This is a genomic window from Clostridioides sp. ZZV14-6345 (assembly GCF_020657775.1).
Classification (GTDB): Bacteria; Bacillota; Clostridia; order Peptostreptococcales; family Peptostreptococcaceae; genus Clostridioides; species Clostridioides difficile_D.
This window is the reverse complement of record NZ_JAGWCX010000026.1, coordinates 1-49782: the sequence shown is the minus strand read 5'-3', so window position 1 is coordinate 49782 and position 49782 is coordinate 1. Positions and strand designations below refer to the sequence as shown.

Here is a 49782-nt window from a genome sequence, read left to right as displayed (position 1 = left end):
TTTAGAAGAATACACACTTTATTTTAAAGACCCTATAAAATTTTCAACACATATTAATTTGTTATAATTTTTAAATCAATTTTATTGTATTTTAATTGAAGTAATCTGCTTTTAAAATTAATAAGCAATTATTATAAAATTTTATCATTTCAACAATAAAAAAGAAGCTTATCTCTATTTTGAGATAGCCTCTTTTATGATAGATGATTCTTTAATTATCATTAACTAAAATTTTTTACATATATTAATGTTAATAATTAATATATTTATTGTTAGCATAAAGCTCCACCTGTAAGGTGTAAAGGAGCATCAAGTATATCTTCTTTTCTTTCTAAAACTTCATCTGATAAAAGCATTTCTATAAACTCATTAACACCAATTCTGTCAATAGTTATTCCAAAACGTTCACCTGTATTGCCTTGTTCTCTAAATAAAAGAATTGCTTTTTCAATTAAAGTCATAAGCTCATCTTTTGAAAATAATCTATCAATCTGTGTTCCAGGACGAACAGATTTTCCCCATTTTCCTCCTATATACACTTTATAACCAGATTCTTTTTCTTCAATACTATCAAAATTACAACTATCTATACATTTACCACAATTGTTACATATATTACTGTCTATTTCAAGTTTCCCTTTATCTGTTAATTTAGCTGCTTTAACAGGACAGACTTCTACAACAGCACATTTTTTACAACCAACACAAAGTTCAGAATCGTAATCAGGTACACGTTGACCAACAATTCCAAGATCGTTTAAGTCAGGTTTAATACAATTGTTAGGACATCCTCCAACACCAATTTTAAATTTATGAGGTAGTTTTACATCATACCAGTTTTTATAAAATTCTTGGTGTATTTCAGAAGCAAGTGCTTGTGTGTCAGCTAGACCATGAACACAAACAGTACCTTTACAAGCTACAACAGGACGAACTCTTGAGCCAGTTCCACCTGTTATTAGATTTTCACTAGCGATAAACTCACTTAAAGCTTCAATATCTTCAAACTTTACGCCAGGTAATTCTACTGTTAATCTAGTAGTAAATGCTAACTGACCATTTCCAAATTTTTCAGCAGCTTCTGCAATTTTTTTTGCTTGTGATGCATTTATTACACCATTTACAGTTATTATACGTGCTGCAAAATGTTCTCCATCTCTGCTTGGTAGAAAACCTCTACCTTTCACTTCCTTTTTTTGTTCTGCTGTAATATTACTCATATTTACTCCTCCATTACCTTAAGATTTGGATAAAATAGTATTCCACCTTCAAGAACTTTCGTATTTGTATAGCCAAAGCGTCTTAAGCGATTTTGGGCCATATAGCTATTTTTACCTTTTGCACATATAAGAAGAATTTTTTCATCTTTAGCAAGGCCTTCAATTTCTCCATTAATTTCACCAACAGGAAGATAACGTAAACTAGGAATAGAAGGAGCTTTTGAAACATCAAGTTTAGTCCAACTGTCAAAGTCTTCGATTTCATCAAGTAAAACACTATCAAGCTCTCCATTAAGTTTATTCTGTAAAACATTTACTGCTACTACAAAAGGATGAATAGCAGTTGAAAAAGGTGGTGCATATGCAAGGTCCATACTTTCTAATGAATAAAGGTCAGCTCCTAAAGTTATTGCAGTAGCAGCTATATCTACTATTTTATCGACCGCTCCAGGTCCCATAACTTGAACACCTAATAATTTTCTAGTATTTTTTTCAGCAACCATTCTTATAATAAAATTAGAAGCACCTGGATAATAGTGAGCTTTATCATCAGTAGCTATGGTTACAGAACAAACATTATAACCTTCTTTTTCAGCTATTTCTTTGCTTAGACCTGTTTTTCCTACATTGAGTTCAGGTAATTTTACTACTGTTGTTCCAAGGACACCATTGTAAGTTTTAGATTTTCCAGATATATTTTGTGCACAAATTCTACCTTCATGATTTGCAGATGACCCCATAGGTGACCATGTAGGTTTATTTGTTAAAGAATTTTTTACAAAAGCACAATCTCCAACTACATATATATCTTTATCGTTTGTAAGCAGATATTCATCTGCAATAAGTGTGTTATTAGGAGCAAATTCCAAACCTGTGTCTTTTAGAAAACCTGTGTTAGGACGAATTCCAACTGACATAACTACTAAATCTGTTTTAATAACTCTATTTTTAGTACGAAGTTTTTCAACTTTATTTTCACCTTCAATACCTACAACTTGGTCCCCTGTAAAAATCATTATACCTTTATCAGCCATATGATTTTCAACATATTCAGCAAAATCAGTATCAAATCCAGGCATAACATGTTCAGCCATATCAATAACACTTACACGTATACCCATTGCAGAAAGGTTTTCAGCAATTTCAAGACCAATGAAACCTCCACCAATAACAACAGCTCTCTTAATGCCATCTTCAATAGAATCTCTTAGTTTTATAGCATCACTTGGAGTACGCATGAAGAATACTCCAGATAAGTCAATACCAGGTATTGGTGGTTTTATTGGGTCTGCTCCTGTGGCAATTACAAGTTTATCATAGCTTAAATCTTCTTCTTCTCCTGTTGAAAGCGTTTTCAAAATTACTTGTTTTGCATTTCTATCAACAGATGTAACTTCAACTCCACAGCGAACTTCTGCTCCTGTTAGTTTCGAAAAATTTTCAGGGGTATTCACGATTAAAGATGATTTATCTTCAATGACCTTACCAACGTAATATGGAAGACCACAACCTGCATAAGAAATATCATCACCTTTATTTAGTATTGTAACAGAACAATTGTTACCCATTTCACGTTTTATTTTTGCAGCAGTTTTTGTTCCAGCAGCAACTCCACCTATAATTAATACTTTCACAATATATCACACTCCCATCTACTTTATAACTCTATGATAAAATTATACTTCTTGACAATGTATTTGTAAAATACTAAAATATTAATAAAATCATAAGTATTTACTAATGTTTGCTAAGGTTGTGATAATATGACAATTCGTAGTCTTGAGATATTTGTTAAGGTTGCTGAATGTGGTAAAATGAGTGAAGTAGCAAGAAATATGTACATTACTCAATCATCAGTTAGCCAAGCTATTTCAGAAATAGAAAAGGAGTATGGTGTTAAGTTATTTGATAGAATTTCAAAAAAACTATATTTAACTGAGGCAGGAAAAAAACTTCTTGGATATGGGAGGCATCTTTTAGCTATAAATGAAGAAATGGATGACTGTATGAAGCATTGTGCAAAAAACATTCGCATAAGAGTCGGAGCAACAGTAACTGTTGGTACATGTGTAATAAGCCCAATAATATTAGAATTATATAAGGTAAATCCTCTGATAGAGCCTGAAGTATTTGTAGAAGATACAAGATTGATTGCAAAAAAACTACTTAATAGTGAATTAGACATTGCAATTGTAGAAGGGAAGATTAAGCATCCAGATATTGTTACAAAAAGCATTATTAATGACCATCTTGTACTTATATGTTCAACTAAGCATAAATTCTACAAAAGAGACTCTATAAAAGTTTCAGAACTTTCAAACCAGCCATTGATTATGCGTGAATTAGGAAGTGGTACGAGAGCACAATTAGAAAATCAATTAAAAGAATTGAAAATACCAATGAATATTAGATGGTCATGTTATAATTCTGAGGCTATATTGAGAGCAGTTGTAGATAATTTTGGTATTGCAGTTATATCTGAATTACTTATTGAGGACTATTTAAAAAAGCATCTTTTATGGGCTTGTGATATTGAAGGTATTAACTTACATAGAACATTTGATGTTGCATATCATAAAAGCAAATTTTTTACAGAAAATATTTCATCATTTTTTGATATTTCAGTAGAATATGGAAAAAAACAAGCGAGAAAAAAGAGTAGAAGAGTAAATAATTTATAAGATATCTAAGTAAAAAGGCTTGTCTCAAAATAGAGATAAGTCTCTTTTTTATTGTTGAAATGATTAAGATATATTTGATTTCATATAAAAAAGAGTGCCTCATGAACTAAAAAGTTTATTTTGAGACACCCCTTTACATTAACCTATATTAACACCAAAATTTCCACATAATCCTGCAAGGCCATCTTCAAAGCCAGATCCTAAAGCATTGAATTTCCATTCCCCATTATGTCTATATAGTTCTGCAACTACTATTGCTGTTTCTATGCTAAAATCTTCACCCAATTCATATTTAATAAGTTCTTCATTAGTTTCTTCATTATATATTCTTATATATGAATTTTCAACTTGTCCAAAATTTTGTCTTCTTGTAATGGCTTCATTTATAGTAACACTAAATGATATTTTAGCAATGTTTTGTGGTATTTTAGTCAAGTCTACATTTATTTGTTCATCATCACCATCACCAACACCTGTTCTATTATCACCCATATATTCAACTGCTCCAGAAGCATGTTTTAAATTATTATAAAATATAAAATCTCCATCATTTGTTACTTTACCATCAGCTCCAGTTAAAAATGCAGAAGCATCTAAATCGAAATCAAAACCACCATCATATTTATTAATATCCCATCCTAGTCCTACTATTACTTTTTTTAGACCAGGATTAGTTTTTGTTAAACTTACTTTTTGTCCTTTTGCTAAAGTTATACCCACTTAAACCAACTCCTTGTTATAAATTTTTTTATAGTAATTATTATTTATATGTATTAATTAATTCACGAAGTTCTTCATTTTGACCAAGTCCCAAAGCATTAAATTTCCATTCTTCATTTCTACGATAAATTTCCCCTGCCAAAACTGTCACTTTACCAGAGAAGTCTTCTTGAAGATTATACTTAAATAATTCTTGGTCAGAATTTGAATCAACTAGTCTTATAAAAGAATTATTCATTTGACTAAAATCTTGGTCTCTTTTTTTAGCTTTATATATAGAAACTCCAAAAATTATCTTATGTACATATTCAGGCATATCATTTAAATTAACTATTATTTGCTCATCATCACCTTCGCCCCTTCCAGTTAAGTTGTCTCCAGTATGTATAATAGCTTTAGAAGGGTGTTTAAGATTACCAAAATAAACTAAGTCGCCTCTAGAGTTCATTTTATCTTGGTTAGTCAATGCTATTGCAAATGCATCTAGGTCATAATTTTTTTTACCTAGTTTATTAATATCCCATCCTAATCCCACAACTAAATTTTTTACAGGATTATTGTCTTTTACTAAGCTAACTCTTTGTCCTTTTTGTAAACTAACACTCATTTTAAGTTCTCCTTTTTATATTTTTAGTTTTATTGGTAGTGCTAAGCATAAGAATCATGTTAGCTATATTATATATGTATTTAGACCGATTTGGCTATATTTATAAATTATTTATTATATAATTACATGAATATTTTATAATTTAAACATGTTACCATTATATGGTTTAAATTATTTTGTGGTGTTATAATATTTAAATTTGTATTTGATTCTTATAAAGTGAAGTGGATAATATAAAGAGACAGTAATTTTAAAATTTTTAAAGTTACTATTTAAATGAGAGTAAAGCTAGAAAGACTTATATAAAATAATAATTAATACAGTTAATTGTTTGTATCAAAAAAGCAAGTATGATGTAACATATAAAAAGTTAGATTTATATATGTTAATTATACTTGCTTTTTGTTTTGTAGTTACTCTATTTTTTTAAATCCATTACCTAAAGCTTCATGTATATCTGTAATTATAATGAATGCATTAGGGTCGACATTTTTTACTAATTTTTTTAATTCGACAACTTCTTTCTTTTCAACTACTACTAAAAGCACATTCTTATTTTCTCCAGTATATGCACCTTCACCTTTTAGAATAGTTGCACCTCTGTCTAAATCTTCCATTATTTTTTTACTTATATCTTTTGAAAGGTCGGATATAATAGTGAATGATTTTGAATAATTAAATCCTTCAATAAGCAAGTCACTAACTTTTACTAAAATGTATAAAGCAACAGTTGAATAAAGTGCAATCTCAACCTGTCTATTTACTATACCTGATAGAACTACTACAACGCAGTCAACAATACCCATTAAAACAGGTATACTAAATGTAGGAAAATATTTATTTAGTAGGAGTGCCATTAAATCAGTTCCACCTGTAGAGCCATTTATTCTAAAAATAAGACCTTGACCAACTCCCATTAAAATAGAACCAGATATAATTGCAAGATACATATCATTTGTTATATCTAATGTAGCCATATTTGCAGTAAGCTTAAGTGCTATGGTAAGAAAAATTATTCCTAAAACTGTTTTAAAACAATCTTTCTTTGAAAGTATTTTGTAAGCAAATATGAATAATGGAATATTTAAAAGTAAATTGACAATCCAAAGTTCTACACCAAATAATGAATTTAAAACAACTCCAAGCCCTGTTATACCACCAGCAGCAATTGCATGTGGATTAAAAAATAAGTTAAGAGAAATTGCCATTAATATACAGCCTATAATTAATATTAAAATTTCTGAAAAAGTTATTCTATCTTTTTTCAATAACATCACTCCTTATATATAGATTATAATATATATTATATAGTTTTTCCAATTTTAATAAAAGAAATAAAAATATATTATAAAAATAATTTGATTGGAATTTTCAGAAAATTAATGTTATAATTAAAAATAAATTTAAAGGGAGGTTATAAAATGGCTAAGTTAACTCTAGAGCATATAAAAGGAAATACATATTATATTCCACTTCCTACAATAGTAGGGGTATATGTATATGCTAATAATGCAATTTTAATTGACAGTGGAAACAATAAGGATACAGCTAGACAAGTTCTAAGACTATTAGAAGAACACAATTTAAATCTTAAATTAATAATAAACACTCATTCAAATGCAGACCATATAGGAGGAAATGCTTATCTTAAGAATCAAACAAAATGCAAGATTGCCACGACTAAAATGGAAGGATATTTTACAGAAAACCCAATATTAGAATCAGCATTTTTATATGGTGGTTATCCAAGTAAAGCACTGAAGAATAAATTTCTATTAGCAAAGGAAAGTAAAGTTGATTATATTATACCTTCAAATGGCAAAATTGTAGATACAGAGCTTGAAGCGATTTCTCTTCCAGGTCATTATTTTGAAATGATTGGTATTAGAACTCCAGATAATGTTTTGTTTGTTGCAGATAGTCTTACACCAGAGAATATAATTACTAAATATCATTTTTTCTTCTTATTAGATATAGATTCACAATTTAAGACACTAGAAAAATTGAGAATGTTAGAGGCGGATTTCTTTGTTCCAAGTCACTCTGTAAAAACTACAGATATAAAAAATTTGATTGATATTAATAAGAAGAAGATGGAAGAAATAATAGATAATATTAAAAAGGTTTGTTGTGAGCCAATTATGATTGATGAAGTTATCGAAAAAATGTGTGATTTGTACGATGTCACGCTTGATGCTAATCAATATGTATTAGTTGGAAGTACAATACGTTCTTATATAACTTATTTATATGAGAATAATATGGTTGAATATATATTTGATGGTGGTAAGATGATGATAAAAACTGTATAATAGTCAAAATTTTCAAATTATATAATGAAACTATTTTAGTTATGATTATTATTAAAAAAATAATATAAAAATAAACTTTATATAAATAAGGCAAAACAATTGATATAAAGTTACTGATAATTTGTTTTAGGAAATGGTCATCCAATTATCGAAGTCAAAAATAATGGCATAAAATACAGTTCATGTTTGCATATATTATAATTTTCAAAAATTGTCTAGGGGTTACTCTATTTCCTCTAATTCGAGAATAAGTCTTATATAATTTTTCTAAATTTATCTCCTCAATAATTTGACTTAATAACCTTACAGAATCATCTTTTGGAATCATGTAATCAATATTTAGTGGTAATTTAAATTGATAATTATCACCATAAGTAGTATAATCAATTTGTGTAGTATTTTGTTTTTGCATACAATTATTATACAAGAATCCCAGGCTCTTTTGAACTTGGGATTTATTTTTTTTATACAAAAAAGGGCGTAGCACTATTTTTTAGTGCGACAGCCCCTTATTTATTTTAAGAATTTACTACTTCAACAATTGTACCTTCTGGAAATAGTGTTCTAAAAATAAATCTGACTAATGGTCCTGCAATTAATAGTTGTAATGGCAACGCAACAATAAAATTGTTGGCTATATTTAAAATCCATATAGCTATAAGTGTATTAGAACTTCCAATTGATTTAATAGCTCCAAATAAAGACATACATATGACCATTCCACAGACCATACAACTTGATATAACAATAGCCTTTATAATTTGTTTTGTATCTGAATTTATAATACGAAATGCTACTTTCTTTGCAACATTAGAAACAATAAACCAATCAAAAATCATAGCTATGATATATGTAGTTGGAAAATCCAACCATGCATTTTTAAAGGTATTTAATGAGAATTTATCATGTATAGAAATATTATAAACGCTCATAAAAAATACCATAAAAGCACACATAAGTACCGTAAATATTAAACTTTCTTTTCTATTTTGTGGCATATTCATTTACCTCCAAGTAAAATTTATTTCTATTAGGATTATACATGAAGAAAGATTTTGTCGTAAGTAAATTTTTTTTAATTTGAAATTTATTTTTGAAATAGGCATAAATGAATATAAAAAATTTTTATTTTTTATATTTGACAATGGAAATTGTCTTTTTTTAACTTTATAATTAATAGTATAAAGTAATAAAATTGTAGCACTGTCAAAGAAATTTAAAATGTAGGGGGTGTAGTTTTATATTGAATTATGGAAAAGAAATTTATTTGTATGTTGGATAGGGTTGTTCTTTAGTTCTATAGGTATGAGCCAAATAGCACCTATACTTCCATTATATATTAAACAGTTGGGTGTAACCGATGTTGGCTTAATACAACAGTATTCAGGTATAATTTTTGGATGTACTTTTGTAGTAGCAGCATTCTTTTCACCAATTTAAGGGAAAGCTGCTGATAAATATGGAAGAAAATCAATGCTTTTACGTGCAAGTGTTGGTATGGGAAAGTGATATTTACCATAGCATTTGTACAAAATGTTTATCAGCTATTAGGCCTAAGGATTCTTCAAGGTGTTTTTACAGGTTATGCAACTGAATGTACTATATTGATTATATTTAAAAAACTAATCAAATTTATAGATAAAAGAATTCATTTTTATGAGTTCTTTATTTTTATTAACCCTAGAATTGTGTTTTTATAACTTTCTTGTACCACTTGTTTGACTGTTGTATAATAGTAGAAATTGTAAAAATTTAGACTTCAACAGATTTGAAGGAAGTGTTTTGTTATGTTTCTAAAATACAATATGGAGGAATTTAATAATACAAGCCAACAAAAGAAAAGCTTAAATTTTTAGTTTTTAATAGTGAAGATATTATTTATATATTTAATTTTACAATGTAGAATAAATATTTCTTATGCGCTTTGTTATAGAATTATATCAAGAACTAATCTTTTGGTAAAAATTGGAAAATATTATTATCGACAAAATCTTTGACTTAAAAACTATATTGCGATAGTATTAATTTAATAAAAGTTTGAGAGGGGCGTAAGGTTATGACAATTTCAAAAATACCACAAGCAGAATTAAAAGTTATGAAGTTTATTTGGGAAAAAAATGATACAGTGACATCAAAAGAAACTATTGAAGCTATGGAACAAAAATATGGATGGAAACAAACAACTACATTAACACTTTTATCAAGACTTGTTAAAAAGCATTTTTTAGATGCGGAAAAAATAGATAGATATACTCATTATACAATAGTGGTTGGACATAAAGAGTATTTAAGTGTTGAAACAAAAGATTTTTTAAGTAATATACACGACAATTCTTTACAGAGTTTGATTTCAGCATTACATGATGATGAAGTCATAGATAAGGATACGTTAGATTTATTTGAGAGCCATTTTAAAAACTTAGAAGAAGAGTAATTATAGAAGCCAAAACTCTAAGTATTTAATTAATAGATGGCTGTAAAATCTATAAATGGTATTGTTTAATCAGTTACTCTACTATTCATAAAGTAATATTAAATAGGTTATAATTAGTAAAGTACCTAAAATAATTGGAATAGGGAGTATCAAGTTAAATGATACCACTTACCTTAGTAAAGATTTTTAAAGTTTAAAATAATTTTATAACCTATCAAAATATACTTAATTATTTCTAAGTGTTTACAACATAAATTTGTTTTTGCTATTACAGGCTAACTAAAAGTAAGAATGATTTTTAAATTTTATTGTTAATAACTTATTCATCAATTTCCAACAGTTTATTTTAGGGAATTATTGAAAATATATTAAGTAATCACATCAAATCTAAGCGTATTTTTATGATATAATTAGTATGTATTTTTTATGATATATTTTATAAAAAGTATAATTTAATCATTTTTGAGGATATTATTATGTTAGATATGTTTATAACAATTATCTCTTCTATTATAGAAATATGGGCATGTAAAAAAGTCTTTGATTATACAAGTCAGACAAAGACTAATTTAAAAAAACTAAATATATATTTCTTTTTTTCTATTTTTCTTATTATTTCTTCTTTCTATATAAATATTGGAGCTAATAGTAGAATCTTAATATGCATACTTATAACTTTTATTTTCTATAAGTCTAATTACAAAGTTAATGTATATAAATCTTTGGTAATCTCGTTTTTTTATTGGTTAGTATTAATAGGTATAAATGGATTAAGTATGTTATTAGTAGTATCAGTAAATAATTTGGATAATATGAATGTTTTACTTAGTGGAAGCTTATATAGGTATGAAGCAATATTCTTAGGTAAGTTAGTGTTAGGTATTTTACTTTATATTTATAAGATTTCTTTTAAAAATTTTAAAATAAGCAAAAAAGAGATATACATATCTATTCCTATGATAGCAAATTTATTTTCATTTTTTATACTTTATGATTATATTATCAATCTTGTAAAAATTTCTCCTGAAAGAAGAATTGCTTTTTTAGTAATAGTTTTACTATTGATATTATCTAACATTTCAATCTTTGTATTAATACATATAATACTTAAGATTAAAGTCAGAAAAGTAAGATAAATCCTAATACAATTAATTGAAATTAAAAGTTAATAATTACTTTTTTATGTATAATTTTACATGATTTTCTATCAAAGTTGTTTTATTAAAGACGCATATAATTATATATAGAAATATGATAAAAAAAAGTCTTTTTAACTTTAAAAATTAATGTTAAAAAGTGAACTTATACACTAATATTGGAAGTATTTATTTAAATATCTTAAATAAATCAGTCTTACATATATTTCCGATAGATTATATTGATAAAAAACACTAAAATTAAATTAATAAAAGTACTTGGAGGGATAGCAATGAAAGAGGAAAATTTTATTAATATTGAATACGAAGATAAACGTTTTTCAATTAATATCGAAGAAATTATGTACATAGAAAAGCAGGAATATGAATCAAAGATTTATACTGCAAATGGGAATTACGAAGTTGGAGAAAATGATTCTTGTATAAGAAAATTAATGAAAAAAGAAAATTTTTTCAAATGTAGTAATAGTTATATTGTAAATCTAGATAAGTGTGAATTTTATCTAAGCAATAATTGTATTTTTGTCGATAATAATTTTATAAGAATTTTAGGTTCAGAAAGAAAAAAGAAGTTAAAAAAGAAATTAGAAAAATTATATGATTATGAAGATTAATCTTGAGAGGCTGTATTTTATACAGCCTCTTTATTTATTGTATTATTAATAAATTTCAAATTATGATAAAATATAAAACAAGTAACTTATTTCAAGATAAAATACTTTTTAAAAGAAAGGGACGAGATATGAGAGATTATAATAAAACACTTGAATTAAAAAATAACTCAGGTAATAGTGAAAGAAAGTTAAAATATCCTTGTATCTATAAACATTTTAAAGGAAAATATTATGCAACAATGGGGCTTAGCAAAGCTAGTGATAATGTAGAGAGCATATGTGAACTATACAGTAAAAAAGAGTTAACGCAAAATAAAAATAAATATAAGTTAGTCATTAGACATACTGAAAGAGAAAAAGATATCTATGTATATAGAGATTTAGATGGAAATTTTTATCATAAAGAAGAAGATGACACTAATGATTTGGTTTTATACAAGACTTTATATGATGATACAGGAATATTTGCAAGGCCTTTGGATATGTTTTTAGAAAAAGTAGATACAGATAAGTATGTTAATTCAATTCAAGAGTACAGATTTGAAGAATTTTATAAATAATATAATAAAGTTGAGTTTATAAATTTAGAAAAATCCTTTAATGGTACAATAATTTGTAGAAATATAAATGAGCTTTATTGTAAATAATATGTTAGATTAAGTTATAAAATAGAAACAAAGTAAAGTATTATATGATATAATTAAGTTTTGAGAAGTAATAATTTATATTTAATAAAAATAGGCATATATTAGGAGGACATATGGGAAATACTTTTTATATAGTAAGACATGGACAAACCGATTGGAATCTATTAGGAAAAACACAAGGTCATGGTAATTCTGACCTTACACCTCAAGGGATAGAGCAGGCAAAAGAACTTTCTGAAGATATTGGCAAGTATTCAATTGATTATATTTTTAGTAGTGACTTAGGAAGAGCAGTGCAAACAGCTCAAATTTTAGGCGATAAGCTTAATATTGAAGTTCAAAAAACTGAAGCACTTAGGGAAATGGGATTTGGAGTTTGGGAAGGTCTTTTAATAAAAGAAATCCAAAAAGATTACTCAGATATATATTTAACATGGAGAAATGAACCACACTTAGTAAATATACCAGAAGGCGAAACTCTTAAAATTATAAAAGAAAGAGTAGATACTTTTATAAAGGAATTAAATGAAAAATATGATAATAAAAATATAATTCTTGTTACACATTCAATTACATTAAGAGTTATGTTATTGTCATTTTTAGAATCAGGTATGGAGAACATATATAGAATTAAGCAGGATAATACTGCTTTAAATATAGTAGAATTTAAAGATTATGGTCCTGTTATAATAAAAATGAATGATACAAGCCATATAAAAAATCATGTAAAGATAAATAATTCTGCATTAGAGTAAGAAGCAATTATAAGGAGAAATTTATGAGTAAAGTTATAGTAGTTGGTGGAGGAGCCTCCGGAATGATGGCAGCTTTGTCAGCTTCAAAAAATAATAATGAAGTAATATTAATTGAGAGAAATGGAGAATTGGGAAGGAAACTAAGGGCAACTGGTGGAGGTAGATGTAATTTTACCAACAACAGAGATATAGAAGATTTTTTTGATAAAGTCGTTAATAATAAAAAATTTCTCTACAGTAGTTTCTATACGTTTACAAATAAGAATCTTATTTCATATTTTGAAAGTAGAAATTTAGAATATAAGATTGAAGAAGAAAATGACCACAAAGTATATACAAAAAATGATAAATCTATAGAAGTAATAGAAGTATTAAATAAAGATTTACTCAGTCACAATGTAAAGATAATGTATAATAAAAAAGTTACAGACATTATGACTGAAGAAATAGCTCCAAAAGATGACTATAATAAGGACAAGTCAAAGTATTTAATAAGAGGAGTCATTTTAGATAATGGAGATAAGATACTCGGAGACAAGATTATTATATCAACTGGAGGAGTAAGTTATTCAAAAACGGGTTCAGATGGTTCAATGTATACGATTCTTAAAAACCATGGACATACATTAAATAAACTATATCCTGCTTTAGTTCCACTTACAATAGAGGAAAAATGGATTAAAGATTTACAAGGAATATCTATGAAGAATGTGGAAATATCTTGTAAGATTAAGAAAAGGAAAATATCAAAATCAGGGGATATGTTATTTGCACATTTTGGAATAACAGGACCTTGTGTGCTTATAATGTCTTCTTATATTAATAAGATTATTGAAAAAGAAAAGGTAGAATTAAGTATAGATTTCTTACCAAATCTAAAAGCTGATGAAATCTCTAGAATAATCAGAGAATTTCCCAATAAAAATGTTTTAAATAATCTTAAGCAAATATTACCTCAAAATTTCTTAAAAGAAGTTCTTTCTCTACTATCTTTGAGTGATAAAAAGGCAAGTGATTTGTCTAAGGCAGATGAAATTAAAATTATTGAGTATATAAAAAATATGAAGCTAACTTGCAATGGAACCACAGGTATAAACACTGGTATGGTTACTTCTGGTGGCATCTCAGTTAAAGAAATTAATTCTTCTACTATGGAATCTAAATTAATTAAAAACTTGTTTTTTACAGGTGAGGTAATTGATATAGATGCAGAAACTGGTGGATACAATTTACAAATAGCATTTTCAACTGGATATCTTGCAGGTATTAGTGTATAAATATAGTTCTTTTAATAATTAAATATGAATAGATAGAGGTGTATATATGGGTAATTTAGTTATAGCTGTAGATGGTCCAGCAGGAGCTGGAAAAAGTACAATAGCCAAGATAGTAGCAAAAAAGCTAAATATAAATTATATAGATACAGGTGCTATGTATAGAGCAGTTACTTATAAGTGTTTAAAAAGTGGTATTGATGTCAATAATGAGAAGGAAGTTATTCAAATAGCTGAAAATTCGGATATAGATTTCAAGGACAATAGCATATACTTGGATAAAGAAGTTATAAATGAAGAAATAAGAACAATAGAAGTAAGTAACAATGTTTCTAATATAGCCAAAATAAAAAAAGTAAGACAGTTGATGGTTGAAGTTCAACGAAAAATAGGTACAAAAAGTTCAGTAATATTAGATGGTAGAGATATAGGTTCATATGTTTTCCCAAATGCAGATTACAAATTCTTTTTAGTAGCTACTCCAGAAGAACGAGGAAGTAGACGTTACAAAGAGCTTTGTAATAAAGGATATAATACTACTTTAAAAGAAGTAATTGAAGATATAATAAAGCGAGATGCAATTGACTCAAATAGAGAATTTGCACCATTAGTAAAAGCTGATGATGCACTAGAAATAGATACTACAGGAAAAAATATAGAAGATGTTGTAGATGAAGTTATATCTAAAATAAATCTTTAGTCTAAGTATCATAATGAAAATATAATGTAGTGTTGAAGGGAGATAAAAGTGAATTTTTATAGATTTGCAATAAATATTTTTAAAGGTTTTTCTAAAATATTTTTTAAATATGAAGTTATAGGTGCAGAGAATATTCCAGATAGAGGTAATATAGTAATAGCATCAAATCATAAATCGAATCTTGACCCTATATTCTTGGCTGCTGCCATAGAAAATAGAGAAATAGCTGCGATTGCAAAAAAAGAATTATTTAGAGTCAAGCCATTAGGATTTATATTAAAAAAATTGCATGTTATGCCTATAAATAGAGAAAAGCCAGATGTATCTACAATAAAAACTATTTTAAGGTCAGTTAGAGATGGTTATGTATTAGGCATATTTCCAGAGGGAACTAGAATAAAAGGAGATTCTTTTGGTAGGGCTAAGGCAGGTCTTTCTGTATTTACAATAAAGAGTAAATCTAAAGTTGTTCCAGTATCAATAATATCTAAATACAAACTTTTTAGTAAAGTAATTGTATATATTGGAGAACCAATATCGTTTGAAGAACATTTTAAGGAAAAATTGAGTAATGATGACCATGAAAGAATATCACAAGAGATTTTAGAAGTGATAAAACAAAATTACTTTAAATATTCAAAATAAGGGGGTAAACTTGTGAACGTAAAAATAGCAAAAAATGCTGGCTTTTGTTTTGGAGTAAAGAGAGCGATGAAAATGGCATGGGATGAAGTTGAAAAAAATGACTCTGGCATATATGCTTTAGGTCCTCTTATTCATAACAAACAAGCAGTGGCAAAATATGAAGAAAAAGGTCTTAAGACTGTGAATGAAATTGATACAATACCAAATCATGAAAGTATGATAATAAGGTCTCATGGAGTTCCTGAGAATATATATAAGGAAGCTAAGGACAAAAAAATAAAAATTGTGGATACTACATGTCCATTTGTAAAGAAAATACATACAGTAGTAAGTGAGTATCATAATAAAGGCTATGAAATAATAGTTATTGGAGATATGAAACATCCAGAAGTTATAGGTATAAATGGATGGTGTGAAAATTCAGCTATAATAATAAAGACTTTAGAACAAATGGAAAATATGGAATTTGATAACTCAAAAAAATATTGCCTTGTTGCACAGACTACAATAAATCCAGAGTTGTATATAAGTATAGTTGATAAACTATCAGATAAACTAGAAGAAATAGTATTTAATGATACAATTTGTTCAGCTACAAAAACAAGACAAGAATCAGCTAAAGCATTAGCTAGAGAAGTTGATTGTATGATAGTTATAGGAGGCAAACATAGTTCAAATACTCAAAAGTTAGTAAAGGTTTGTGAAGATTTAGTGCCAACTTTTGCAATAGAGACTAAGGATGAATTGGATGTAAATATGATTAAAGAATATAAAAATTTAGGTATTACAGCAGGAGCATCTACACCTAATTGGATAATAGAAGAAGTTGTAACATTCCTTGAAAATTTATAAATTTGATAGATAATAAAAACAGGTGGATGTTGTTATAATGTAGAACTTATCATAATATCCACTTTTAATTTCATATTATATGTGGTAAATAGATAACCTAGTATCAAAAAGTGTGTATCTTAATACAAAAATTAATAATATAAGATGCGCACTTTTTAATATTAGAAATTTAAAAGAAATATTGATATTGATTATCAATAGAAAATAAAATATAATATAATTATTGCAAAGTTAGTATAGGAGGTAAATTAATGGAAATGTTAATATCTGCTTCTGAAGAAGCATTTTTACATGTGGGTTCTATGATTGGATTTTTTATTTTGTTATTTGGATATATTAATTATAAAACTAGTGGAAATTTTACTAATATCATATCAAAAAACAGAAAACTTCAACCTTTAATGGGTGCTTTAATTGGAGCTATACCAGGTTGTGGGGGAAGTTTGGCAATAATGCCATTATATATAAAGGGGAAATTAAGTTTTGGAGCAATAATTGCAAGTTTAATAGCTAGTATGGGAGATGCCTCATTTGTACTTATTTCATCAAATATTAAAATGTATTTTTTTGTTACTATAGTTAGTACTATTACAGGAATAATAACTGGGCAACTAGTGGATTATTTTAAACTAGAAGAAAAATTAGGGCTAAAAAACCGTAGAGAATCGGATAAATACAATATAAGTAAAAACAACTCTAAAGAAAATAAAGAAAAACATAATCATGATGAAATAATTTTGGACAATCTAGCTAAATCTCATGGAAATACAAATAGACTTGCATTTATAATAACACATGGAAAGGGATATAAAATTTATATAGGAATTATATTAATAGGATTTATATTTATGTCACTTGCTCATTCTGGTATTAATCTTCCTATAATTGAGAAATTACATTCATTAGAAGAAGCGATAGCAGTGATTGGAATATTATTTTCAATAATTTATATGTGGTGTTTTAAAAAGGTATTTAAAAATTCTAATCAAAAAGAGGAAGAAAATAAAAAGATTTCTCTACGAGAAATGCTGATACATTCTGTTGGTGAAATATCATTTGTAATTACATGGATTTTTATTGCATATCTTATTTACGATTTGATAATATTAATTTTAGGTGGAGATGAATACTTGGTTAAACTAGTGTTATCAACAGGTGTAATAAGTGTATTTATAGGTGCAGGTCTTGGGCTTATTCCAGGGTGTGGTATACAAATTGTGCTTATGTCATTTTATTTAAAGGGAACTATACCACTTGGGGCAGTAATAGCCAACTCTATATCTCAAGATGGGGATGCACTTTTCCCTCTTCTGGCAATGGATAAAAAATCTTCTTTATGGGCCATGATTATTACTACTATACCAGCAATACTTGTAGGTATGATAGTTTATGTACTTTTAGGATAAATACAATTATAAATAAAAATAGTATTGAAAAAACAATAAAATACATAAATTTATATTGTAATAATAATGCTAATTAAATGTAGAAATAGAAAAAACTCAATATAACTTAAATATTAATGAGAACATGGGAAATTATATTATTCCTCATGTTCTCTCTATTTAATTAAATGAATAATGGAACAAATTTCAAGTGATACTTTTTATCAAAACTCATATATAATATATATTAATAAATCAAACTATAATATGTAATATAACTAGTATGTTGATATAAAAAACTTAAGAGGAGTTGTAAAAATGGGTAGTTTAAAGAGACAGTGTGATATGGCAAGTGGAAGAGAGAAAGCTGACATTGTACTTAAAGATGGGACAATCACAAATGTATTTACAGAAGAGCTAATAGTAGGAGATGTAGCAATAGTTGGAGATACTATTGTTGGTATTGGCGATTACAAGGGTAATATAGAAATTGATTGTAGTGGCAAATATATATCACCTGGTTTTATTGATGCACATATGCATATTGAGTCTACAATGGTAATGCCAATTGAATTATCAAAAAAATTATTAAAATCAGGTACGACAACTATCATAGCTGACCCACATGAGTTGGTTAATGTAAAGGGAACAAGTGCAATAGATTTTTTATTAGAATCAACAAAGGATATACCACTTAATGTATATATTATGATGCCTTCATCTGTACCTGCAACGAGCTTTGAAACTAACGGAATTGGTAAATTTAGTGCAAAAGACATGAAAAGCTACATAAATAATCCTAGAATTTTAGGTTTAGGAGAGGTAATGTGTTTCAATGATGTTATAAATTCTGAAAATGAAATCTTGGATAAACTAGAGCTTTTCAAAAATAAGGTTGTGGATGGACATGCACCTAATATAAGTGGAAAATCACTTCAGACATATGTATGTGCAGGAATAGAAAATGACCATGAATGTATAACTTTTGATGAAGTATATGAAAAATTGAGAGCAGGGTTAAAAATTTTAATAAGAGAAGGAAGTGCAGCAAAAAACTTAAAATCTATAGTAAGTGGTATGTTAAAGTATAACTTGCCAATTGAAGAATTTATGTTTTGCACAGACGATAAGCATCTAGATGATATAGAAAAACAAGGTCACATAAGATGGAATATAAAATGTGCGATTGATTTGGGTATGGACCCTATCAAGGCTATAAAAATTGCAACTTATAATTCTGCAAGAGTATATGGGTTAAAGAAAATTGGAGCAATAGGTGCTGGATATAAGGCGGACATTGTTGTATTGAGTGATTTAGATAAAATGGAAGTGGATAGTGTCTATAAAGATGGTAAATTAGTAAAGGAAGAAATCTTCTCTACTTACAATTATGAGATTAAAGATAAAAAATTGCTTAATACGGTCAAGTTTAAATATATTAATAAAGAAAAAATACAGTTAAAAGCAAGTGAAAAAAATTATGTAATGGAAATTGTACCTTATCAAATTTTGACAAATAAAGTATATGAATCTCTACCAAGTGTAGATGGATATTTTGTTCCAAATGAAGAGTACTCAAAACTTTGTGTTATCGAGAGACATAGAATGACTGGAAATATATCAATTGCTCCACTAAAAGGATTTGGTATAAAAAACGGAGCAATAGCTACTACTGTGGCTCATGATTCTCATAATATTCTAGTTGCAGGAGATAACGATGATGATATTCTAGTTGCCATAAATTATTTAAAAGAAATACAAGGTGGTTATGTGATTGTATCAAATGGAAAAGTTATTGCACACCTAAGTCTTCAAGTAGCTGGATTAATTAGTACTCTTACAGCTGAAGAAGTACAAGAAACTACTGATAATATGTTGGAGATAGCAAGAAAAATGGGAGTTCCAAAGTATGTAGACCCTTTTATTACGCTTTCTTTTATGGCACTTCCTGTTGTTCCACAAATAAGACTTACTGATTTAGGTCTGTTTGATGTTGAAGGGTTTAAATTTATATAGACATTATAAAAGTAATATAAAATTATCAATAAAAACAAAAGGAGAGATATTTATGTTGAGTATAGGAACAAAAGCACCCGAATTTACATTAGAAGATAAAGATGGAAATAAAGTAAGTATGTCAGATTTTAAAGGAAAAAAAGTAGTAGTATATTTTTATCCTAAAGATAATACACCAGGATGTACACGTCAAGCTTGTGCTTTTAGAAATGCGTATGATGGATTTAAAAAGGAAGATGTACAAGTTATTGGTATAAGTAAAGACAGTATAAAATCACATCAAAAATTTGCAGAAAAGCATGAACTTCCTTTTATTTTACTTTCTGACCCTGATTTAGTTGCTATAAAAGCCTTTGATGTATGGAAAGAGAAAAAAATGTATGGAAAAACTGCATTAGGAGTTGTACGTGCGACATATATCATAGATGAAAATGGAATTATTGAAAAAGTTTTTGAAAAAGCAAAACCAGATACAAATGCACAAGAGATTCTTGAATATTTGGAAAAACAGGAGCAATAAGAATTTATGATTATAATGTTATCACCAGCTAAAAATATGAAAAATATAGAAGTATTTGATAGAGATTTGAATTTGCCCTGTTTTATAGATAACACAAAAGAAATAGTGGAAAATATAAAGACATTTAGCATAGAAGATTTTAAAAGTAAAATGAAAATTAATGAAAAATTAGCTGTATTAAATAAAAATAGATTTGAAAGCATTAAGTTTGATAGATTAGGAAGCCCTGCAATCTTAACTTATGATGGAATACAATATAAAAATATAGAAGCAGAAAATTTTACAAAGCAAGATGAAGAATTTGCAGATAGTTGTATTCGAATCATAAGTGGATTGTATGGGGTTGTAAAACCATATGACAGCATATATGAATATAGGTTAGAAATGCAGACGAAATTACAGATAGGTGAGTTTAAGAATTTATATGAATATTGGGGAAATCGTATATATAAAGAATTAATCAAAGAAAAAACAGTTATCGTTAATCTTTCATCAAATGAATACAGCAAGTCCATAGAAAAATTTATTAAAGATAGTGATACATATATTACATGTACTTTTAAAGTAAACAAAAATGGTTTATTGAAAGTGGAATCTACACAAGCAAAGAAAGCTAGAGGGGTGATGGTAAAGTACATTATAAAAAATAGGATAAGAGATATTGAGGAACTGAAAAAGTTTAATTTAGAAGGATATAAGTATCAAGAAAATTTATCTGACAATAGAGAATACATATTTGTAAAAGAGTAGAAGTTTTATTAAGCATTAAATCGCATTGTTAAATTTAGGTAAAATATACTTATTGTGTATTGAATTGAACTTGATTTTAAAATATAATTATTCTTAAATCAAAAAAAGAAAGGAGTGGTCTTCCAAAATGGAAAATCACAAACAGATGCCTTGGCATTCAAGAGCAACGCATGAAATTTTAGAAAGTCTAGATTCATCAGAGGAGGGGCTCACCGATACCGAGGCGGAAAAACGGCTTAAAGAGAAGGGTTTAAATGAACTGAGAAAAAAAACACCTAGAACAATTTTACAAATGCTTTGGAATCAAATTACAGATGCTATGGTTCTTATACTAATAGGAGAAGCAATATTGTCTTTGATATTTGGTGAATTTACAGAAGCTTTTGTAATACTAATAATTGTAACAGTAAATGCAGTTATTGGAATTGTTCAAGAGAAAAAGGCTGAAAGCTCATTAGAAGCATTAAAAAATATGAATTCACCTATAGCTCGTGTTATGCGTGATGGTGAAGAAAGTGTTATTCCAGCAAGCAATCTTGTAGTAGGAGATATTGTTTTTTTAGAAGATGGAGCGATGGTTCCAGCAGACCTTCGTTTGATAGAAACATCGAGTTTAAAAATTCAAGAGGCTTCTTTAACAGGAGAATCTGTTCCATCAGAAAAAGATGCAGATACAATCTTACCTAAAGAATGTGTACTAGGAGACCGTAGCAATATGGCTTATACATCCTCAATCGTCACATATGGTAGAGGTGTAGGTGTTGTAGTTGCAACTGGTATGGATACAGAAGTGGGTAACATAGCACATCTTTTAGATTCACAAGATGATTTTGACACTCCTATAAAACGTAAACTTAATACTGTTGGAAAGACATTAAGTGTCATAGGTATTATTGTATGCGTTGTTATATTTGCAATAGGTGCATTTTATCAGAGACCTCTCTTGCCAATGTTTATGATTGCAATTTCCCTTGCCATATCAATTATTCCAGAGGGATTACCTGCAACAGCTACTATTGTAATGGCTTTAGGCGTACAACGTATGGCTAAAAGAAATGCTTTAATTAGAAAATTACCTGCTGTTGAAACATTAGGAGGAGCTACAGTAATATGTTGCGATAAAACTGGTACATTAACCTTAAATAAAATGACTGTTACACATATTGCTGTAAATGGAGATTTTGAATCTGGAAAAGTAACATCAATAGATACTGCATCTGAAAAACATCCACTAGTATATAAAGAGACTGTTTATGCTGGTGCACTTTGTAATGATGCATGTATTAATCCAGACAAAACAGATGAAATATTAGGTGACCCAACAGAAGGCGCATTAATTTTTATGGCCAACAAATTTGGAATAGACCAAGATGCTCTTGAAGAGAAATATCCACGTTTATTTGAACAGCCTTTTGATTCCAATAGAAAATGTATGACAACTGTTCATAATATAGATGAAAAGATTATTGCTTATACTAAAGGAGCAGTAGACGAAATTCTTGACCTATGTACTAAAATATTAACTTCAAAAGGTGAAAGAAACATTACCGAATTGGATAAAAAGAATATACACGAATTATGTCTTACAATGTCTAAAGATGCATTACGCGTACTTGGTTTTGCTAAGCGTGAGATTTCATCTATACCAAAAGAAGATAATAAAAACATAGAATACGATTTGACATTTATAGGTATGGTTGGTATGATTGACCCACCAAGAACTGAGGTAATTGATGCAGTAAGTACTTGTAAAGAAGCAGGTATAAGAACCATAATGATAACAGGTGACCATAAAGTTACTGCTACAACAATAGCTCATGAGTTAGGAATATGGAGTGAAGAAAATACTGTGATATCTGGTGATGAACTTGATAATTTGAGTGATGGTGAATTAGATGAAGCTGTTAAAAGTACTACAATATTTGCTCGTGTGTCCCCATTTGATAAACTTAGGATTATACAATCTCTAAAGAGAATTGGAGAAGTACCAGCTATGACTGGAGATGGTGTAAACGATTCTCCTGCATTAAAGTCTGCTGATATTGGTATAGCCATGGGTATAAGTGGTACAGATGTTGCAAAAGACTCTTCTGACATGATTTTAATGGACGATAGCTTTACAACAATTGCTTATGCAATAAAAGAAGGTAGGCGTGTATATAGGAACATACAAAAAGTTATACAATTTTTGCTTGTTGGTAATATAGCAGAGATACTTACGCTGTTTGTAGCAATATTATTAAACTGGGATACTCCACTTCTTGCTGTTCATATTCTGTGGGTAAACCTTGCAACTGCTACACTCCCAGCTCTTGCTCTTGGAGTTGACCCACCAAGTAGAAATATAATGAAGCATAAGCCAGTGAAATCAACCACTTTATTTGAAAAAAACCTTATACAAAGAGTGGTTACTCAAGGTATATTTGTGGCAATAATGACTATTTTAGCATATAAAATTGGTCTTAATATAGAAAATCATTCTGTAGGTCAAACAATGGCATTTTGTGTATTAGCATTTTCACAGATGTTAAGAGCATTTAGTCAGCGTTCAAATACAGATTCAATGTTTAATAGAAATAATGGTAAAAATCCATTTCTTTTAATTTCATTTTTAACTTCTGCGTTGCTAATAGCAGTAATACTGTTTGTACCTGTTTTTAGAAATGCTTTTAGTTTAACTATTTTAAATAGTTCAGAGTGGCTTATAACAATTGTTTTAGCTGTAATGTCTGTAATTCAAGTAGAGGTTGGGAAAGTTATTAAAAGAAAAATTTTAAAAAAATAGTTGACAAAATTAGGAAAAATATATAAGATATAAAACATAGAAAAATTAAATAAATCTTATCCAGAGAGGTGGAGGGACTGGCCCTATGAAACCCAGCAACCAGTATATATTTATATACATTGGTGCTAAATCCTGCGGCGAAAGCTGAGAGATGAGTATAATTACGCTTATACAGAGCCTGAGTTATATACTCAGGCTTTATTTATTTTAAATCTCATCTGATAAACAGTTTAATTTTTTTAACTAAAATCTAAGGGGGATACAAAAATGTATAATAAAGAAACAATATGTGTGCAAGGAAATTATAAGCCAGGTAATGGAGAACCAAGAGTATTACCTTTATATCAAAGTACAACTTTTAAATATAGTAGTATAGACCAACTTGCTGACCTATTTGATTTAAAGGTTGATGGACATATATATTCAAGAATAAGCAATCCTACTATTCAAGCTTTTGAAGAAAAAATAAGTTTACTAGAAGGAGGAGTATCTTCTGTAGCTGTATCATCAGGTCAATCTGCAAATATGTTGGCAGTTTTAAATATATGTAAATCAGGGGACAGCATACTTTGTTCTTCAAAAGTATATGGAGGAACATTTAATTTATTAGGACCTAGTCTTAAAAAATTTGGAATAGACTTAATATCATTTGACTTAGATTCAAGTGAAGATGAGATAGTAGAACTTGCAAATGAAAATACTAAAGTTGTGTTTGCAGAAACACTTGCTAATCCAACTCTTGAAGTTATAGATTTTGAAAAAATAGCAAATGTAGCCAAGAGAATTAATGTTCCATTTATAGTTGATAATTCATTAGCATCGCCAGTACTTTGTAATCCTTTAAAGTATGGAGCAAATATAGTTACTCATTCTACTACAAAATATTTAGATGGTCATGCTTCAAGTGTTGGAGGGATTATAGTGGATGGTGGAAACTTTAACTGGGATAATGGAAAATTTCCAGAATTAGTTGAGCCAGACCCAACATACCATGGAATAAGTTATACTGAAAAATTTGGAAATGCTGCGTATGCAACTAAAGCGAGAGTTCAATTACTTAGAGATTATGGAAATTGTTTAAGCCCATTCAATGCTTATCTTACTAATTTAAATGTTGAAACACTGCACCTTAGAATGGAAAGACATAGTGAAAATGCACTTAAAATAGCTAGATTTTTAGAAAAACATGAAAATGTAGACTGGATTAATTATCCAGGACTTGATGATAACAAGTATTATGAGAATGCCAAAAAATATTTATCAAAAGGGTGTAGTGGAGTTTTATCATTTGGAGTAAAAGGAGAACTAGAAAATGCCAAAAAGTTTGTGGAAAAATTACAGATAGCATCATTGGTTACTCATGTTTCAGATGTAAGAACATGTGTCATACACCCAGCTTCAACTACTCATAGACAATTAACAGAAGAACAATTAATTGCATCTGGAGTATTACCTTCACTAATAAGATTGTCTGTTGGAATAGAAAATGTAGAGGATTTAATAGCTGATTTAAATCAAGCTTTAAATTTCTAATAGTCTAAGAGAAAGAGAAGTGAAAAGATATGGCTTTAATACTACCAAAAGGATTACCTGTTATTAATAAATTATTGGATGAAGGAATAGATGTAATTTACAAAGAAGATTTCAATAAGAAGTTAAAATATGAAGAAAACATAGATACTAAGATAGCTATATTGAATCTAATGCCTATAAAGATGGATACAGAATTAGATTTACTAAGAAGGATAGATAAAACAGGATTTAATGTATCTGTGGAATTTATTAAAATTTCAACAAGAGAAAGCAAGAGAAGTTGTAATGAGTATGTTAAAGCGTTTTATAAAACATTTGACGAAGCCAAAGAAGAATACTTTGATGGTTTTATAATAACAGGAGCTCCAGTTGAACAAATGGAGTTTGAAGAAGTTGATTATTGGAATGAACTAGAGGAAATTATGGATTATTCTAAAAGAAAAACTAAATCTACATTATATATATGTTGGGCAGCTCAAGCAAGTCTTTACAAATACTACAATGTAAAAAAAATTCCGTTAAGTCAAAAATGTTTTGGAGTATTTAAGCATAAAGTAGATAAAAACAGTAAGATAGTAGATGAGTTTGAAAAAGAATTTTTTGCTCCACATTCAAGACATACTACTGTAAATATTGAAGCTCTAAAAGAGAATAAGGAGTTGAGTATTGTAAGTCATTCTAAAGAAGCTGGTCCTTATATAATTACAAATTCAAGAGATATATTCGTAATGGGTCATAGCGAGTATGATAAATACACTCTTGATAAAGAATATAAAAGGGATATAAACAGAGGAGATGAAATATCAATACCTCAAAATTATTATATTAATAATGACCCTTCAGAAGAGCCAACTGTTAAATGGAAAAAACATTCAGAGTTATTGTTTAGAAATTGGATAAAAAATTATTTAATATAATAAATTTTAATAGGATATAAATGTTAACTAAAAAAGATATATAAATAATAAGGTATAAAGGTAATCTTAATTATTCTTTATACCTTATTATTTTTAAAAATTTGACATTATAGTAGTAGTTTTATATAATAAGACTAAACCGACTGACGGTCTATTGGAAGGAGAAAATAGATGAGAATCGTAAAAGACCCTGAAGAACGTAAAAGTGAAATACTAGATACAGCTGAAATGCTTTTTTGCACTAAAGGATATTCAAAAACTACTGTAAATGATATTTTAAATGAAGTTGGAATTGCAAAGGGGACTTTTTATTACTACTTTAAATCCAAAGAAGAAGTAATGGATGCAATCATAACTAGAATTATAGACAATGATATAAATATAGCAAAAAAAATTGCTTTAAATCCAGAAATACCAGTCCTTGAAAAATTTTTTCAAATATTAATGTCTCAAAGACCTAAGGTTGGAGATAATAAAGAAAAAGTAATTCAGCAATTCCATTTACCAAATAATGCAGAGATGCATCAAAAGACGATAGTTAAAACTATTTTAAACTTTACACCAATTTTAGCAGAAGTAGTAGAAGAAGGTGTAAGAGAAGGCATATTCAATACAAAATATCCAAAAGAAACAATAGAGTTTTTAATTGCTTCTTCTGAGTGTATATTTGATGAATCAATGTTTAGTTGGAATAAAGATGAAATGTTGCAAAAAAAAAAAGCTTTTGTTCACATCATGGAAATAACATTAGGTGCAGATAAAGGTAGTTTTGACTTTGTACATGATATGATAATAGGGAACTAAACTTTTGTATTATTGATGAATTTATATTTTAACTTTTAAATGGGATTAAAAAGCGAGAAATCGGTGTAAAATATATACATCGATTTTTTATTAAAAACATATTGTGTAAAATTAAATATCAATAAGATAATAAAATTCCAACTGAAGTTACAATATTGTAATTGACAATAAATATTTAATACTATAATATTTAATACATTAAACATTATAGTATTAAATATTTATTTACAAGATACACTTAAACCTAAAGTTAATAACTAGTAAAATAAAGTATTTTCGTAGGGAGCGTTTGTATGGATGAGATGAGTTTTAAGAAAGAACTATTAGACTTGACTAGAGATATAAATATGAAGTTTGCAACTTTATTAAGTAAGTTTTATCAGCCACTTGGTATTACCGCAGTGCAAGCTTTGATTTTATCAGAGTTATGTGAACATGGGGAGAAAAAAATAAGCGATTTAGGGAAAAACTTAAACATGACAAATAGTAATGTATCAGTAATCTGTCAAAGACTTGAAAAAAATGGTTTTTTAAATCGTATAAGAGATATAGAAGACCAGCGAATTGTAAAAGTAAAAGTTACAAATAAATCATTGGATATACAAGAGAATATTTCAAGTAGTATTTTTGATAGTTATTTTGAAAATATGACTAGTGAAAAATTGCAAGATATGGAAGATATAATAGAAGGTTTAGAGAAACTAAATAAACTTTTAACTCACATTGATTGCAAATAACATAAAAATAATTTAAAGGAGATTAAAATTATGGATGAACATAAACCCCAAAAAAGGTCTGCACTCTATTATTATACAGTTATAATAATAGTAGTAATGTTTTTAAATGCTTTAATATTTCCAAGTTTAATGGATAAAAAAATGGTTGAGATTGACTATGGGAAGTTTCTTACAATGTTGGATACAGGAAAGGTTAAATCTGTTGAGATAGAAAACAATAGAATAGCAATAAATCCATCTAGTAGTAAGGATAAGAATATATACATAACTGGTAGAATGGATGACCCAGAATTGGTAGATAGATTAAAAAATGCAAAGGTAGAATTTACTAAGGTTATTCCTAAGGAAAATTCACCACTTTTAAGTATTTTACTTACATGGATAATACCTATAGGTATTCTTATGCTATTTGGCAATTTAATGATGAAGTCGATGCAAAAGAGAATGGGTGGTAATGCTATGCAATTTGGAAAAAGCAACGCCAAAATGTATGTATCTGCTCAAAGTGGAAAAAGATTTAATGATGTAGCTGGTCAAGATGAGGCAAAAGAAGCTTTAAGTGAAATAGTAGATTTTTTACACAATCCAGAAAAATATAAAAAAATAGGAGCACAAATGCCTAAGGGTGCACTTTTAGTAGGACCTCCAGGTACAGGAAAAACACTCCTTGCAAAAGCTGTGGCAGGTGAAGCAAATGTACCATTTTTCTCAATATCTGGTTCTGAATTTGTTGAGATGTTTGTAGGAATGGGAGCTTCTAGAATTCGTGATTTGTTTAAACAAGCAAAAGAAAAAGCTCCATGTATAGTGTTTATAGATGAGATTGATACTATTGGTAAAAAGCGTGATAATGGAAGTGGATTAGGTGGAAATGATGAACGTGAGCAAACTTTAAATCAGTTGCTAAGTGAGATGGATGGTTTTGATGGTGGAATAGGCGTAGTAATACTTGCGGCTACAAATAGACCTGACAGTCTTGACAAAGCATTACTTCGTCCAGGAAGATTTGATAGACGTATACCAGTTGAACTTCCAGACCTTGGAGGGCGTGAAGCTATATTAAAGGTACATGCTCAAAATGTAAATGTAAGCTCAGATATAGATTATAATGCAATTGCAAGGTCCACATCAGGTGCATCTGGTGCAGAGCTTGCAAATATTGTAAATGAAGCAGCACTTTTAGCAGTTAAATCTGGTAGAGATATAGTAGAGCAACAGGATTTTGATGAATCTGTTGAAACTGTAATTGCTGGATATCAACGTAAAGGAGCTGTAATTTCAGACAAGGAAAAGAAAATTATAGCATATCATGAAATAGGTCATGCACTTGTTGCAGCTATGCAAAAACATTCTGCTCCTGTCCATAAGATTACTATAATACCTAGAACTTCAGGTGCACTGGGATATACTATGCAAGTTGCTGAAGATGAGAGTGTACTTATGTCAAAGGAAGAAGCTATCGATAAAATAACTACTTTTACAGGTGGACGTGCTGCTGAAGAGGTTATTTTTAATACTTGTACATCAGGTGCTTCAAATGATATAGAACAAGCCACTAAAATTGCAAGAGCTATGGTTACTCGCCTTGGTATGAGTGAGGAATTTGATATGGTTGCTCTTGAGACAGTAAGTAACCAATATCTAGGAGGAGACACTTCTCTTGCTTGTTCTTCAGACACTGCTGCTAAAATAGACGAGGAAGTATTTAAAATAGTAAAGACTTGTCATAAAAATGCAATTGAAATTTTAGAAAACAATATTGATAAATTACATGAACTTGCTGAATACTTACTAGAAAAAGAGACTATTACAGGTGATGAGTTTATGAAAATACTTAATTTAAAATAAAGTGATTATTATACAAAATAAAAATGCCTATTGTTAGGCATTTTTATTTTGTAATTAAACTATTTAAATTTTAAAAAATATATATTTAAATTTTTACATAATCTTAATCATTAAAAATACATATTAACTACAACTTTATACTGAAATTGATATTATAATAGTAATGAAAGGTATAAGGAGGTTTTTTAATGGATAGACCCAATCCAGATACTCTATTAGAAAAAATAAAAAATGAAGAAAAAAACTAAGTAGAGGACAATTAAAAATATTCTTTGGTTATGCAGCAGGAGTAGGAAAGACCTATTCTATGTTGGAATCTGCGCAAAACTTAAAGAAGGTAGGAGTTGATGTAGTAGTTGGATATATTGAACCACACACTAGACCAGAGACATTAGCTTTACTTGATGGCTTGGAAATTCTTCCTGTAAAGGAGATAGAATATAAATCTATAAAACTTAAAGAATTTGATTTAGATGCTGCTTTGGCAAGAAAACCAGAAGTTATATTGGTAGATGAATTTGCCCATTCTAACGTTACCGGATTAAGGCACACCAAAAGGTGTCAAGATATAGAAGAATTGTTATTAGCAGGTATAAATGTCTATACTACTGTAAATGTGCAACATCTGGAAAGTCTAAATGACATTGTTGAGATAATTACAAACGTATCAGTTAAAGAAACTATACCAGATAAGTTTTTGGATACAAACACACAATTAGAACTTATAGATGTTGAACCTGATGTACTTCTTGAAAGATTCAGTGAAGGTAAGATATATAAGAAAGAGCAGGCTATTAGAGCAAAAGATAATTTCTTTATAAAAGATAATCTAGTTGCACTTAGAGAAATTGCACTTAGAAAAACTGCAGAGAGAGTGAATAAAGAAGTTCAAATGACTAGACTATCAAAGGGTGATGTAACTGTAGTACCTACATCAGATACACTTCTTGCATGTATAAGTCCATCTCCATCTTCAGCAAAAGTTATTAGAACTGCATCTAGAATATCAGACAGTACATTTGCAAAATGGATAGCTTTATATGTTGAAACTCCAAATACAGCAAGGTTGCCGTTTGATGAACAAAAACAATTACAAAATAACCTAAAACTAGCCAAGAAATTAGGTGGTGAAATAATTGTTTTGCATGGTGAAAATATAATAGAGCAAATACTTAGAATTGCAAAACTGAGAAATGTTTGAAGAAATTATATCAGAAGCGTTACAAAAAATAAAAAAAAGAATTGAAAATGTACTTATAGATATTAATATACCAGAACAGATATTATTTGTTCCTATGGATGCAAAATTAATAGAACAAGTTCTAATTAATCTAATAGATAATTCTTTAAAATACTCAAAAGAAGATTGTAAGATAGACATAAATGTATATGAAAAAGAAGATTATGTTTGGTTTGAAGTATCTGATAATGGTCCTGGTATATCAAAAAAACTCAAAGAGCATATATTTGATAGATTTTTTACTGGAGAAGAAGGAACTAAAGATTCCAGAAAAGGTGTTGGACTTAGGTTATCAATTTGTAAATCTATAATTCAAGCTCATAAAGGCGAAATCATGGTGGAAAACAATAAAGATAAAGGTTCAACATTTAAGTTTACAGAAGTTGGTGTAGGATATAGATTAAATGATGAATAGGTATGATATATTATTAGATTGGATATTTAATGTGTGTTACAATTATACAGTTTATACAAAACGAAGATAAAGTGTGTATGCTATTATTAATTTAGTATATACATTTTATTTTTTAGTATCAATAATATGAAATATATTTTAAAATAAATATATGATACAATCTGTAATAAAAACTTAGGTTAAAAAATAAAAATATTCAATTCTTACTTTATAATAAATAATAATTATTAAAATAGTGTAAAATAATTACAATGATAATTATAGAAAATTTTTAGAATGTAAATTGAAATTTAGGAGTAGATGTATGTATATACTGAATTTAAATACAAGAGAGACTATTGAAGATTTTAGAGATAAATTTTATGTAGCAGAAAATTCTTATCTTATATTAAGTGCTCCAAAAAATTTAAAACTCCTCAAGGAAACCCTGAATATAGATGAAATAACTTTTAATGATTGTCTTAAATTTGATGAAATAACCAAACTTGATTTATTTGATAATTACGATTTCTTGAGCCTAAATACATTTGAATTAAGAGATGGAGAAGCTGTTATAGAAGAAGTAAATATGTATTTATCAGATAATTTTATATTGGTTGTAGTCAATGAAGAGCACTTTTTGTTTGAATTTGTAAAAAATATTATTTTGAAAAATTCTCAACTTGAAAAAAATCCAGTTATCAACCTATTTAAGATAAATTATTTGATTCTTAGAGAAGTTATAAAAAATGGTTTTGAGTCTTTGGAAAAAGTTGAAGAATTAATTCTTCAAATAGAAGATGAGATGATGGACAACATTGATAAAAATCATGTATCTAGAATAAGTGATGTAAGAGGATTAACAAGAACCATAGTTAAGAATACTAGACCTCTTTTGTATATTGGAGATAGAATAGTTAAAGAAAATATAAGGTATTTAAAATATTCAAATGTGAAAAAATATAATTTAGAAAATTTTCAAGGTATAGATTTTGGAATTGATAAATTATACAATTTCGCATTATCAACACGAGAGTTAGCAGATAAACTATTAGATATTTATTCTTCTAGGGTAGGTGAAAAAACAAATCACTTGATTACAAAATTAACCTTACTAACAGCCATATCAGCACCACTTACAATTATAACTGGTATATATGGAATGAACTTTAGATATATGCCAGAGCTAAATTGGGTTTATGGATATCCAGCAACTTTATTTTTTATGTTATGTATAATTTTTGTTGGAATTATAATATTTAAAATAAAAAAATTATTGTAAATTACAGATGATTTTTAAATGATTTTATAAAAACACATCAATTGAGAAACTAATTTAAGTAAATAAAAAAATATTTTAAATTGAAAATATTTATAGAAAATATTGACAATTATATTTTCTTTGTTATAATTATTAAACAAGAAGAATAATAAATTATAAAAATGGAGGATAATACTATGAAAGGAATATTAAAAGAACTAACAGCAAAACTTTATAGCTTTTTTTACTTTATGTTCTGGGGCTTTTATTTTAGCGCTGGCTATTTCTTTTACAAAAATACATGTAATTCCTTTCTGGTGAGGCCTTGTTTTAATGATTTTGAGCATAAGTAAATTTTATAAAAGTGATTATTTTATATATTTATGTAAGATTTAATGCTTGATAGATTATTTTAGAGAACTCATTAGTGAGTTCTCTTTTTTATTTTAAACATAAAACTATAATATTGGGAGGTAGTAAAAATGATAGTAGTATTAAAAGTAGGAGCAGATAAAAGTGAAGTTAAGAAGTTAATAGAAGCTATTGGGAGAGAAGGAGTAGAAGTTAATCCTATAGATGGGACAGAATTAACTGTTTTAGGTTTAGTTGGGGATACTAGTAAAATAGATGCTAAAAGAATAGAAGCAAATAAGATAGTTGAAAAAGTTATGCATGTAGTAGAGCCTTTTAAAAAGGCCAATAGAAAGTTTCATCCAGAACCTTCCATTATAAATGTTAATGGAATGGAAATTGGTTCAAAAAAAATTGCTATGATAGCTGGACCTTGTTCTGTTGAAACAGAAGAACAAATAGTATCTATAGCAGAAGATGTAAAAAAATCAGGTGCAGGATTCTTGAGAGGAGGAGCATTCAAACCAAGAACATCACCATACGCTTTCCAAGGTTTGAGATATGATGGTTTGGATTTATTAAAGAAAGCAAAAGAAAAGACAGGTCTTCCTATAGTTACAGAAATAATGTCAACACAAGATATAGATATATTTGAAGAAAATGTAGATGTAATTCAGGTTGGAGCTAGAAACATGCAAAACTTCGATTTATTAAAAGAGTTAGGTAAAACAAATAAAACAATACTTTTAAAAAGAGGATTATCTGCTACAATTGAAGAGTGGTTAATGTCAGCAGAATATATAATGGCTGGGGGAAATGAAAATGTAGTTCTTTGTGAAAGAGGTATAAGAACTTTTGAAACATATACTAGAAATACTTTGGATTTAAGTGCAATTTTAGCTGTAAAGAAACTTAGTCATTTACCAGTCATAGTTGACCCAAGTCATGCAGCAGGAAAATCATGGATGGTTGACTCTCTATCTAAAGCAGCAATTGCAGTTGGAGCAGATGGTCTTATAATAGAAGTTCATAATGACCCAGTACATGCACTTTGTGATGGAAAACAATCAATTAAACCAAATGAATATGATGAATTAATAAGTGAATTAAAGACTATCGCATCAGCAGTTGGAAGAGAAATATAATCTATAAAAGGATGGTTAAACGTGGAAGAAAAATTATTGGTAAATTTAAAAGAAAATAGCTACAATATATTTATTAAAAAAAATATACTAAAGAATATAGGAGAAGAAATAAAAAAAATATATTCTGGAAATAAGATTTTTATTGTAACTGACGAAAATATAGCAAAATTATATTTAAATGAAGTGAAAAATAAGTTAAGTGAGTCTGGATTTGAAATTAAATCTATAATATTAAAATCCGGTGAAGAAACGAAATCATTTAACACTCTTCCGAAGATATATGATAGTTTGCTTGACTTTAAGTTAACTAGAAAAGATTTGATTATTACTTTAGGCGGAGGGGTAATAGGTGATTTAGGTGGATTTGTGGCAGCAACTTTTTTAAGAGGTGTAAACTTTATGCAAATTCCAACATCTTTGTTAGCACAAGTTGATAGTTCTGTAGGTGGAAAGGTTGGAGTTGACCTTGATAGAGGAAAAAACTTAGTGGGAAGCTTTTATCAACCTAAAGCTGTATTTATCGACCCAAATGTATTATTATCACTTCCAGAAAAATTCTATAAAGATGGAATGGCAGAAGTTATAAAATATGGATGTATAAAAGACAAAACTTTTTTTGATAAGCTTTTAAGCTTAAAAAATAGAGAAGAAGTAATGCAACATATAGAATACATTATACATAAATGTTGCTTTATTAAAAAAAATGTAGTTGAATCCGATGAAAAAGATTTTGGAGATAGAATGCTTCTAAACTTTGGTCATACATTAGGTCATGCTATTGAAAAATACTACAATTTTACAGGATATACTCATGGAGAAGCTGTTGGGATAGGAATGTACAAGATAACTTTGGAAAGTGAAAAAGTAGGAATTACAAAAAAAGGTACATCAGAATTTATAAAAGCAATTTTAATGAACTATAATTTGCCTTATGAGATTGAACTAAGAGATAATAAATCCATAATAGATGCTATATCTCTTGATAAAAAAAATCTAGGTGATACATTAAAAATAATACTTTTAAAGGATATTGGAGAGAGTATTATATATAATACTACTTCTAAATTTTTTCAGGAGGTAAGGTAATGGGAAGTCTAAAAATATATCCAAGTAAATTATCTGGAGATGTAAAAATTCCGCCATCAAAAAGTATGGCTCATAGGGCAGTTATTTGTTCATCTCTAAGCAATGGAAAAAGTAGAATTTCTAATATAGATTTTTCTGATGATATTATAGCTACTATAAGAGCAATGATATCATTAGGAGCTATTATAGAAAGAAAAGAAGATATTTTAGAGGTTTCAGGAATTTTTTCTAAAGAAGGAATTTTAAATAGAGAAAATCAGTTAAATCAACCTAAATTAACGATAGATTGTAATGAATCTGGCTCTACTTTGAGATTTTTAGTACCTATATCTTTAGCATTTGATGGTGTAAAAAGGTTTATAGGTAGAGGGAATCTTGGAAAAAGACCACTTGATACTTATTATGAGATATTCGATAGACAGAATATAGAATATAGTTATAAAGAAAATCAACTGGATTTGATTATATCAGGAAAGCTTAAGCCAGATGAGTTTAGAGTAAAAGGAAATATAAGTTCTCAGTTTATAACAGGTTTATTATTTATATTGCCTACATTAGAGAGTGATTCAAAGATAATAATTACAACTGAGCTAGAGTCTAAAGGATATTTAGACTTAACTCTTTCAACTATGAAAGATTTTGGAATAGAAATTATAAATAACGACTATAAAGAATTTATTATAAAAGGAAATCAAAGGTATAAAGCGAGAAATTATAAAGTTGAAGGGGATTATTCTCAAGGAGCATTTTATTTATCAGCAGATGCTATAGGAGAAGATATCAGTATATTGGACCTTAGAGAAGATTCTCTTCAAGGAGATAGTGAAGTAATTGAGATTTTATCTAGAATGGGAATGGAAATATTAAGAGAAGATAACAAAATAAAAGGAATAACAAATTGTTTAAACAGTACTTTGATAGATGCATCTCAATGCCCAGATATAATACCTGTATTATCTGTGGTAGCAGCTTTAAGTAGAGGAAAAACTACAATAATTAATGCTGGCAGACTTAGAATTAAAGAATGTGATAGACTTCATGCAATAAATGTTGAGCTAAGTAAACTTGGAGCAAATATAAAAGAGAAAGAAGATAGTTTGGTAATTGAAGGAGTAAGCAAATTAAATGGTGGAGTAGAGGTATGGAGTCACAAAGACCACAGAATTGCTATGACACTTGCAATTGCTTCTTGTAGATGTGATAAACCAATAATATTAAGAGATTTTGAGTGTGTATCAAAGTCGTATCCACATTTTTTTAAAGACTTTGAGATGTTAGGAGGACGAATTGATGAGTGGAATATGGGGAAATAATTTAAAAATATCTATTTTTGGAGAATCTCATGGAAATGCTATAGGTATAAATATAGATGGACTTCCTTCAGGAATTGAACTCGACCTTGATAGGATTGATAAAGAAATGAAGAGGAGAGCTCCTGGAAAAAATTCTATATCAACTTCCAGAAATGAAAGTGATATACCAGAAATTCTAAGTGGATATTTTGATGGAAGAACTACAGGAACACCATTATGTGCAATCATAAGAAATAGTGATACTCGCTCAAAAGATTATGGAGAGCTTAAAAATTTAATGAGACCAGGACATGCAGATTACACAGGATATATGAGATATTCCGGCTTTAATGACTACAGAGGTGGAGGCCATTTTTCAGGTAGAATAACAGCTCCATTAGTATTTTGCGGTGCTATATGTAAACAAATTCTATCGCAAAAAGGAATAGAGATAGGAGCACACATAAAAAAAATTAAAAATATAGAAGATATGAGTTTTGATTATGTAGGTATTTCAAAGCAACAATTATCAAATTTACAAACTTTAGAACTACCTTTACTTGATTTAACAAAAGAAAAAGCTATGAAGGATACTATTATAGATGCAAAAAATCAAGGTGATTCAGTTGGTGGTATAATTGAATGTGCAGTGGTGGGTGTTAATGTAGGGGTAGGGAATCCATTTTTTGATTCTGTTGAATCTACTTTATCACATTTATTATTTTCTGTTCCATCTATAAAAGGTGTAGAGTTTGGCTTAGGTTTTGAACTTACAGATATGTATGGTTCTCAAAGTAATGACGAAATGTATTATGAAGGAAATCAAGTTAGGAGTAAAACAAATAATAATGGAGGGATTATTGGAGGCATTACAACTGGAATGCCAATAATTTTCAAAGTGGCAATCAAGCCAACTCCATCAATTAGTAGAAAGCAGAACACAGTTAATATAAAAGATAAAAAAAATGATATTTTATCTATTAAAGGAAGACATGACCCTTGTATAGTTCAAAGAGCTATACCTGTAATAGAAGCAGTAACGGCTATTGGAATTTTTGATTTGATGAAAGGACGATAATAATGGAGGATTTAACTAGCTATAGAAATGAAATTGATAATATAGATAAAGAGCTTATTCAATTATTTGAAAAGAGAATGAATACAGTTCTTGAAATTGCTAAACATAAAATGAAAAATAACACTACGATACTTCAAAAAGATAGAGAAGAAAAAGTATTAAGCAGGGCTGTAAATAATTTAGATAATAAAGCATATTCACAAGAAACTATACAATTTTTTAATTCTATAATGGAAATTAGTAGAGGGTTACAAAAAAGATTAATAAATAATGATGGTGAACAGAAAATTGAATATAGTCTAGATGCATCAAATAGGAAATTTGATTTGTTACATATAGATAAATATAAATCTTTAAAATACGAATTAAATAAAAAAAATATCCTAGTAGGACTTCCAGGAATATCAGGCTCATTTACAGAAGAAGCACTCAACAAATTCTTCAACAAAAAAATATACAAAAAACAATTCAAAGAATTCGAAGATGTTTTCATAGCACTTAAAAACAGAGAACTAGATTATGGAATAATACCCATAGAAAATTCATCTACAGGAGCGATTTCTGAAACTTATGACCTCTTAAGAAAGTATGATTTTTATATAGTTGGAGAAGAATGCATAAAAATAGACCAAAATTTGATTGGAATAAAAGGTACAAAACTTGAAGATATAAAAGAAATATATTCTCATCCACAAGGTATAGGACAAAGTAGTGAATTTTTAAAACAAAATAGTACATGGAAATTGATACCATTTAATAATACAGCAACAAGTGCTGAACTTGTAAAAAAACTTCAAGATAAAACAAAAGCAGCAATTGCAAGTAAAAAAGCTGCAAATATTTATGGATTAGAAATAATAAGCCCTTGTATAAATGATATTACAAATAATTATACAAGGTTTGTAGTAATTAGTAATCAGATACACATTGAGGAAGAATCAAACAAGATGAGCATAGTATTTTCTGTTGAACATGAAGCAGGAAAACTTTATAAAGTGTTAGGATACTTTGCTAAAAATAATATAAATATGACAAAAATAGAATCAAGACCTATGAAGAATACTTCATGGAGATATTTCTTTTATATAGATTTTGAATGTTCTATATATAATTCAAAAGTATATGATTTATTGGAGTTGATAGAACATAATACAGCATACTTTAAATTTATGGGTGTATATAAAAATAAAATTGAATAATCAATATAATTCTTTGTTTGACTATATTTATCAGGAGGTGTAAATATGAATTTTTTTGGTCTAGTAGGTGAAAAACTTTCTCACAGTGTTTCCCCTCAAATACACAAGAGAATATTTGAGATATTAAATATTGAAAGTGCCTATAAAAATTTTGAAATTTCAAAAGAAGATATATCTAAGTTAGATGGTGCTATAAAATTATTAGGAATCCAAGGAATAAATGTTACTGTACCATATAAGGAGCGTATTATGGAATATCTGGATTTCATATCACCAGAGGCAAAACGTATAGGAGCAGTTAATACAATTTTACTCAAGGAAAATATGTTATACGGTTATAATACAGATTACTTTGGTCTCGACAGTATGTTTAAAAAGGCTAATATTGATATTCAAGGAAAAGTAGCTGTGATATTAGGAACTGGTGGAGCATCTAAAGCCGCCCTTACATATCTTCTTGATTCTGGAATAGAGAAGGTTTACGTTTCAACCAGAAAAAAAGGTAACAAAAAATTATTAAATAATAAAGCTATATTAATAGACTATGAAGAACTTAAATGTATAAAAGGAGATATAATATTAAATGCTACACCAGTAGGTATGTACCCTAATATAGGAATATCGCCAGTGCCAAAATCTATTATACAAAATTTTGATACATTAGTAGATTTAATTTACAATCCTGGAGAAACAGAATTTTTAAGAGTTGGTAATAGTATAGGTAAAAAAACTTGTGATGGTTTATATATGTTGGTAGGGCAAGCAATAAAATCTCAGGAAATTTGGCAAGATACTAAAATAGATACTGGTATTTTAGATGTTATATATAATGAATTAAAATTAGAGTTTTTATAAGGGGGATTGTTATGATAAATAAAGTAAAAGAAAAACTAATATTAATAGGTATGCCTGGTAGTGGAAAGACTACAATAGGTAAACTTCTGGCTCAAGAATATAATTGTAGTTTCTGTGATATGGATGATTACATAAGTCAAATATCTCAAAAAAGCATAACAGAATTATTTTCAGAAGGAGAAGGTGTTTTTAGAGACTATGAGACTCAAGCATGTAAAGAACTTTCTATAAGTGATAAGACAGTAGTATCTACAGGTGGTGGTGTAATAAAAAAGAATGTCAACATGGATATATTAAAAGAAACAGGTATAATAGTTTTTATTAATAGACCTATACAAAGGATTTTAGAAGATATAAATATTAATTCAAGACCCTTATTAAAAAATGGAAAAGATAGATTGTATAATCTTTATAATGAGAGAATAAATCTTTATAAAAGATTTTCAGATATAGAAATTTTAAATGATAAATCGTTAAATAATGCTGTATATAACATTACAAATGAAATCAGTAAAAATTTTAAATTTGCATTTAAAGAAAAATAATCTAGGAGGAAGTAAGAATAATGAATATTGTTATTGTAGGGCTAGGAGTTATAGGAGGCTCTTTTGCTAAGGCATTAAAAAAAGCTGGATATGAAAATGTATTTGGAGTAGATGTAGACTTAGAAACTTTAAAGAAAGCAGAAGAAGCAAAAATTATAAAAAAAGGATGTACTACAGGTAAAGAGCTATTTAAAAAAGCTGATTTAATTATATTGTCTATATATCCTAGATTAATTGTAGATTTTTTAAATAATAATAAAGACTTTTTTAAAAAAGGAACTATAATTACTGATACTACAGGAATAAAAGAAACACTTATCAATGATGTGTTGCAAATTATTCCAGGTGATATAGATTTTATATTTGGTCATCCCATGGCAGGTAGGGAAAAAAAGGGAATTGATTTTGCAAGTGAAGAAGTTTTTAATGGTGCAAATTATATAATTACTCCAACTGGTAAAAATAATATAAAAAACTTAGAATTGGTTGAAAATTTAATTTTAGATATAGGATTCAAAAGAGTAAAAAAACTAACTTCACAGAAGCATGATGAGATTATAGCTTTTACATCTCAGCTACCTCATGTTATGGCAGTTGCTCTAATAAATAGTGATGAAGAAGGTAGAGATACAGGTAAATTTATTGGAGATAGTTATAGAGACTTAACTAGAATTGCAAATATGAATGAAGACTTATGGAGCGAACTTTTTTTAGGGAATAGAGATAATTTACTAAAATCTATAGAGAAATTTGAATTAGAAGTAAACTTAGTAAAAGATGCTATCTTTAATAATGATAAAAACAAATTGATAGAATATTTTAAAAAATCATCAATAAGAAGAGAGGCTTTAGAAAAATAAAGATTGCTATTTAAGCTATATATAGATGGGTATAAATATAAATGATAGTATATTTAATTATATTAGTAACTATAGATTCAATATAATTAAATATGCTATTGATGTATTTGTACCCTTAAATATTATTATCCTGTAAATGGTATTTATTTAAATTGACCTTTATCAATAATTTATAAAACTTAATTGTAAAAAACAGTTATTAATAGTAAAATAAAGTGAATCAATTATATTATAATTACTAAGGAGGGTGAGGTGTAGATATTTGAAAAACAGTAGACCGATAGTAAAAAATACATCAATAGCATTTATAGTATTATTCTTTTTTAGTATATTTGCATTTTTTTACGTAAGTAATATGGATAGAGTGTTAGAATATGAAACAAAAAATTATTTATCTGAAATTAGTGAAGAAAGCAAAATTGTCATTAATAGCAAATTGACAAGTAATTTAAAAGAATTAGAAAATATTTCTAAACTTTTAGAAACCGAGGAAGATTTCAATTTAGAAAAAACTTTAAAAATGTTGAAATCATTTAATAAAAGAAGTGATTACAATAATATAGGGATGATTTTACCTAATGGGAAAGGTTATGCTGAAGGAATCTTTGGAACAGATTTTTCAGATAGAGACTATTTTAAACTTGCTATTAGAGGTAAAGCTAATATATCAAAACCATTAATAGATAAATCTACTGGAAAACTTACTAAAACATACGCTGTACCATTATATAATAAAGGTAAGATAGTTGCTGTAATTGCAGCCGATTATAATTTTGAATTTATATCTGAATTCTTGTCTATTTCTACATTTAATGGCGAAGGTTTTTCACTTATATGTGATAGTAATGGTAAGATAATTATTCCGCCTTATCATAAAAATTTAAACTCGAATATTACAAATCTAGCTCAAATTAACTTTGAAAAAAGCTTTACTTTTAAAAATATGAAAATATCAGACCAAGGTGTAGTAGAAGTTAAAGAATCAGAGAGAAAATTTTATATGGCATATACATCTCTAGAAATCAATGATTGGTTTATAGCATCTTTTGTTCCAAAAATGGTTGTATCTAAAAAACTAAATAGTCTAATAATAGTTACAATTATTGGATGGATTATACTTTCATTTTTATTTTTAGGTATCATAATCTACATATTATACTCAAAGGCACATAGTCAAAAAACTATAGAAAAAATAGCGTATACAGATTTTGTGACTGGTTATTCCAATTGGAGAAAATTTGAATTAGATGTTACAAATTTATTGAAAAAAGCATCACAAAATGATAAATATGCAATGGTTATATTTGATATTGATAAATTTAAAGCAATTAATGACATATATGGTCATAAAAAGGGAAACGTAATCTTAAAAAACATTGCCAATACTTTAAGTGAATTAACTGATGATAATGAAACTTTTGCTCGTGTAAGTGCTGATAATTTTAATATATTGTTAACATATGACAAAAAAGAAGATATAATAAATATTATCAAAAGAATTATTATAAATAATGAACTTATAAACTTATCTTTTGGAATCTATGAAATCAAAGATAAGACTCTATCTGTAAGTGCATATAGTGATAGAGCTTCACTTGCAAAATCATCAATAAAAAATAATAGTGATGTAAATTTTGCATTTTTTAATGATGAATTAAGAGATAAATTATTACTTGAAGATAAGATAGAAAAAGAAATGGAATATGCACTTGAAAATGGTCAATTCGTAATGTATTTACAACCAAAATATAATATTAAATTAGATAAATTTTGTGGAAGTGAAGCCCTAGTCAGATGGCAATATACAGAAAAAGAAATCATATATCCAGGTGATTTTATTCCTATCTTTGAAAAAAATGGATTTATCAAAAAGATTGATATGTACATATTAGAACAAGCTTGTAAAGAAATCAGGTCTTTATTTGATAAAGGAATTTCACCTTTACCTATATCTGTAAACTTCTCAAGAGTTGATTTTTTAAAAAAAGACTTTATTTCAAAAATAGTAAATATATGTGATAGATATAAAGTACCATATAATTTAATAGAGATTGAAATTACTGAATCTAGTATGTTTGGAGATACTGATATTCTATTTGATGTAAGTCGAAATCTACAGGATATTGGTTTTATAATTTCAATGGATGATTTTGGCTCAGGATATTCTTCTGTAAATATGCTTAAGAATATACCATTAAATGTAATAAAATTAGATAGAGGATTTTTTATAGATGATAAAGATATTGATAAGAGTCAAATTGTTATAAAAAGTATAGTTTCTCTCATTAAACAATTGGGAATAAGTGTTGTTGCTGAAGGAATCGAGACAAAAAGTCAAATAGAAATGTTAAAAAAAGCAAACTGTGATATTGTTCAAGGATATTATTTTTCAAAACCATTACCAATTAAAGAATTTGAAAAATTAGTCTATAAAATATAGTCAATAAATTTTAAATGGGAGGTGATGATTAAGTGATAAGAGCAAAATCGTTAAAAAGTGTACTGAGTATTATTTTAATATTTTTATTTACAATAATTTCTTTTTCTGATTTTGCGTTTAAAACTAATGTTCAAGAAGAAGAAAATAATAAAGTTAATTTAAAAGAAATATCTTTACAAAGTTCTAATGCTATAAAAATAAAATTAGATAGTTCCTTATCCTTTATAAAAAGTGTGGCAAATATGGTTTCATACTTTGACACTATAGATAAACCGGAAATAATCCCATTATTAGCTAGTGTATCAAAAGAATCTGATTTTCAAAGAATTTCTATTGTATCTCCTGATGGTACAAGCCATACTAGTGATGGTAAAATTATGAATGTCGCAAATTATCAATACTTTAAGAAAGCAATTAGTGGAGAAAGTAATATATCTGAAGTTGTAAAATCTCCAATTGATGGAAAAGATACTTTTGTTATAGCTACCCCTATATTTAATAAGAATAACAAAGTAATGGGTATTTTGTATGGTTCTTACTACAATGACAAATTAGCTGAATTAATAGATATAACAAGTTTTAACAGTGAAGGATATATAGATATATTTGAATCTAGTGGACAGTTTGTTCTAAAATCTTCACATACAAACGAGTTGATTAAATCAAGTAGTAATATATATGACATATTTAAAAAGGCTTCTTTTGATGATGATGACTACAACTATAAAAAAATATATGAAGATACAAAAAATAACAAGAGTGGTTTTGTATCATATAAATACAAAGGAGAAAAGCGTTATGCTACTTATACCCCAGTTGGTGTAAATGATTGGTATGTACTTTCTGTGATACCACAATATACTGTAAGAAAAAATATTGATAAAATAAACCAATTAGCATTTTCGCTTATTTTTAAGGTGTTCTTGTTGTTTGTCATACTTATAACATATATATTTTATAAAAATAATAAATCACAAAAACATATATTAAAAGCTAACAAAGAAATATCATCTATTACAAATAGTATTCCTGGAGGAGTACAAAAGTGTACTATTGGTGAAACGTGCGAGTTTAACTTTTTAAGTGATGGATTTATAGATTTGTCTGGTTATACAAGAGAAGAACTAAAAACATTATTTAATAATAATTTTTATAGTTTAATACATAAAGATGATGTTAAAAGAATAAAAAGAGAAATTTCTGAACAACTTTACAAAAACAAAACTATTGAATTAGAATACAGAATTATAACAAAAAGTGGTGACATAGTATGGGTTTTGGACAAGGGAGAACTTATAACAGAACCTGATGGAAAAGAGTATATTTGCTGTGTCACTGTAGACATTACTAAAACAAAAAAATTAGAACAAGAAATGGAACAAAAAAATCTAGAACTTGAAATGGTATCAGAAAATATTTTAGGTGGTATACTCATAACAGAATTTAATGAGGATTTTACTATAAAATACACTAACTCTGGTTATCTTTCAATAATTGGATATACAAATGAACAATTAAAAAATGAACTTCAATATAAAGCATGTAATCTTGTTTTTTATGATGATAGAAAAAAAATTCTTAAAAATATACAACATCAGTTAGATACAAAAGGTATAGCTGTATGTGAACATAGAATAAGAAGAAGAGATGGTGCGATTATCTGGGTTTCTATAAAAGGAAGACTTATTATTGATGATGATGGTAGTAAAAAAGGTATTTGGATTCTAACTGATATAACAGACTTGAAAAATGCAGAACAAAAACTTAAAATCAATGAGGAAAGATTTAGAATTGCATTAAAACAAACATCAAACACTATATTTGAGTATGATATAAAAACTAAATCACTTTTAAATACTAGTAAAGAACTTGATAAATATAATATTTATCAAATTGCTAAAAATGTTCCATATTCTCTAGTAGAATCAGGAATTATTCATAAAGATTTTAGTGATGATTTCATAAACATGTATGAGAATGTAATAAATGGAGCAAAAACGGCAAGTTCTGTAGTTAAGATAAAACTTCCAGATGAAAGTTATATATGGAACAAGATTACTTTAACTACTATTTTTGATGAGGATGGTAATCCTGTAAGAGCAATAGGTATACAAGAAGATATAAGCAAACAAAAAGAAGCAGAGATAAGATATAACCAAGAAGGTAAGTATCATTCAGCTATATTGTCAGAAGCAATGATAACTTATGAAATAAATGTATCAAAGGACACTTTTATCAAAGGAAATGAAAATTGGCACAAACCATTTGGAATTAAGCCTGACAATAGCTATTCTGAAATGGTAAAAACTATAGCAAACAGTATTATCCACAAAGACAATAAAGAAGTATTTTTAAATACATTTTTATGTAAAAACCTATTAGATGCATATAAAAATAATGTAACTGAAATAAAATTGGAATATCGAAGAATGAATCAAGAAAATAAAATGATTTGGGTCATTTGCACAATGCACTTAATAAAAGATTCTATTACGAATGATATAAAAGCACTTGCTTATGTCAAAGATATTGATAATCAGAAAAATGAAGAAATCAGATTAAAACTAAAAGCTGAAAGAGATACTCTTACAGGATTATATAATAAAGGTACTACAGAAAAGTTGATTAATGATTTTTTAAATTCCGAGGAAGCAAATTCAGGAATTCATGCTTTTTTAATTGTTGATATAGATAATTTTAAATCTGTGAATGATAATTTAGGACATGTATTTGGAGATAAAGTATTATTCGAAGTTTCTAAACACTTAAAACCTATATTTAGAAAAGATGATATAGTAGGTCGTATTGGTGGAGATGAGTTTATAGTATTCTTAAAAAACATCCAATCTTTCGAGAATGTTAAAAAGAAAGCAGAAAAAATCTGTGATATATTTAGAAATTCTTATACTGAAAATAAAAAGACATATAAGATATCTGGTACAGTTGGAATCTCATTTGTTCCAGAACATGGAACTATATTTAAAGAACTTTATCAAAAAGCGGACATAGCACTTTATTATGCAAAGAGTAAAGGTAAAGATAAATATGCACTTTATAATGATTGTATCTACCAGAATAAACTTGAAAATAATATAAGTGATAATAATATAAAAGTAACAAATGAATGTGAAAAATCTAAGTCGGTACTTAAAGAAGTCCTTGATTCTGTTGATAATTATGTATATATAGTAAATCCAAATACTTATGAACTTATTTTTATCAACAATAAGGTATCACATCTAGATTCAGAGATAAAATTGGGAGAAACTTGTTATAAAGCATTATTAAAATCTAGTAGCCCATGCAATAATTGTCCTCTTAATGGATTGAAAGAAAATAAACATTCAAAATTCAGAATGGAGACAAATATATTTGATACAAATATCAGTATAGCAAGTTGGATTAATTGGATAGATGGAGAATATAACTGTCTTATAGAATGTATAGATACTTCTTTATAAAAAAATAAATAAAAAGGATTTTGACGATATGTTAAATAGTATAAGTTTGATATTAGGTATAATATTTGCAATTTACTATTTTTATCTTAAAATAGTTTTTGGAGGAATTTCATTTAGTGAGATTTTCTTAGTTGTAGGAATTCTACTAATTGTTTATCAAATATTTAAGAAAAAAATCAAAGAAAAGAAGGTTTTTTATAGAGTGTTAAAGATAATAATCAGTATTTTTTTAATAGTATTCATAATCACTGAAAGTTTAATTGTTTTTTATCCTAAAAATAGTTTTGAGTCAAAAAGTGATTATCTATTGATTTTAGGAGCTTCTGTAAAGAAGACTATACCAAGCACAACTTTGAAGGGAAGATTAGATACTGCATTGAAATATTTAAAAATTAATGATGATTGTTATGTAGTAGTATCTGGTGGCAAAGGAAGTGGAGAAAATATAACTGAGGCAAAAGCTATGAAGGATTATCTTATAAAAAATGGTGTAGATAAGAATAGGATAATAGAAGAAGATAAATCCACTAATACTCATGAGAACTTTAAGTATTCAAAGTTGAAGATAGAAGAACATAATGAAATAAAATTAAAAAATTTAAAAATCAAAATAGTGACAACAGATTTTCATGTTCTTAGAAGTAAAATATTAGCATATAGAAATGGATATAAAAATACTTCTTTTTATGCTAGTAAATCAAAACCTTCATTTGTACCTACTTATTACACAAGAGAATTTTTTGCATTATGGAAAACCATTGTTTTTGATAGATAACAAAAAAGGGGTGTCTCAAAATGAATTTTTTAGTTCATGAGGCACTTTTTTTGTAATATATTTTTCCCATGGCTAAATTCACTTTGGATTTTATATTAGTATCATGAATATAAAATAAATATTCATATAAATTAATTAATATAAAAATAATTTCAAGATTATATTAATGGTTTAAAAAGTATATAGTACATAAAAAAGTTAACAGAAATTTTAGTTTACATAATAAAAATATAATCAACTAAAAACGAAAGTTTTAGACTCAATTATCCTATCGGGTATTTAAATTGATTTTAAGCTTATTTTCATCAAAAAGGTATAAAGCATCGCTGAAAATTATATAACCCATTTAAAATCCAAAATAAAAACGTTATTTTGAAGCAAAAAATAATTAGAAGAAATAAAAAACAAAATAAGCAAAATGAATAAAAAACACCCTGGAAAATGAAGCTTGATTTTTATAATATTTATGCAATAGCTTAGAATATAAAGTTACATTTCTCAGTTATTTAAATCTAAAAAAAGCAAAAAAATAATAAAAAAATTACTGACATTTTACTGACAAAACAGAAATTTATCTTTATAAAATTATTGAAAATACTATATAAAATAAAAGTGGCATAAAAGAATATATTTTATGCCATTAACTATTTAGCTGTAACAATTGTTATTGTGATAATCACCATAAATTTATCATGTTATGCCAATTGTTATATTTTATAGAGATACTTTTTTCTAAGTATAAAATATAACTTTACTTTATTTAAAAATAAAATAATTTTATTCTTATCATAAGGAATGAGAATACTATTTTCTTATATTGGAATAATAATAGTAAATCTATAATATAGAAAAGAGGTATTTCTAGTATGCATGAAAATAAAAAGAATCTATTAGATGGAAGTTTAGCTCAATATAATGATGCAGCAGTTCCAAAAATACCAGTATTTGCTGGTAGCGATATAACTTCAGAAGTTTATTATTTTAAACCTAATCAAGTTCTTAATGCTCATAGACATCCTAATGGTGAACAAATATTTGTGTTCCTAAAAGGAGAAGGTAAAATGAAACTTGGTGAACATGAATGTGATGTAAAAAGCGGCGATACTGTTTTTGTACCAACAGGAGAGTGGCATGAAATTACTAATGGAAGTAATGAAGAAATGGTAGCTGTTCAAATTACAAAAATTAATGCTGGAGCAGAATACAGAGGATAGATATATAGGTACAATTAGTACTTTGATTTCTATTTTATTATATAAACTTTAATCTCAAAATATAAAAAGAGTCTTTTAAAGACTCTTTTTATATTTTTATTAGTTTTTATTATATAATTAAGAAAATATTTAGTTAAGGTTAAACATATATTTATTTGATATTTTTTATAGCGTTATTGGCAAACTCAGTGTTTACGATATCTTTATAAGATGCTTCCTTATCTAATTCCTTAGCTTCTTTCATAACAGACATTAATTTATTTAAGCCTTCTTCTTTTAACACAGGATTTTGAGACCATGCATCTATTGATTTATATCTATCTACAACTGTTATTAAGTCTTCTAAAGATATATCTTCAAAGAAGGGTTGCATAGCCTTAGCTATTTCTTTACTAGGTGCTTGTTGAACCCATAGTTGGCCTTTATAAACAGCGTTTGTAAATCTCTGAATTAAATCTTTATTATTTTTCATATATGATCTTGTAGTAGAGTAAGCTGTAAAAGGTATTTCCCCAGAGTCTTTTCCTATAGATGTAACTATATATCCACTACCTTCTTTTTCCATAGCTGTTGCTGTAGGTTCAAATGCTGTTGTAAAGTCGCCCTCTCCACCTGCAAAAGCTCCAGCCATTACACCAAATTGGTAATCGGTCTAATTATAACATCAAAATAT

The 49782-nt window shown here is 27.6% G+C and carries 45 protein-coding genes and 1 riboswitch; of the genes, 37 read left to right on the top strand and 8 right to left on the bottom strand.

The genetic code is table 11. The annotated features are described in order from the left end of the window. Positions 1-272: 272 nt before the first annotated feature. The gene (locus KGF39_RS09110) at positions 273-1220 is read right to left on the bottom strand and encodes a 4Fe-4S dicluster domain-containing protein (RefSeq protein ID WP_054273788.1); all 948 of its coding nucleotides are present in this window, start codon (positions 1218-1220) and stop codon (positions 273-275) included. 2 nt (positions 1221-1222) lie between these two features. Continuing rightward, complete coding sequence (locus tag KGF39_RS09105) at positions 1223-2854, bottom strand: FAD-dependent oxidoreductase (RefSeq protein ID WP_227822055.1); 1632 nt, start codon at positions 2852-2854, stop codon at positions 1223-1225. Between the two features lie 129 nt (positions 2855-2983). On the opposite strand from KGF39_RS09105, the gene KGF39_RS09100 reads away from it, so the two are divergent. Continuing rightward, on the top strand, positions 2984-3901 hold the full coding sequence (locus KGF39_RS09100) for a LysR family transcriptional regulator (protein ID WP_227822054.1): 918 nt from the start codon (positions 2984-2986) through the stop codon (positions 3899-3901). Positions 3902-4039: 138 nt separating this feature from the next. On the opposite strand, the gene KGF39_RS09095 is transcribed toward KGF39_RS09100, so the two are convergent. The 3 genes from KGF39_RS09095 to KGF39_RS09085 form a co-directional block, all read right to left on the bottom strand. Next, entirely contained in the window at positions 4040-4621 is a 582-nt protein-coding gene (locus KGF39_RS09095; protein WP_054273791.1) for a TerD family protein, read from the bottom strand. 40 nt (positions 4622-4661) lie between these two features. Continuing rightward, entirely contained in the window at positions 4662-5228 is a 567-nt protein-coding gene (locus KGF39_RS09090) for a TerD family protein (protein ID WP_107596257.1), read from the bottom strand. 413 nt (positions 5229-5641) lie between these two features. Then, a complete protein-coding gene (locus KGF39_RS09085; protein WP_054273793.1) occupies positions 5642-6502 on the bottom strand; it encodes a YitT family protein in 861 nt (286 codons plus the stop codon). Positions 6503-6649: 147 nt separating this feature from the next. Here KGF39_RS09085 and KGF39_RS09080 point away from each other — a divergent pair, with 147 nt between their 5' ends. Next, on the top strand, positions 6650-7540 hold the full coding sequence (locus tag KGF39_RS09080; RefSeq protein WP_227822053.1) for an MBL fold metallo-hydrolase: 891 nt from the start codon (positions 6650-6652) through the stop codon (positions 7538-7540). Between the two features lie 154 nt (positions 7541-7694). Here KGF39_RS09080 and KGF39_RS09075 read toward each other — a convergent pair whose 3' ends face one another. Then, positions 7695-7952 carry a hypothetical protein gene (locus tag KGF39_RS09075; RefSeq protein ID WP_227822052.1) on the bottom strand — a complete coding sequence of 86 codons (258 nt, stop codon included), beginning with the start codon at positions 7950-7952 and terminating at the stop codon, positions 7695-7697. Between the two features lie 106 nt (positions 7953-8058). Next, positions 8059-8538: a DUF2798 domain-containing protein gene (locus tag KGF39_RS09070; protein WP_227822051.1), complete on the bottom strand. Its 480-nt coding sequence runs from the start codon at positions 8536-8538 to the stop codon at positions 8059-8061. A 307-nt stretch (positions 8539-8845) separates the two neighbouring features. On the opposite strand from KGF39_RS09070, the gene KGF39_RS20240 reads away from it, so the two are divergent. From KGF39_RS20240 to KGF39_RS08895, 35 genes are all read left to right on the top strand, one after another. Beyond that, positions 8846-8980 carry a hypothetical protein gene (locus KGF39_RS20240; RefSeq protein WP_413927049.1) on the top strand — a complete coding sequence of 45 codons (135 nt, stop codon included), beginning with the start codon at positions 8846-8848 and terminating at the stop codon, positions 8978-8980. Between the two features lie 616 nt (positions 8981-9596). Continuing rightward, positions 9597-9974 (top strand): BlaI/MecI/CopY family transcriptional regulator, encoded by a 378-nt coding sequence (locus KGF39_RS09060; RefSeq protein ID WP_054273798.1) that lies wholly within the window; start codon positions 9597-9599, stop codon positions 9972-9974. A 776-nt stretch (positions 9975-10750) separates the two neighbouring features. Then, on the top strand, positions 10751-11110 hold the full coding sequence (locus KGF39_RS09055) for a hypothetical protein (protein ID WP_227822050.1): 360 nt from the start codon (positions 10751-10753) through the stop codon (positions 11108-11110). A 293-nt stretch (positions 11111-11403) separates the two neighbouring features. Continuing rightward, on the top strand, positions 11404-11745 hold the full coding sequence (locus tag KGF39_RS09050) for a LytTR family DNA-binding domain-containing protein (RefSeq protein ID WP_227822049.1): 342 nt from the start codon (positions 11404-11406) through the stop codon (positions 11743-11745). 128 nt (positions 11746-11873) lie between these two features. After that, on the top strand, positions 11874-12305 hold the full coding sequence (locus KGF39_RS09045; RefSeq protein WP_227822048.1) for a DUF1653 domain-containing protein: 432 nt from the start codon (positions 11874-11876) through the stop codon (positions 12303-12305). A 200-nt stretch (positions 12306-12505) separates the two neighbouring features. Then, positions 12506-13147: a histidine phosphatase family protein gene (locus tag KGF39_RS09040; RefSeq protein ID WP_227822047.1), complete on the top strand. Its 642-nt coding sequence runs from the start codon at positions 12506-12508 to the stop codon at positions 13145-13147. 23 nt (positions 13148-13170) lie between these two features. Then, on the top strand, positions 13171-14424 hold the full coding sequence (locus KGF39_RS09035) for an NAD(P)/FAD-dependent oxidoreductase (protein WP_227822046.1): 1254 nt from the start codon (positions 13171-13173) through the stop codon (positions 14422-14424). Positions 14425-14470: 46 nt separating this feature from the next. Beyond that, on the top strand, positions 14471-15121 hold the full coding sequence (gene cmk, locus KGF39_RS09030; RefSeq protein WP_227822045.1) for a (d)CMP kinase: 651 nt from the start codon (positions 14471-14473) through the stop codon (positions 15119-15121). A 48-nt stretch (positions 15122-15169) separates the two neighbouring features. Continuing rightward, positions 15170-15766 (top strand): lysophospholipid acyltransferase family protein, encoded by a 597-nt coding sequence (locus KGF39_RS09025; RefSeq protein WP_054273805.1) that lies wholly within the window; start codon positions 15170-15172, stop codon positions 15764-15766. A 12-nt stretch (positions 15767-15778) separates the two neighbouring features. Beyond that, positions 15779-16618, top strand: coding sequence for a 4-hydroxy-3-methylbut-2-enyl diphosphate reductase (locus KGF39_RS09020; protein ID WP_227822044.1), 840 nt, complete (start codon positions 15779-15781; stop codon positions 16616-16618). Between the two features lie 251 nt (positions 16619-16869). Further along, positions 16870-18024: a putative manganese transporter gene (locus KGF39_RS09015; RefSeq protein ID WP_227822043.1), complete on the top strand. Its 1155-nt coding sequence runs from the start codon at positions 16870-16872 to the stop codon at positions 18022-18024. A gap of 297 nt (positions 18025-18321) precedes the next feature. Continuing rightward, positions 18322-20019 carry an adenine deaminase gene (ade, locus tag KGF39_RS09010; RefSeq protein ID WP_227822042.1) on the top strand — a complete coding sequence of 566 codons (1698 nt, stop codon included), beginning with the start codon at positions 18322-18324 and terminating at the stop codon, positions 20017-20019. Positions 20020-20071: 52 nt separating this feature from the next. Next, positions 20072-20539, top strand: a complete 468-nt coding sequence (bcp, locus tag KGF39_RS09005; protein WP_054273808.1) for a thioredoxin-dependent thiol peroxidase — start codon at positions 20072-20074, stop codon at positions 20537-20539. A gap of 6 nt (positions 20540-20545) precedes the next feature. Then, positions 20546-21289, top strand: coding sequence for a peroxide stress protein YaaA (gene yaaA / locus KGF39_RS09000; RefSeq protein ID WP_227822041.1), 744 nt, complete (start codon positions 20546-20548; stop codon positions 21287-21289). Between the two features lie 127 nt (positions 21290-21416). Continuing rightward, the gene (locus KGF39_RS08995) at positions 21417-24074 is read left to right on the top strand and encodes a cation-translocating P-type ATPase (protein WP_227822040.1); all 2658 of its coding nucleotides are present in this window, start codon (positions 21417-21419) and stop codon (positions 24072-24074) included. A 53-nt stretch (positions 24075-24127) separates the two neighbouring features. Then, a riboswitch (SAM riboswitch) is annotated at positions 24128-24232 on the top strand. A gap of 109 nt (positions 24233-24341) precedes the next feature. Beyond that, positions 24342-25607 carry an O-acetylhomoserine aminocarboxypropyltransferase/cysteine synthase family protein gene (locus tag KGF39_RS08990; protein WP_227822039.1) on the top strand — a complete coding sequence of 422 codons (1266 nt, stop codon included), beginning with the start codon at positions 24342-24344 and terminating at the stop codon, positions 25605-25607. Between the two features lie 29 nt (positions 25608-25636). Beyond that, on the top strand, positions 25637-26524 hold the full coding sequence (locus KGF39_RS08985) for a homoserine O-succinyltransferase (protein ID WP_227822038.1): 888 nt from the start codon (positions 25637-25639) through the stop codon (positions 26522-26524). Between the two features lie 171 nt (positions 26525-26695). Continuing rightward, on the top strand, positions 26696-27328 hold the full coding sequence (locus KGF39_RS08980) for a TetR/AcrR family transcriptional regulator (RefSeq protein WP_227822037.1): 633 nt from the start codon (positions 26696-26698) through the stop codon (positions 27326-27328). Positions 27329-27621: 293 nt separating this feature from the next. After that, positions 27622-28065 (top strand): MarR family transcriptional regulator, encoded by a 444-nt coding sequence (locus KGF39_RS08975; RefSeq protein WP_227822036.1) that lies wholly within the window; start codon positions 27622-27624, stop codon positions 28063-28065. Between the two features lie 30 nt (positions 28066-28095). Beyond that, complete coding sequence (gene ftsH, locus KGF39_RS08970) at positions 28096-29913, top strand: ATP-dependent zinc metalloprotease FtsH (protein WP_054273815.1); 1818 nt, start codon at positions 28096-28098, stop codon at positions 29911-29913. Positions 29914-30220: 307 nt separating this feature from the next. After that, positions 30221-31114, top strand: a complete 894-nt coding sequence (locus tag KGF39_RS08965; RefSeq protein WP_255643281.1) for a sensor histidine kinase KdpD — start codon at positions 30221-30223, stop codon at positions 31112-31114. Further along, complete coding sequence (locus KGF39_RS08960; RefSeq protein ID WP_227822035.1) at positions 31107-31568, top strand: ATP-binding protein; 462 nt, start codon at positions 31107-31109, stop codon at positions 31566-31568. Before KGF39_RS08965 ends, KGF39_RS08960 begins: the two co-directional genes overlap by 8 nt. Positions 31569-31872: 304 nt before the next feature. After that, on the top strand, positions 31873-32829 hold the full coding sequence (locus tag KGF39_RS08955; RefSeq protein WP_227822034.1) for a CorA family divalent cation transporter: 957 nt from the start codon (positions 31873-31875) through the stop codon (positions 32827-32829). A 461-nt stretch (positions 32830-33290) separates the two neighbouring features. Continuing rightward, a complete protein-coding gene (gene aroF / locus KGF39_RS08950) occupies positions 33291-34304 on the top strand; it encodes a 3-deoxy-7-phosphoheptulonate synthase (RefSeq protein ID WP_054273820.1) in 1014 nt (337 codons plus the stop codon). 21 nt (positions 34305-34325) lie between these two features. After that, positions 34326-35390, top strand: a complete 1065-nt coding sequence (gene aroB, locus KGF39_RS08945) for a 3-dehydroquinate synthase (RefSeq protein ID WP_227822033.1) — start codon at positions 34326-34328, stop codon at positions 35388-35390. Next, positions 35390-36703 carry a 3-phosphoshikimate 1-carboxyvinyltransferase gene (aroA, locus tag KGF39_RS08940; protein ID WP_227822032.1) on the top strand — a complete coding sequence of 438 codons (1314 nt, stop codon included), beginning with the start codon at positions 35390-35392 and terminating at the stop codon, positions 36701-36703. Before aroB ends, aroA begins: the two co-directional genes overlap by 1 nt. Continuing rightward, positions 36681-37760, top strand: a complete 1080-nt coding sequence (aroC, locus tag KGF39_RS08935) for a chorismate synthase (RefSeq protein ID WP_054273823.1) — start codon at positions 36681-36683, stop codon at positions 37758-37760. The genes aroA and aroC overlap by 23 nt, the downstream gene beginning before the upstream one ends. Positions 37761-37762: 2 nt before the next feature. Next, positions 37763-38959 (top strand): prephenate dehydratase, encoded by a 1197-nt coding sequence (gene pheA, locus KGF39_RS08930; protein ID WP_227822031.1) that lies wholly within the window; start codon positions 37763-37765, stop codon positions 38957-38959. Positions 38960-39004: 45 nt separating this feature from the next. Further along, a complete protein-coding gene (gene aroE, locus KGF39_RS08925) occupies positions 39005-39814 on the top strand; it encodes a shikimate dehydrogenase (RefSeq protein WP_227822030.1) in 810 nt (269 codons plus the stop codon). 11 nt (positions 39815-39825) lie between these two features. Continuing rightward, positions 39826-40359 (top strand): shikimate kinase, encoded by a 534-nt coding sequence (locus KGF39_RS08920; RefSeq protein ID WP_227822029.1) that lies wholly within the window; start codon positions 39826-39828, stop codon positions 40357-40359. A 20-nt stretch (positions 40360-40379) separates the two neighbouring features. Beyond that, positions 40380-41219: a prephenate dehydrogenase gene (locus KGF39_RS08915; protein WP_227822028.1), complete on the top strand. Its 840-nt coding sequence runs from the start codon at positions 40380-40382 to the stop codon at positions 41217-41219. Positions 41220-41481: 262 nt separating this feature from the next. Then, a complete protein-coding gene (locus tag KGF39_RS08910; RefSeq protein ID WP_227822027.1) occupies positions 41482-43659 on the top strand; it encodes an EAL domain-containing protein in 2178 nt (725 codons plus the stop codon). Between the two features lie 32 nt (positions 43660-43691). Continuing rightward, positions 43692-47120, top strand: a complete 3429-nt coding sequence (locus KGF39_RS08905) for a PAS domain-containing protein (RefSeq protein WP_227822026.1) — start codon at positions 43692-43694, stop codon at positions 47118-47120. A 28-nt stretch (positions 47121-47148) separates the two neighbouring features. Continuing rightward, positions 47149-47895, top strand: coding sequence for a YdcF family protein (locus KGF39_RS08900; protein WP_227822025.1), 747 nt, complete (start codon positions 47149-47151; stop codon positions 47893-47895). Positions 47896-48761: 866 nt separating this feature from the next. After that, positions 48762-49109 carry a cupin domain-containing protein gene (locus tag KGF39_RS08895; protein ID WP_054273830.1) on the top strand — a complete coding sequence of 116 codons (348 nt, stop codon included), beginning with the start codon at positions 48762-48764 and terminating at the stop codon, positions 49107-49109. 151 nt (positions 49110-49260) lie between these two features. Here the strand turns inward: KGF39_RS08895 and KGF39_RS08890 are convergent, their stop codons facing one another. After that, complete coding sequence (locus KGF39_RS08890; RefSeq protein WP_227822024.1) at positions 49261-49740, bottom strand: hypothetical protein; 480 nt, start codon at positions 49738-49740, stop codon at positions 49261-49263. Positions 49741-49782: the final 42 nt, after the last annotated feature.

Excerpts from the sequence above, each read along its gene's own strand:
- KGF39_RS08915 (WP_227822028.1), top strand. The coding sequence starts at position 40,380 with ATGAATATTGTTATTGTAGGGCTAGGAGTTATAGGAGGCTCTTTTGCT.
- ade (WP_227822042.1), top strand. The coding sequence starts at position 18,322 with ATGGGTAGTTTAAAGAGACAGTGTGATATGGCAAGTGGAAGAGAGAAA.
- KGF39_RS08920 (WP_227822029.1), top strand. The coding sequence starts at position 39,826 with ATGATAAATAAAGTAAAAGAAAAACTAATATTAATAGGTATGCCTGGT.
- KGF39_RS08985 (WP_227822038.1), top strand. The coding sequence starts at position 25,637 with ATGGCTTTAATACTACCAAAAGGATTACCTGTTATTAATAAATTATTG.
- KGF39_RS08890 (WP_227822024.1), bottom strand. The coding sequence starts at position 49,740 with ATGGCTGGAGCTTTTGCAGGTGGAGAGGGCGACTTTACAACAGCATTT.
- KGF39_RS08990 (WP_227822039.1), top strand. The coding sequence starts at position 24,342 with ATGTATAATAAAGAAACAATATGTGTGCAAGGAAATTATAAGCCAGGT.
- KGF39_RS09015 (WP_227822043.1), top strand. The coding sequence starts at position 16,870 with ATGGAAATGTTAATATCTGCTTCTGAAGAAGCATTTTTACATGTGGGT.
- bcp (WP_054273808.1), top strand. The coding sequence starts at position 20,072 with ATGTTGAGTATAGGAACAAAAGCACCCGAATTTACATTAGAAGATAAA.
- KGF39_RS09080 (WP_227822053.1), top strand. The coding sequence starts at position 6,650 with ATGGCTAAGTTAACTCTAGAGCATATAAAAGGAAATACATATTATATT.
- KGF39_RS20240 (WP_413927049.1), top strand. The coding sequence starts at position 8,846 with ATGAGCCAAATAGCACCTATACTTCCATTATATATTAAACAGTTGGGT.
- KGF39_RS09090 (WP_107596257.1), bottom strand. The coding sequence starts at position 5,228 with ATGAGTGTTAGTTTACAAAAAGGACAAAGAGTTAGCTTAGTAAAAGAC.
- KGF39_RS08980 (WP_227822037.1), top strand. The coding sequence starts at position 26,696 with ATGAGAATCGTAAAAGACCCTGAAGAACGTAAAAGTGAAATACTAGAT.
- yaaA (WP_227822041.1), top strand. The coding sequence starts at position 20,546 with ATGATTATAATGTTATCACCAGCTAAAAATATGAAAAATATAGAAGTA.
- KGF39_RS08895 (WP_054273830.1), top strand. The coding sequence starts at position 48,762 with ATGCATGAAAATAAAAAGAATCTATTAGATGGAAGTTTAGCTCAATAT.
- aroE (WP_227822030.1), top strand. The coding sequence starts at position 39,005 with ATGAATTTTTTTGGTCTAGTAGGTGAAAAACTTTCTCACAGTGTTTCC.
- KGF39_RS08995 (WP_227822040.1), top strand. The coding sequence starts at position 21,417 with ATGGAAAATCACAAACAGATGCCTTGGCATTCAAGAGCAACGCATGAA.
- pheA (WP_227822031.1), top strand. The coding sequence starts at position 37,763 with ATGGAGGATTTAACTAGCTATAGAAATGAAATTGATAATATAGATAAA.
- KGF39_RS09085 (WP_054273793.1), bottom strand. The coding sequence starts at position 6,502 with ATGTTATTGAAAAAAGATAGAATAACTTTTTCAGAAATTTTAATATTA.
- aroF (WP_054273820.1), top strand. The coding sequence starts at position 33,291 with ATGATAGTAGTATTAAAAGTAGGAGCAGATAAAAGTGAAGTTAAGAAG.
- KGF39_RS09055 (WP_227822050.1), top strand. The coding sequence starts at position 10,751 with ATGTTATTAGTAGTATCAGTAAATAATTTGGATAATATGAATGTTTTA.
- KGF39_RS09075 (WP_227822052.1), bottom strand. The coding sequence starts at position 7,952 with ATGCAAAAACAAAATACTACACAAATTGATTATACTACTTATGGTGAT.
- KGF39_RS09050 (WP_227822049.1), top strand. The coding sequence starts at position 11,404 with ATGAAAGAGGAAAATTTTATTAATATTGAATACGAAGATAAACGTTTT.
- KGF39_RS09110 (WP_054273788.1), bottom strand. The coding sequence starts at position 1,220 with ATGAGTAATATTACAGCAGAACAAAAAAAGGAAGTGAAAGGTAGAGGT.
- KGF39_RS08960 (WP_227822035.1), top strand. The coding sequence starts at position 31,107 with ATGTTTGAAGAAATTATATCAGAAGCGTTACAAAAAATAAAAAAAAGA.
- KGF39_RS08975 (WP_227822036.1), top strand. The coding sequence starts at position 27,622 with ATGGATGAGATGAGTTTTAAGAAAGAACTATTAGACTTGACTAGAGAT.
- KGF39_RS08955 (WP_227822034.1), top strand. The coding sequence starts at position 31,873 with ATGTATATACTGAATTTAAATACAAGAGAGACTATTGAAGATTTTAGA.
- aroA (WP_227822032.1), top strand. The coding sequence starts at position 35,390 with ATGGGAAGTCTAAAAATATATCCAAGTAAATTATCTGGAGATGTAAAA.
- KGF39_RS09040 (WP_227822047.1), top strand. The coding sequence starts at position 12,506 with ATGGGAAATACTTTTTATATAGTAAGACATGGACAAACCGATTGGAAT.
- KGF39_RS09100 (WP_227822054.1), top strand. The coding sequence starts at position 2,984 with ATGACAATTCGTAGTCTTGAGATATTTGTTAAGGTTGCTGAATGTGGT.
- KGF39_RS09060 (WP_054273798.1), top strand. The coding sequence starts at position 9,597 with ATGACAATTTCAAAAATACCACAAGCAGAATTAAAAGTTATGAAGTTT.
- KGF39_RS09035 (WP_227822046.1), top strand. The coding sequence starts at position 13,171 with ATGAGTAAAGTTATAGTAGTTGGTGGAGGAGCCTCCGGAATGATGGCA.
- KGF39_RS08900 (WP_227822025.1), top strand. The coding sequence starts at position 47,149 with ATGTTAAATAGTATAAGTTTGATATTAGGTATAATATTTGCAATTTAC.
- cmk (WP_227822045.1), top strand. The coding sequence starts at position 14,471 with ATGGGTAATTTAGTTATAGCTGTAGATGGTCCAGCAGGAGCTGGAAAA.
- KGF39_RS09070 (WP_227822051.1), bottom strand. The coding sequence starts at position 8,538 with ATGCCACAAAATAGAAAAGAAAGTTTAATATTTACGGTACTTATGTGT.
- KGF39_RS08965 (WP_255643281.1), top strand. The coding sequence starts at position 30,221 with ATGTTGGAATCTGCGCAAAACTTAAAGAAGGTAGGAGTTGATGTAGTA.
- ftsH (WP_054273815.1), top strand. The coding sequence starts at position 28,096 with ATGGATGAACATAAACCCCAAAAAAGGTCTGCACTCTATTATTATACA.
- aroC (WP_054273823.1), top strand. The coding sequence starts at position 36,681 with ATGAGTGGAATATGGGGAAATAATTTAAAAATATCTATTTTTGGAGAA.
- KGF39_RS09045 (WP_227822048.1), top strand. The coding sequence starts at position 11,874 with ATGAGAGATTATAATAAAACACTTGAATTAAAAAATAACTCAGGTAAT.